Here is a 55498-nt window from a genome sequence, read left to right as displayed (position 1 = left end):
CAAGGCTCGCGGAGCTGCCTCCGGGCGCCGAGGCCGGAGAGCCACCGGCCCTGGCCCTGGTGCGCTCGGTCGCCTTTCCACATGCCTTCGACGGCCTTCCCCTGGTGGGCGGACTCTTCAGCGCAGGACCCGTGGCTGTGGGCGGAAGCGCGGATACGATCGACGTCGCCAAGGCCCTGCCCCAGGATCTCTGGCGCGTCCTCTTCGTGCCCTCCATGCGGCTCGTCGCGACGCCGGGGGACTGGAGCCAGACGCGCGGCTCGCTAACGCTCGGGCAGTCCGGGCATGTCTTCTCGCCCTACCGCGACGACCAGCTCGAGGATTGGCGCGCCGTGCGCGGCCACGCCTGGCCCTGGAAGGGACCGGCCGAGGGCGCGACAATCGGCGAGCTTCTCCTGAGCCCAGGCAACTGATCGGACCCCGAGCGCTCCATGACTTTGATCGGCATCGACACTGGCGGCACCTTCACCGATTTCGTGCTCTGGCGCGAGGGCGCGATCCGCACCCACAAGGTCCTCTCGACGTCCGATGCACCCGAGCGGGCCATCCTGCAAGGGATCGCGGAGCTTGGCCTGGATCCCCAGGAACTGCGCGTCGTCCATGGAAGCACGGTCGCAACCAATGCCGTTCTGGAGGGCAAGGGCGTGCGCACCCTCTATGTGGCCAATCGGGGCCTGCGCGATGTGCTCACCATTGGCCGCCAGGCACGCGCGGACCTCTACGACCTCCAGCCGCCGCCGCGAACCCCGCCTGTGCCCCGCGCGCTGTGCATCGAGACCGGCGGGCGCCTGGCCGCGGACGCGACCTGGGTGGAGCCGCTGACGCAGGCGGACCTGGATGACTTCAGGGCGAAGGTCGCGCAGCTGGCGCCCGAGGCCGTGGCGATCAACCTCCTCTTCTCCTATCTCGACGACAGCGCCGAGCGCGCCCTGGCGGACGCCCTGCCGAGCGACCTCTTCGTCTCCCGCTCGTCCGAGGTCTTGCCGCTGACCGGCGAGTACGAGCGGGGCATCGCGACCTGGATCAATGCCTGGGTCGGGCCTGTCGTCGCCGGCTATCTCGATCGCCTCGCGGCAGGTCTGCCCGGTGCGCGCGTCTCGGTCATGCAGAGCAGCGGCGAGGCGGTGGCGGCCGATCAGACCGCGCGCCATGCCGCCCGGCTCCTGCTGTCCGGTCCGGCCGGCGGCTTGGCGGGCGCGGCCTTCGCCGCCGCTGCCGAGAAAGACTCGCCGCGCCTGCTGAGCTTCGACATGGGCGGGACCTCGACCGACGTCGCCCTCATCGACGGCGAGCCACGGCTGACCACGTCCGGCCGCATCGCCGGCTATCCGGTCGCCCTGCCCATGGTGGACATGCACACCATCGGCGCGGGTGGAGGCTCGATCGCCCAGGTGGACGCGGGTGGGATCCTGCTCGTCGGTCCCGAGTCGGCCGGCGCCAGCCCGGGACCGGCCTGCTACGGCCGAGGCGGGACGCGGCCGACGGTTACGGATGCCAACCTGGTCCTGGGTCGGCTGGACCCTGAGGGCTTCCTCGGCGGGCGGATGCGGCTGGATGTCGCGGCGGCGCGCGAGGCCCTCGGAGGCGTTGCACGCCAGCTCGGTCTCGCGGTCGAGGAGACTGCCTTGGGCATCCTGCGGATCGCGAACGAGCACATGGCGCGTGCCCTGCGGGTGATCTCAGTGCAGCGCGGGCTGGACCCCCGCGGCTTCACGCTGACCTCGTTCGGGGGTGCCGGAGGCCTGCACGTCTGTGCCCTTGCCGAGGCACTGGAGATGAGTCAGGCCCTGGTGCCAGTTCACGCGGGCGTGCTCTCCGCCTTGGGCATGCTGGTCGCCCCCGCCGGCCGCACCCTGACGAGGACCCGGCTGGGTCTGATTGCCGAGCTGGGCGACCAGGAAGTCGCCGCCGCCCTGCAAGCGCTCGCGGACCAGGCCGCCGCCGAGCTTGCCCGAGAGGGCTGGGAGCCGGATGGGCTGCGAATCGAGCGCTCTCTGGATCTGCGCTACCGCGGCCAGTCGCATACGCTGAATCTCGCCTGGAGCTCGGTCCAGGCGGCGATCGAGGGGTTTCACGCACGCCACCAGGCGGCCTATGGCCATCGCCTGGAGCTGCCCGTCGAGCTGGTCAACCTTCGGGTGCGTGCCCGTGGCCCTCTGCCCGGGCTGCGGCTGCCTGAGCTCGAAGCCGAGGCCGCTCTCGTGGCCTCGCGGGACTTGTTTGCCTATGGCTGTGATGCACCCGTCCCCGTGATCTCCCGGGAGGCCGTCGCGCAGCGGGCGTCCGTCAGCGGTCCGGCGATCATCGCGGACGCGGTCTCTACGACCTGGCTGGCGCCCGGCTGGGCCGCTCGCCTCGATGGGTGCGGGAATCTGCAATTGAGCCGGATGGCCGCCTGAGTCCTGCCTCGATATCGGGCCGCGTGGAAGCGCGCTCGCCGAGGCAGCAAGGAAAATTCCCTCGCGCTCAGCATTGCGATTGCAAAGCGGGATCATCGACTCGAACTTCAGATGGATAGATCGGTAGACCTGGGCAAGGTGCCCGTCCAACCGAGCCTCGCGTTTCTCCCTGAATTCCCCCTCGACCCGGAGCTCCGATGACCCTTTACGGCATCCTCGACGTAGGTATCTGGCAAGCAGTGCTGGCCGCCCTCGTCATGACCCACATCACCATCCTTGCAGTGACGGTCTATCTGCATCGCTCTCAGGCCCATCGCGCACTGGACTTGCATCCAGTCGTCTCGCACTTCTTCCGCTTCTGGCTCTGGCTCACGACCGGCATGGTGACGCGGCAGTGGGTGGCGGTGCACCGCCGTCATCATGCACGCTGCGAGACCCCGCTCGACCCGCACAGCCCACAGGTCTTGGGCCTGCGCAAGGTGCTGATGGAGGGCGCGGAGCTCTATGCCGAAGCTGCCAGCGACGAAGATACCATCGACCGCTTTGGCAAGGGTCAAACCCATGATTGGATCGAGCGCAGCCTCTACGGACGCTTCCACTGGCAGGGAATTCTGGTGATGCTGGCCATCGACCTGCTGCTCTTCGGTGTCTACGGCATCACGATCTGGGCGGTGCAGATGCTCTGGATCCCGTTCTGGGCTGCGGGTGTCGTCAATGGTGTGGGCCATTTCGCCGGCTACCGCAATTTCGAGTCGCCCGACGCCTCCACCAACATCGCCCCTTGGGGCATCCTGATCGGTGGCGAGGAGCTTCACAACAATCATCACGCCTTCCCCAGCTCGGCTCGGCTGTCGTCGAAATGGTGGGAATTCGATCTCGGTTGGCTCTATATCCGGCTGCTCAGCTCGGTCGGGCTCGCCAAGGTGCGGCATCTCGCGCCCAAGCCCAGGGTGGTCGCCGGCAAGCAGCATCTGGACATGGACACGCTGAGCGCCGTGATCCGCAGCCGCATGCATGTCATCGCCCGCTACGGCCAGGAAGTGCTCGCACCAGTCGCCCGCGCCGAGCTCTGCCGCGACGCCGCTCATTGCCGTCGCTTGGTGCGCAAGTCACAGAAATTGCTGACGAAAGAGGCAGGGCGTCTGGATGCGGCGGCGCGCCAACGGGTCGAGCAGCTGCTGGCGCAGCACCAGACCTTGGCGACCGTCTACCACTTCCGGGAGCGTTTGCAGGAAGTCTGGGATCGGCGAGCCCCGACACAGGAGGCGCTGCTCAAGATGCTGCAGGACTGGTGTCAGCAGGCGGAAGGAACGGGCATTCAGGCCTTGGAGAGCTTCTCGCGGAATCTCCGCGGCTATTCGCTGGAGGGCACGCACCGCTGACGACCCTGCGAGCCGCGGCAGCAGGTGACTCGGACAATGCGACTATCATCCGACTGATGCGCGCCATGGATGGCAAACCACAGGCGTTCGGACACGATAAAGCCCGCACGGAGGCGGGCTTTGTCGGGGCGCCATGTACGCAAACCGGCTCGGAGCGCCGGCTCGAGCGGACCTATTTGATCTTGCCTTCCTTGTACATGACGTGCTGGCGGACGACGGGATCGAACTTCTTGATCTCCATCTTGCCAGGCTGATTGCGCTTGTTCTTGGTCGTGGTGTAGAAGTGACCAGTCCCGGCGCTCGAGTTCAGACGAATCTTCTCGCGTGCTGCCTTTGCCATTGACGGACCCTCCGGTTAGACCTTTTCGCCGCGTGCACGGAGGTCGCCGAGCACGGAATCGATACCATTCTTGTCGATGATCCGCATCCCCTTGGTGGACAGACGGAGCTTGACCCAGCGCTTCTCGCTCTCGACCCAGAATCGCTTCTCGTGCAGATTGGGGAGGAAACGGCGCTTGGTCTTGTTGTTCGCGTGCGAGACGTTGTTGCCGGTGAGGGGGCGTTTACCGGTAACCTGACATACCTTGGACATGGCGGGAATCCCTGCAAGTCGGCGTGTATTCGATTGATAAAGAAGCGGAAGGCTAACATGGGCCTTGCTTGTCGTGCAAGTATCGGTTTCGTCTTCACTTCCTGACTAGAGCAGCCCGCGCTCGGCGAACGAGGTGCCCTCTCCTTCGCCGACGATGATGTGGTCGAGCACGCGAACCTCGATGATGGCGAGGGCGTCCTTGAGCCGTTGCGTGATGCGCAGATCGGCTTGGCTGGGCTCTGCGACGCCGGACGGATGATTGTGCGCGAAAATCACGGCTGCCGCATTGGTCTCGATGACGCGCCGCACGACTTCGCGCGGGTGGACACTGGCGCCATCAATGGTGCCGTGGAAGAGCTCGTCGTAGCGGATGACGCGGTGGCGGTTGTCGAGAAAGAGGCAGGCGAAGACCTCCTGGGGCGAGCCGTAGAGGCGCATCTTGAGATAGTCGCGCGTGGCTTCGGGGCTGGTCAGGACGTCCTGGCCGCTGATCCGTGTCAGCAGATAGCGGCGGCTGAGCTCGAGCACGGCTTGGAGCTGGGTGTACTTGGCGGTGCCCAGTCCCTTGGCGGCGCAAAAGCGGCGCTGGTCCGCGGCGAGCAGCCCGGCCAGGCCGCCGAAGTCGGCGAGCAGGTCGCGTGCGAGATCCACGGCGCTCCGTCCGGTGACACCCGTGCGGAGAAAGATGGCCAACAGCTCGGCATCCGACAGGGCGCCAGGGCCGCGCTCCAGCATCTTCTCGCGCGGGCGCTCGTCCTCCGGCCAATCCTTGATCGTCATCTCCGCCCTCCTTCGCCCCGCCCCCGCGCGGCGAATCAGTTAAGATTTCAGGTTGTGCGCCAATAAGCCGAGCGCGAGAACGAAGATACACGATTTGGCGATGAGTCATCAGCAAGCTAACGAGGTGCCAGGGAGCAATCTATTGCTCGGGGTCGGCGGCGGCATCGCCGCCTACAAATCGGTCGACTTGGTGCGCCGACTCAAGGAGCGCGGCGCCGAGGTGCGAGTCGTGATGACCGAAGCGGCGACCGGCTTCGTCGCGCCCCTGACCTTTCAGGCCGTCTCCGGCCAACCAGTGCGGACGACGCTCCTGGATCCCGCGGCCGAGGCCGGCATGGGCCACATCGAGCTGGCGCGCTGGGCGGATCTGCTGCTGATCGCCCCCGCCACGGCGGATCTGCTGGCGCGTCTGGCCCACGGCATCGCCGACGATCTCCTGACGACGCTTGCGCTCGCCACCGAGGCGGAGCTGGTCCTGGCGCCTGCCATGAACCAGGCCATGTGGCGCCATCCGGCGACCCAGGCGAACATGGAGACCCTGCGTGGACGCGGCGCCCGCATCCTGGGTCCAGGTCAGGGCGAGCAGGCCTGCGGGGATGTCGGACCTGGACGCATGCTGGAGCCGGTCCAGATCGCGGACGCGATCCTTGCGCGAGCCGATGGTCCGCTGGATGCTGTGCGCGTGCTCATGACCGCCGGGCCGACGCGAGAGCCTGTGGATCCGGTGCGTTTTCTCGGCAACCGCAGCTCGGGGCGCATGGGCTATGCCTTGGCCGAGGCCTTGGTCGGACTGGGCGCAGAGGTGGCCCTGGTCACGGGGCCGACCGCCCTGCCCGCTCCGCCGGTCGCCGAGCTGGTGCGGGTCGAGTCGGCGCTGGAGATGCACGCGGCCGTGATGAGCCGGGCGTCGGGCTGCGATCTCTTCATCGGGGCGGCGGCGGTCGCCGACTATCGCCCGGTCGAGCCGGCGGGCCGCAAGATCAAGAAGGACGCCGGGGAGCTGAGCATCCGCTTGGTGCGCAACCCGGATATCCTGGCCGAGGTCGCCGCCCTGAGCCCCGGGCCCTTCACGGTGGGCTTCGCCGCCGAGACCGATCGGGTGATCGCCTATGCGCGCGGCAAGCTGGAGAAGAAGGGGCTGGATCTCATCGCCGCCAACCAGGTGGGCGGCGAGCGCGGAGGCTTCGAGAGCCAAGACAACGCCCTGACGGTCCTTTGGGACGGCGGCAGTCGCGAGCTGCCCATGATGACCAAGACGCGGCTCGCGCGCGAATTGGCCGTGCTCATCGCCGAACGATATGGAGAGCGCCATGCAGCATCGGCTTGAAGTGAAGATCCTGGATCCGCGCCTGGGGAGCGCCTTTCCCATGCCCACCTATGCGACCGAGGGCTCCGCCGGGCTCGATCTGAGGGCGATGCTCGAGGCGCCGCTGGATCTGCCGCCCGGCTGTAGCGAGCTGCTGCCCACGGGCATGGCCGTGCACATCGCCGAGCCCGGCGTGGCGGGCATGATCCTGCCGAGATCCGGGCTGGGGCACAGGCACGGCATCGTCCTCGGCAACCTGGTCGGCTTGATCGATTCCGACTATCAGGGACCGCTGCTGGTGTCCTGCTGGAATCGCGGCAACGCCACCTTCCGCATCGAGGTCGGCGAGCGCATCGCCCAGCTGATGCTCGTCCCCATCCTGCGGGCGGACCTGGTCGTCGTCGACGCCTTCGATTCCTCGATCCGGGGCGAAGGCGGCTTCGGTCACACGGGAAAACACTAGGCGCATTCCCGAGCCCAAGGGGTGCAGGTCGTGACGGGTGCAGTGGGCTTGCGGCCGGAGGTCCTGCCAAAATCCGAGCCTATGCGGTCCGCAGAGAAGGCCCCGCTCGGTCTCGCTCATGGGTGCGGCTAAGGTGCCCGGCTCGTCTCCCGGTCTTGAGCCGCGCTCTCGGTGTGGCTGGCATCCAGGCGCGGGTCGAGGGTCGGCATCACCGCCTCTTGGGACCTTGCGGCTCGCCATTCAGAACCTTTCAGACTAGCTAGAGAGCCATTCCACCCATGTCATTGCCAAACGAGCGCGCCCAGACCATCGCCAAAGTCCTCATCGAGGCCCTGCCCTACATCAAGCGCTTTCAGGGCAAGACCATGGTGATCAAGTACGGCGGCAACGCCATGGTCGACGAGCCCCTGAAGCAGGGCTTCGCGCGCGACGTGGTGCTGATGAAGCTGGTGGGCATCAACCCCGTGATCGTCCACGGCGGCGGGCCCCAGATCGGGTCCCTGCTTAAACGGCTCGGCAAGGCGAGCGAGTTCGTGCAGGGGATGCGGGTGACGGACGCCGAGACCATGGACGTCGTCGAGATGGTGCTCGGCGGCCTGGTCAACAAGGAGATCGTCAACTTCATCAATCAGCACGGCGGCTCCGCGGTTGGGCTGACCGGCAAGGATGGCGATCTGATCCGCGCCCGCAAGATGCTCTTGAAGCGCGACGCCCCCGAGCTCAAGGCCCCGGAGATCATCGATATCGGCCACGTCGGCGAGGTCGAGAGCATCGATCCCAGCATCGTGAACATGCTGGTCAACAGCAATTTCATCCCGGTGATCGCACCCATCGGGGTTGGCGAGGACGGCCGCTCCTACAACATCAATGCCGATCTGGTGGCCGGCAAGATGGCCGAGGTCCTCAAGGCAGAGAAGCTCTTGCTGCTAACCAATACCGCTGGTCTCTTGGATGCCGAGGGGCAGCTGATCAGCGAGCTGGAGGTCGGGCGCGTTCAGGAGCTGATCGAGGAAGGCGTCATCAGCGGCGGCATGCTGCCGAAGATCGGCTGTGCCATCGACGCGGTGAGCTCCGGCGTCAAGACGGCGCACATCATCGACGGGCGGGTCGAGCACGCGGTCATGCTCGACCTCTTCACGGATACCGGCGTCGGTACCCTGATCCGGGCACGCTGAGCGCGCCCGGCCGTCTCACTGACGCATGATCTGCGGGTCGTCCGGGCGGACGAGCGCGGAATGGAAGCCGTCGCGGATCTCAGGGATGGTCGGATTCGTGCAGTAGAGGCTCGCCGTGAGACGATTCTTGCACTGAACATCCAGGTAGAGATGGACGGGCTTGTCGGGTGCCGTCTGGGTCCAGGACAGTGTCAGGCTGCGGTCTTCGCGCTCGTCTTGGGCGAACCCGATCAGCAGCCCAGGTCCGGCGACCTCCGTCTTCACATTGGAGTGGGAGCGCACATAGTCGTTGGCGCGCTCCCAGTACTTGTTGCACTGCGCCGAGCTCTTGCAGGGCACGAGAATGGATAGTCTCAGCTCGGAGGTGACCGGCTCGGTCGACTCGTCCGGCTCCGGGAGCCGCTTCAGCTGGCGATAGTGCGCGACGATGTCCCGAAACTCGTTGCGGATCTCTTGCTTGCGGTACTCTTTCTCCACCACTTCGGCATAGCCGTCGCGGATGCCGGCGACGGCCTTGTCGATCTCGGCCTTCAGCTCGTCTGGAGCCGGCTTGCCATCCTTCTCGAGCTGGGCGCGTTTCGCGTTGAGGTCGCGTAGTTGGCTCGTCTCGGCGCGGACGCGATCGCGCGTCATCTGGATGGTGGCCTCCACCGCGGCGATCTTGCCGTTGCGGGCCAGCTCGAGGTCGTCGATCGTCTTGTAGGTCCGCAGGAGCTTCTCGTCCGCCGCCTTCTGCTCCGCGAGCCGTTTCGCCTCCTCGGCCTTCTGGCGCTCCAGCTCCTTCGCCTTCCGGATCTCCTCTTCCGTCGGCGCGGGCGGGACTTCCTCGACCTCGACGCCCTCTTTCGACATCCGCGCCCGCGCCTTGTCGGCGTGCGAGGGCGGGACCTGGTCCGTGTAATGCACTTCGCCCTTGTCGTCGACCCACCGGTACAATTGCTGGGCTTGGGCGTCGCCGAGCCAGATCGCGGCGACGAGCGCTGGGATCATGGCCTTGGTGAGACGGGGCTGGTGGGCTTGGTGATGGGGGCTCGCGATCATCTCAGACTCCGTAGCGTGATCTGTAGTCCTGCATTCGCTCCACAAGCCCGGCGTCATCGCCCGACTCGTCGAGATAGGCGATGAGGTCCGTCAGGGTCAGAATGCTGTGGACCGGCATACCATAGGTGTCCTGGACCTCTTGAACGGCGGAGCGCGCATCACGCCCGCGCTCCTGGCGGTCCAGGGCGATGACGACCCCGGCCGGCTCGGCGCCGGCGGCGCGGATGATCTCGACGGATTCGCGCACTGAGGTGCCTGCCGTGATGACGTCATCGATGATGAGCACGCAGCCCGCGAGCTTTGTGCCAACGATGGCGCCGCCCTCGCCGTGGTCCTTCGCCTCCTTGCGATTGAAGGCATAGGGTGTCTCGCGCCCATGCTGGGTTGCCAGGGCCATGGCGGTTGAGGCGGCGAGCGGAATCCCCTTGTAGGCGGGTCCGTAGAGGACATCGAAGGCGATCCCGGAGGTTTGGATGGCCGCGGCATAGGCCTCCGCCAGGCGGGCCAGCCGTCCGCCCGTGTTGAAGAGCCCGGCGTTGAAGAAGTAAGGGCTTTGTCGCCCCGACTTGAGCGTGAAATCCCCGAATCTCAGTGCAGCGATCTCGGTGGCGAAGCTCAGGAGCTCACGTTGGTAGTCATGCATTGCGGGTTTCCTGCGGACGGAATGGGCCGACATGGCGGGGATGCTCGCGCCCTTGAGCCTTTTCGTGCTCGATCAGTCGAGGGTAGCAGGCCTCGGAGCCCAATCCAGGGCCCTTTGACGGAATTGCCGCCATGGTCACGTTAGAGTCAGGAGTCTACCTCACCGCGCTGGTCGTCGGGCTGCTCGGCGGCGTGCACTGCCTGAGCATGTGCGGAGGCCTTGTCAGCTCGCTCACCCTGGGGCTGGAGGCGCGCGTCCGCCGGGATCCCTTGCGCATGCTCCCCTACCAGCTCGCCTACAACCTGGGCCGCTTGACCGGCTACGCCGTCGCCGGCGCCCTGGTCGGCGGGCTGGGCGCCATCCTGCTGCAGCTCGACTCCCTGCAGGTCGTGCAGCGTCTGCTCTATGCCTTGGCGGGCACGGTCATGGTGCTGCTGGGGCTCTATCTCGCCGGCTGGTGGCGCTTGCTGGCGGTCGTCGAGCGCCAGGGGCTCTGGCTGTGGCGCCGTCTGGAGCCCATCGCGCGACGCCTGCTCCCGGTCCGCCGCTGGCCGCAGGCCGTTATCATCGGCTTCATCTGGGCCTGGATCCCTTGCGGACTGGTGTACAGCGTGCTGCTGACGGCGGTCGCGACCGGCGGCCCCGTCGAAGGGGCTGTGGTCATGCTCGCGTTCGGTCTGGGCACGCTGCCGAACCTCTTGGGCATCGCCCTGCTCGCGGGCGCCGCGGCGCGCGTCGCCGAGCGGGTCTGGGCACGTCAGCTGGCAGGCCTGCTGGTGATCGCCTTCGGCATCTATGCGCTCTGGCAGGTCGGATTCGCGGGCTGAGCTGCGTCGGCCTGGGGCTCAGCGATGAGGGAAGACCGAAAGGCCGGTGATTTGAGCCGCGAAGGCGCAAAGGGCGCTAAGAAAATAATGACTTGCCCTGTGTGCGTGATTGGCGCCTTGATGGGGTCCGCCTGATCATTCGTGCCTTCGGCGGATCAATCGCTTTTCCTGGAGCCGCGGGCTGGGCTGTGCCGTCGCGAGGTCATTCGCGGTCGACTTCGATTGGGAAGGCCTTGGGCGCCTGAATCCTCAAGCGCTTGTACCTGGCGTGCTCGCCGCCGAGGATCTCGACCTTCGAGGGCGCGACGCCGAAGGACTTGGCGACGAAGCGCTGCAGCGCCTCGTTGCCCTTGCCATCCACGGGCGGTGCCTTGATCCGGACACGATAGTGTCCTCCCGAGGGATCTGGGCCTTGCCAGGCGTCCTTGGGCGCGCGTGGCTGTACCCGCAGCGACAGCTCCAGGTCATCGTCCTTCCAGCGGTACCAGCTCATGCAGGATGCGGCCTCAGAAGGGGCTGCCGACCAGCCACTTGAGCGGTGGAATCAGGAGCATGTTCAGCAGGACCAGGCCGATCATGACGAGCATCGGCGACAGATCGATGCCGCTGATCGGGCGGATCAGGCGCTGTGCCGGAAGCATCAGGGGGTCGGTCAGCCGCGACAGCAGCGCGACCGCTGGGTTGTAGGGATCGGGATTTACCCAGCTGAGGATGACGCGGATGAGCACGGCGAAGAGGAAGATGTTGATGAAGAGCTCGACCAGGCTCGGAATGGCCCAGCCCAGGGCGGCGAGCGGGGAGCGGTCCAAGCCGATGATCATGACCAGGATGGCCAGCTCGAGCGCCGACAAGAGCCAGGCCAGCACCAGCGCGGCCAGGTCCATGCCGCCGTAGCCTGGGATGACCCGCCGCATCGGCCTGAGCACGGGCGAAGTCACCTTGACGACGAACTGCGAGATGGGGTTGTAGAAATCGGCCCTGGCCCATTGCAGCAGAAAGCGGATCGCGACGACCGCGATATAGAGACCGAAGAGGGTCTGGATCAGAAAGACGACCGGATTGAGCAGGTAGGAGTCCGTCATTGGTCCTCCGAGAGGGTTTTGGAAAGCGCTTTGGCGCGATCGCGCGCGGCGGCGGTCGCGCCTGCGACCAGCGCGCGCAGATCCGCGTCGGCGAAGACGCCGAGCGCGCGCTCCGTGGTTCCGCCAGGCGAGGTGACTTGCTCGCGCAGCCGCGAGGGTGGTGCATCGCTCTCCATGGCCATCTTGGCGGCGCCCAAGGCCGTTTGGATCGTTAGGAGACGCGCGGTCTCCGCATCCAGTCCGAGCGCGATGCCGGCCTCCTCGAGTGCCTCCATGAAGAGGAAGAAGTAGGCAGGGCCGCTGCCCGAGATGGCGGTGACCGCGTCTATCTTGTCCTCATCCGCGACCCAGCGGACCAGTCCGGCCGCCCGCAGGATGGTCTCCGCGCGGTTGCGTCCCTCGGCGTCGACCTCCGGGCTCGCGTGCAGTCCGATAGCGCCGGTCTGGACCATGGACGGGGTGTTCGGCATGGCGCGCACGATGGGCAGAGGGCGCCCGAGCCAGTCTTGGATGGCCTGCTCGGGCACGCCGGCCATGATCGAGACCACGAGCGGCGTCTCGCCGGGAATCTCGGCGGCGATTGCAGTACAGACCTGGCGGGCGATCTGAGGCTTGACGCAGAGCACGATCGTATCGGCGCCGGCCAGGGCCTTGGCGCTCTCCGCGAAGGCGTGCACCCCATAGCGTGCCTGGAGGGCATTGCGCCGCTCTGGATTCGGCTCGGAGACGCGAATGTCTTGCGCCGCATAGCCGTCCGCGACTAGGCCGGCGATGAGGCTGGTGGCCATGTTGCCGCCACCGATGAAGGCGATCTTGGCGTTGCTCATATCTTCCCCGGAGAAGCTCGATGTCTGAGGTCGGCGCCCGGTTGCCGCGGGCGCTTGAGGCGTCAATTATACGGGCGCGGACCGAACACCGCCGTACCGATGCGCACCTGGGTCGCGCCCTCGAGGATGGCGGCCTCGAGATCGTCGGACATCCCCATCGACAGACAGGGCAGGGGCTGCGCGGGGCTCGCCAGCTGGTCGCGCAGACCCCTGAGTGCCGCGAAGGGCTCGCGCTGCGAGGCCTCGTCATCCGCTGGCGCAGGCAATGTCATGAGGCCGCGCACCCGAAGGCGGGGCAGGGCGGTGCAGGCGGCGAGGAGATCCGGAAGATCGGCAGGATCCACGCCGGCCTTGGTGCTCTCGCCGCTCAGGTTGACTTGCAGGCAGACGTTCAGCGGCGGCGCGTCGGCCGGGCGCTGATCGCTGAGCCGGCGCGCGTGGCCGAGCTCGGACAGGCCATGCACCCAAGCGAAGCTGGCCGCGATCTGGCGGGTCTTGTTCGACTGGATCCGGCCGATGAAGTGCCACTCGATGTCCAGGTCTTGCAGGGCGTCGATCTTATCCAGGCCTTCCTGGACGTAGCTCTCGCCGAAGATGACCTGGCCCGCGGCATAGGCGGCACGGATGGCCTCCGCGGGCTGTTTCTTGCTGACCGCGATCAGCGCGATCTCTTCGGGAGACCGCTCGGCGCGTGCGGCCGCGTTGCGGATGCGCTCGAGAACCTGCTCGAGTCGCGAGGCGACAGACCCATCCATCATGATTCCAACAGCCGCTGCAGCTGTCTGAGTGCCTGACCGCGATGGCTGAGGCTGTTCTTGGTCTCGGGGTCGAGCTCGGCCGAGCTGCAGCCGTGGGTCGGGACGAAGAAGATGGGGTCGTAGCCGAAGCCGTTGGTGCCCCTTGGGGTGGTCAGGATACGGCCCTCCCAGGTGCCCTGGCAGATCAGCGGGGTTGGATCCTCGGGGTGGCGCAGATAGACGAGCACGCACTGGAAGCGGCCGGTCCGCTCAGCCTCGGGAGCCTCGGCGAGGTCGCTCAATAGCTTCCTTAGGTTCTCCTCGTCCGAGGCGCCGGCTCCCGCGTAGCGTGCCGAATAGATGCCAGGAGCCCCGCGCAGGGCGTCGACCTCGATCCCCGAGTCATCGGCGATGGCCGCCAGGCCGCTGTGCGCCGAGGCGTTCCGGGCCTTGATGATGGCGTTCTCGACGAAGGTGAGCCCGGTCTCCTCGGCCTCGGGCACGCCGAAGTCGCCCTGAGGCCGAATTCGGATCTGCGCGCCGGCAAGCAGCTGGCCGATCTCCCTGAGCTTACCGGCGTTGTTGCTCGCCAGGACGATCTGCTCACCCCTGTGTGACCGACTCATGTCCGTCCCTCCTCAAGCCTTGTGCCCATCGACCGCTCGCGCCCGCTCAAGAGCCCTTCAGGGCCGCCAGCTGAGCGGCCTGGATGTCACGGATGCCGGCCGCCCCCAGCTCGAGCAGCGCGTCGAGCTCTTCGCGGCTGAACGGCGTGCCTTCGGCGGTTCCCTGGACTTCGATGAAGCGTCCGGAGCCGTCCATGACCAGGTTCATGTCCGTCTCGGCCGTGCAGTCCTCTGCATAGTCTAGATCGAGGACCGGGGTGCCTTGATAGACGCCGACGGAAACGGCGGCAATCTGGGCGTGAATGGGGTCCTGCTTGAGCTGGCCCTTCGCCATCAGGCCGTCGATTGCGTCGCGGAGCGCAACCCAGGCCCCGCTGATCGACGCCGTTCGGGTTCCGCCGTCCGCCTGGATGACATCGCAGTCTAGGGTGATGCTGCGCTCGCCGAGCAGCTCGAGATTCGCCGCCGCGCGCAGTGAGCGGCCGATGAGGCGCTGGATCTCCAGGGTGCGGCCGCCTTGCTTGCCGCGTGCCGCCTCGCGTGCGGTGCGCTCGCTGGTGGCGCGCGGCAGCATGCCGTATTCAGCGGTGATCCAGCCGCGGCCCTGGCCCCGCAGGAAGGGTGGGACGCGCCCTTCGACGCTCGCGGTGCAGAGGACGCGCGTCTCGCCGAACTCGACGAGCACGGATCCTTCGGCGTGGCGGGTGTAGCCGCGAGTGAAGCGGAGGGGGCGCAGCTCGTCGGCGCGACGTTCGGATGGTCTCATGATCGGGAATCTTGCTCCGGTCGGTTCTGGCTTGGTCCTGACAGGGATCGCCTCTGACAGGGAGTCGGGTGGTGTCTAAAGGGGTCGGCTCTCGCCCACGACCTCCGAGGTCGCCTCCCTGACACGGGCATATTGCGGATCTTCCAGGTAGGGCGCCAGAACGCCGAGAAGCTCGGCCGCGTCTTGCGGGCGCTTGGCGGCATCCATCGAGAGCGCCCAATCGACGGCCTCGAGCAGGAACTCCGGATAGCGCTCCTTGAGCGCCTCCTTGGCGGGGATCATCTTGTCCTCTTTCTGCCGCTCGGGGGCCGGCTGCGGCGTCTTGCCCTCCATGCAGGTCCGCATGCTGGCGCCGACGGCGTAGACGTCCGTCCAGGGACCGACCTGGCCGGCCCGGAAGTATTGCTCGACGGGCGAATAGCCGGCCGTGATCACCTGGCCGCCACGCGAGCGCCCACGGTTTAGCGGATGGACGGCACCCAGGTCAAGGAGCAGGGGCTGGTTGCCGTGACGCAGATGGATGTTGCCCGGCTTGACGTCCAGGTGCAGCATCGATTTGCGGTGCAGCAAGGCAAGGGCATCCAGGATGGGCACGAAGACTTCCAGGAGGAAGGTCGCGCTCAGCTTGCCCTTGCGCTCGTGCAGGTAGGCGCCGAGGTTGCGGCCGCGCTCGTTGGGCATGACCAGATAGCCGGTCTCATTGGCGAGGAAGAAGGCATTGACGCGCACGATGTTGGGATGGCGCAAAGATGCCAACGCCTTCACTTCCTGATAGAAGAGCTTGCGCCCGTGATGGAGGTTCTCGGTATATTCGGCGCTGATCGGCACGATGCGCCGGTCGGCGTCGCGACGCGCGATCTTTTTCGGCATGTACTCCTTGATCACCACCTCCTCGCCGTTATCATCATCCACGGCCAGGTAGATGAGACTGAAGCCACCCTTGGCGATCGCCTTGCTGATCCGATAGGCGCCGACTCGGGTGCCCTGCGGAAGTGTCTCTCTTGCGGCTGCCATGAGTGCGGGTGAGGTTGTCTGGGCGGACCTTGGCTGGTGACAGGCGGTATAATAGAACGATCGCCCGCGCGATTTCCGCCGCTTTCTATCTTTATCCCTGCCCGTTCCGACGTGAGAAACCCCGCACTATGATCAAGAGTATGACGGCCTTCGCCCGGGAGACCCGCAATGGCGAGCTCGGCGAGCTGACCTGGGAGCTGCGAACCGTCAACCACAGATTTCTCGAGCCGCACATCCGCCTGCCGGAGGAGCTGCGCGCGCTCGATGTCCCTGTGCGCGCGCGTCTCACCGACAGCTTGCGACGCGGCAAGGTGGATTGCTCGCTGCGCTACAGCCCTGCCGTGGGTGCGGTCGGGGCATTGCGGGTGAACAAGCCCTTCGTCGAGCAGCTCCTCACCGCCGGCCGGGAGGTGAGCGAGCTGGTCGGCCGCCCTTACGAGCCCTCTTCGTTCGAGCTGCTGCGCTGGCCTGGGGTGCTGCAGGAGCAAGAGCCGGATCTCGACCGGCTGACCGCCGAGGCATTGGCGCTGCTCGACACTGCCATCGCTTCCTTGCTCGACACCCGGGCGCGCGAGGGAGAGCGCTTGGGCCAGCTGCTGCGCGATCGCTGCGCACGGCTGCAGGAGTCCGTGGTGCGCGTGCGTGCGCGGATGCCCGAGGTGCTGGAGGGCGTTCGCGCGCGCTTGGGCGAGCGCCTGGAGCAGCTCAAGGCCGAGCTGGATCCCTTGCGGCTGGAGCAGGAGATCGCACTGGCCGCCGCCAGGCTCGATGTCGACGAGGAGATGGATCGGCTCGAGGCCCATGTGGCCGAAGTCCTCGAGGTGCTGGGGCGCGACGAGCCCGTCGGGCGCCGGCTGGACTTTCTCATGCAGGAGCTCAATCGCGAGGCCAACACCCTGGGCTCGAAATCGTCCGATGTGGCCGTGACCCGCGAGGCGGTGGAGATGAAGGTGCTGATCGAGCAGATGCGCGAGCAGGTGCAGAACCTGGAGTAGCCCTGGGCAGGAGCGGAGCAGCGAGATGGTCGAAGGTATCCTATTCATCGTCTCGGCGCCTTCGGGGGCTGGTAAGACGAGTCTGGTCAAGGCACTCTTGGAGCGTGACGCCGAGCTGTCGCTCTCCGTCTCCTGCACCACGCGCCCCGTGCGTCCAGGGGAGCGGGACGGCGTCCACTACCATTTCCTGGTCCAGGACCAATTCCGCGCGGAGCTGGCCGAAGGCGCCTTCCTGGAGCACGCGGAGGTCTTCGGCAACTACTATGGGACGCGCGAGGCGGACGTGCGCCACTGCATCGCCTCCGGACGCGACCTCATGCTGGAGATCGATTGGCAGGGTGCCCGCCAGGTGCGGGAGCGCTTCCCCGCCGCGGTCGGCGTCTTCGTCCTGCCGCCGAGCGTCCAGGTGCTGGAGCAGCGCCTGCGCGGTCGCGGCACCGACAGCGACGACGTCATCGCCAGGCGCATGACCCAGGCGCATGACGAGATGCGCCATTACGACGAATACGACTACTTGGTCGTCAACGATCGCTTCGAGACCGCGCTCGACGCCCTCGCGGCCATCGTTTCGGCCGAGCGCCAGCGGCTCGCGCATCAGCGCCCGCGCCTTGCGAGCCTGCTTGGCCAGATCGCATCCGAATAACCAAGTCCAGCCCAAGCGCTCAAGCCTGGCCCGACAACTCAAGCTAGCGCGATCACGCGTCTAGCCAAACGACTCATCCGGAGATCACCATGGCACGAATTACCGTCGAGGACTGCCTCGAGCACGTAGACAACCGTTTCGACCTGGTTCTGCTCGCCACCAAGCGGGCGCGCCAGCTCGCCAATGGCGTCGAGCCGACCCTGCCCTGGGAGAACGACAAGCCGACCGTCATGGCGCTGCGCGAGATCGCCGCCGGCAACATCAGCAACGCCATGGTTCAGGAGGCCCAGCGCGAGATGGACGAGACCACCGCCGCCCTGGAGCAGGCCTTGGCCGCCGAGCTCGCGGTCGAGGGGAGTGGTGCAGAGCCGCCGCAAGACGCGAGGGAGTGAAGACAGCGTCATGACCCAGGCCGGCGCCGCCCCGATGACCGAGCCAGCTCTGGCGGGGCTGCGCCAGCCTGCGCCCCAGGCTGGTGCTTCGGACAGCGGCGGTGTCACCGATTTGGGCGGGGCGTCCCAGAGCCCCGCCGTCTCGCACAAGCCGAGAGCGCCGTCGGCCCCGGCAGCCGGGACAGGCTCGGGCGAGGCTCAAGACGATACCCGCTATCTCATCAGCGATCTTTGCGCCTTCCTCGAGAGCTACCTGCCGCCCGAGCAGATCAGCGAATGCTACCGCGCCTATCTCTACGGGGCCGAAGCCCACGAAGGGCAGAAGCGCAAATCGGGTGAGCCCTATATCTACCACCCGCTGGCCGTCGCGCGCATCCTCGCGGAGATGCGGATGGATTATCAGTGTCTCATCGCCGCGCTGCTGCATGACGTGATCGAAGACACCCAGATCGCGAAGGAGCAGCTGGCCGCTGAGTTCGGCGAGGCGGTCGCCGAGCTGGTCGATGGCGTGAGCAAACTGACCCAGATCGATTTCAGGTCGCGCGCCGAGGCGCAGGCCGCCAGCCTGCAGAAGATGCTGCTGGCCATGACCCGGGACATTCGGGTCATTCTCATCAAGCTCGCCGACCGCTTGCACAATATGCGCACCCTGGATGCCATGAGCTCCGAGGCCTGTCGGCGCATTTCACGAGAAACCCTGGAAATCTTCGCGCCGATCGCGAATCGGCTCGGCATCAACTGGATCCGGGTCGAGCTCGAGGAGCTCGGCTTCGCGCATTACTGGCCCTGGCGCCGGCATGTCATCCAGCGCGCGGTGCAGCGAACTTCAGGCGCCCGCATCGAGATGGTCAGCACCGTCGAGACGGCGCTGAAGCGGGCGCTGCACCAGGAGGACATCCAAGGCGCCGTCGAGGGGCGCCGCAAGCACCTCCATGGCATCTATCGGAAGATGAAGGACAAGTCGCGCGGCTTTTCCGAGCTGGTCGACGTCTTCGCCTTCCGGGTCACTGTGGATCGGGTGGACACCTGCTACCGGGTGCTCGGACTGGTGCACAACCTCTACAAGCCGGTGCCGGGGCGCTTCAAGGACTACATCGCCATCCCCAAGGCCAATGGCTATCAGTCGCTGCATACCGCGCTGGTCGGGCCTCAGGGAATCCAGATCGAGATTCAGATTCGGACTCAAGACATGCACCGCGTCGCCGAGTCCGGCATCGCCGCGCATTGGATGTACAAGACGGGGAGCCAGTCAGGGTCGAGCCCAACGGCGCTGGCGGCGGATTGGCTGCAGAACCTGCTCGAGATGCAGCGCGAGGCGGGCAACTCGGTCGAGTTCCTCGAGCACGTCAAGGTGGATCTCTTCCCCGGCGAGGTCTACGTCTTCACGCCCAAGGGCCGCATCCTCTCGCTCAAACGCGGCGCCACGGTGGTGGATTTCGCCTATGCCATCCACTCCGACGTCGGCAGCAACTGCGTCGCGGCCCGCATCGACCGCCGCATGGCGCCCTTGAGCACCGTCCTGCGCAGCGGCCAGACCGTCGAGATCATCACCGCGCCCGGTGCGCGGCCGAATCCGGGCTGGCTGAACTTCGTGATGACCGCCAAGGCCAGGGTGAACATCCGCGGCCACCTCAAGAAGGTCAAGTCGCGCGAGGCGCGAGCCTTCGGTAAGCGACTGCTGAATGCCGAGCTCTCGGCTTTCAGCATCGACATCGATGGCGTCGATCCGATTCGGCTGGCGGCCTATTTGGAAGACGGGGGCCTGCGTGATCTCGGCGAGCTGCTCGACGACATCGGGCTCGGCAACAGGCTTGCGACTCTGGTGGCCCGCCGCCTGGTCGGCGTGGAGGGCGACCAGGTGCCGAGCAGGCCCCTGGGGAACAGCGACATCCATCACCATCGGCTGGCGATTCGCGGTACCGAGGGCATGGTGGTCAATTTCGCGCGCTGCTGTCGCCCCATTCCGGGTGACGACATTACGGCCGTCTTCAGTCCGGGGCGTGGCATCGTCGTCCACCGTACCGAATGCCGTAACCTCGGCAGCCTGGAGACCAAGGGCGACAAGCGATTGAGCGTGGAATGGTCGCATGAGCCGGAGGGTGAGTTCTCGACCGAGATCCGGGTCGAAGTCAGCAATCGGCGCGGTGCCCTCGCCGTCGTCGCCGGAGCGATCGCGGAGCAGGGCTCCAACATCGAGAACGTCCAGACCGCCGAGAAGGACGGCATGATCACGGACCTGGGCTTTCAGCTCCAGGTTCGCAGTCGCGCGCACCTGGCGAGCATCATGCGGCGGCTGCGGCTGATCTCCTTGGTTACCCGCATCACGCGCGTGACGCGCTCCTGAGGTTGTAAGTCGTCATGGGTGGCGCCACCTCCCCTCAGAGCCTGGCGCTTGGGGCGCGGGCAAGAGACGCGGAGCTGTCGCCATGACCCTTGTAGCCACCACAGATGAGATCTCGCCCAGTGAGCGCCTTTCAGCGACCAGACGCATCATGGCGCTCGTCGAGGGCTGGGGCCTCGCGGCGCGTGATATCGCCGAGCTCCTGCAGCTGCCGGACTCCGTCAAGCCGCGTCACCTGGCACGCTTTCGCGACGCCGAGGCCTTCCCCGACGACCCGCGGGTGAACCGCCGGGTCGCCTACCTCGCCCGCATCGAGGACGCACTCTCCACCTATTTCCCGAGGAACCCAGAGATGCGGAGTCTCTGGGTTCGCCGCGCCAACAAGAAGTTCGGCCGGCGCGCGCCCATCGCCGTCATGGTCGAAGACGGTGAGAGCGGTCTCATCTCCGTCCTTTCCCACCTAGACTGCACCTTCGCCTGGGATTTGACCGGCTCGCGGGCGGATTACAAGCGCGCCTAGCGCGTTTTGCGGCGCCCCAGGGTGCGCCCTAAGTCTTTCGGGGCAAATTCCCGGGTGGATTCACGCCCGCGGTCTCGGTAGACTGATGGTTTACATGCCCTGAGCTGGTTCTGGAGCCTATCCAAGGGTACCGACCGCGCCCACTACGAGAAGCGCGGCGAGCCCATCCCCCACACGACTCGCCAGTTGATCGACTGAGATACGGCCTCCTCGGTGAAGCATTTGCCACCGAGCCTGCCGCTATTGCCGTTTTCCTGATCAGGGTATCCCACCGACGAAGAAGAACGCAGACGATTGCGCCATGGACCAATTTCCCCTTCCAGTAGCTCGTATCGGCATCATCGGCGGAGGTCAGCTTGGTCGCATGATGGCCAAGGCCGCCAAGCGGCTAGGCTGCACCTGTGTCGTCCTGGATCCGACGCCGGGCTCTCCCGCAGGTCAGGTCGCCGGTCATCAGATCGTGGGTGACTATCACGATCCCGCGAGATTGCGCGAGCTGGCCGAGTCCTGCGACGTGACCACCTTCGACATCGAGGACATCGATACCGAGACCCTGATCCAGCTCGAGCGCGAGGGTAATCGGGTTCTGCCATCGCCGAGTCTGCTGGCCGTGATCCAGGACAAACTGACCCAGAAGCAGGCGCTGGACGACGCCGGGATTCCAACCGCCCCCTTCGTCCCCATGCCCGAGCCCAGCCCGGAGGCCTTCGCCAAGTTTGGCTACCCCTTGGTGCAGAAATCCAGGCGCGGCGGGTACGACGGACGCGGCGTCAGCATCATCAGGAGCCCTAACGACTATGGCGCGCACCTGCCGACTGATTCCCTGGTCGAGCGGTTCGTCCCCGCCGCCAAGGAGCTCGCGGTCGTCGTGGCGCGGGGCCTGGATGGCGACTGCCGCTGCTACCCTGTCGTCGAGATGTGCTTCCGCCCCGGCGAGAACGTCTTGGAGATGCTGCTGGCGCCGGCCAACATCCCGGCGGAAACCGCACAAGCGGCGACGGAGCTGGGGATCCGCACGGTCGAGGTGCTCCAGGGCGTCGGCATCTTCGGCGTCGAGATGTTCCTGACCGAATCCGGCGAGCTCCTGGTCAACGAGGTTGCGCCGCGTACCCACAACTCAGGCCATCATACGATCGAGGCCACAGTGACGGACCAGTTCGAGCAGCACCTGCGGGCCGTCGTCGGTCTGCCGCTGGGTGCGACGGACCAGCTCTCGCCGGCCGCCATGATCAACCTGCTCGGCGCGCCAGGGCATCGCGGCCGGCCCGTCATCAAGGGCATGGCCGAGGCGCTCGCCATCCCAGGCGTCTGTCTGCATCTCTATGGCAAGGCGGCGACGGCGCCCTTCCGCAAGATGGGCCATGTCACTGTGCTGGATCCCGACATCGAAGAGGCGCAGCGGAAGGCGATCCGCGTGCGCGAGCTCATCGAGATCTCCGGGGAGGGTCACCCATGACGCAGCCACTGGTTGGAATCATCATGGGCAGCGACTCGGATCTGCCGGTGATGCAGGACGCGGCCTCCATCCTCGACGAGCTCGGCGTGCCCTACGAGATGACCATCGTCTCCGCGCACCGCACGCCCAAGCGGCTCTACGACTACGCGGACTCCGCCGTCGAGCGCGGCCTCCGGGCGATTATCGCCGGCGCGGGCGGTGCGGCGCATCTCCCCGGCATGGCTGCCGCCATCACCCCACTGCCGGTGATTGGCGTCCCGGTCAAGACCTCCAGCCTCTCCGGCCAGGACTCGCTGCTGTCGATCGTCCAGATGCCGGCGGGCGTTCCGGTCGCAACGGTGGCGATCAATGGCGCCAAGAACGCCGGGATCCTCGCCGCGCAGATCCTCGGGGCCTCGGACGAGCGCGTGCGCGACCGGGTCGCCAAGTACAAGCGCGACCTTGAGCAGACGGTCCTGGCAAAGGTGGCTATCATGGAGCAAGGCGCGTAGGTCCGGCCGAGCCCTTGGCTTTCCTGGCGGCTTTCGCAGTTAGGGACACTGTACGCCCTCGAGCGCGAGAAATGCGGCGGGCTTCGCGATCTGCGGAGCCAAATGCTGGATAATCTCGGGACGTGCAGATCGATGGCCACGACCAAGCGAACCGCTCGGCGTGGCTTGAAACGGAGTCACTCGTGGATATCGCCGAACTTCTCGCCTTCAGCGTCAAGAACAACGCCTCCGACCTCCATCTCTCGGCCGGGCTGCCGCCCATGATCCGTGTCGACGGCGACATGAGACGCATCAATGTTCCAGCCCTGGAGCATCGTGCCGTCCACTCGCTTGTCTACGACATCATGAACGACAAGCAGCGCAAGGACTACGAGGAGTTCCTGGAGACGGACTTCTCGTTCGAGATTCCTGGGGTCGCCCGCTTCCGTGTCAATGCATTCAATCAGAAGCGCGGCGCGGGCGCTGTCTTTCGGACCATCCCGTCGAAGGTCCTCACGCTCGAAGAGCTCAAGGCGCCGACGAGCTTCAAGGACATCATCAATGTGCCGCGAGGCCTCATCCTGGTGACCGGCCCGACCGGCTCGGGTAAATCGACCACCCTCGCGGCAATGGTCGACCATCTCAACGACAACGAGTATGCGCACATCCTCACCATCGAGGACCCCATCGAGTTCGTTCACACCAGCAAGAAGTGCCTGGTGAACCAGCGCGAGGTACATCGCGATACGCTCGGCTTCAGCGAGGCGCTGCGCTCGGCCCTGCGTCAGGACCCGGACATCATTCTCGTCGGCGAGATGCGCGACCTGGAGACCATTCGCTTGGCGCTGACCGCGTCCGAAACGGGCCACCTGGTCTTTGGCACGCTGCACACGACCTCGGCGGCCAAGACCATCGACCGTATCATCGACGTCTTCCCCGCGGCCGAGAAGGACATGGTGCGCGCCATGCTTTCGGAATCTCTGCGGGCGGTCGTCTCGCAGACCCTGATGAAGAAGACCGGGGGTGGGCGCATCGCGGCCCACGAGATCATGATCGGTACGCCGGCCATCCGTAACCTGATCCGCGAGGCCAAGGTCGCGCAGATGTACTCGGCCATCCAGACCGGTCAGGCGCACGGCATGCAGACCCTGGATCAGAACCTCAAGGAGCTGCTTCAGAAGGGTCTCATCAGCCGCAAGGACGCACGCGCCAAGGCGCAAAGCAAAGAAGATTTCATGTAATCATCGAATTCAGCCACGTCAGGCCGAGGTTCTCTATGGACATGAAACGCGCACTGGAGCAGCTCCTTGGGGCCATGGTCGAAAAGAAGGGCTCCGACCTCTTCATCACCTCCGGCTGGCCGCCCAGCATCAAGATCGACGGCACCATCTATCCGGCGGCCAAACAGCCGCTCTCGGCGGAGCAGGCGCATGAGATGATCTACGAGATCATGGATGAGCGTCAGCGCAACGAGTTCGAGGATACCAAGGAGTGCCAGTTCGCGCTTGACCGGGCCCCGCTGGGGCGTTTTCGCGTCAGCGCCTTCGTCCAGCGCGAAGCCTGCGGCATGGTGCTGCGCCGCATCGAGACCAAGATCCCGACCATCGAGGAGCTCAAGCTACCCTCCGTCCTGCGGGATCTGGCCATGACCAAGCGGGGCCTGGTGATCTTCGTCGGTGCCACCGGCACGGGTAAGTCCACCTCGCTCGCCGCGCTCGTCGGCTACCGCAACCGCAACAGCTCGGGCCACATCATCACCATCGAGGACCCCATCGAATACGTGCACGAGCACGACGGCTGCATCATCACGCAGCGCGAGGTGGGCGTGGATACCGAGTCCTTCGAGGTCGCCCTACGCAACACGCTGCGCCAAGCGCCGGATGTCATCCTCATCGGTGAGATCCGGACCCGCCAGACCATGGAGTACGCCATCACCTTCGCCGAGACTGGCCACTTGGTGCTCGCGACCCTGCATGCGAACAACGCCAACCAGGCGATGGACCGCATCATCAACTTTTTCCCGGAGGAGTCCCGGCATCAGATGCTGATGGATCTCTCCCTGAACCTCAGGGGCATCGTCGCCCAGCAGCTGGCGCCCCGTAAGGGCGGTCAGGGCCGCCGCGCGGTCATCGAGGTGCTGCTCAATACGCCTTTGGCGTCGGACCTCATCCGCCAGGGCGAGGTGCACAAGCTCAAGGATCTGATGAAGCGCTCCGGCGAGCAGGGCATGATCACCTTCGACCAAGCGCTCTTCAACCTCTTCCAAGAGGGCGAGATCACCTACGAAGACGCGCTGCGCTACGCGGATTCGGCCAACGAGGTGCGCCTCATGATCAAGCTGCAGGGCGGCACGGCACAGCGCGCCGCGACCGACCGCTCGATCGACGGCATCACCTTGGTGGAAGAGGCAGAGGACGACGCCCAGCGTTGGTGAGGGCACGCGGCAAATCCCCGCTTTGGCCGCCCTTCGCGGCCAGGCTCTCACTGTTAGCCGTTAGCCGTTAGCCGTTAGCTGGTAGCTGGTAGCTGCCTATCGCTCGAAGACCACAGCTCCGCCGAGCAGCGTCCAGCGCACCTGCCCCCTCATGCGGGTGCCTAGGAAGGGCGTGTTGCGCCCATGGCTGAGCAGGCTTTGCTCGCTGAGCGTCCATTCCGCGGTCGGATCGAAGACGCAGACGTCCGCGGGCCGATGGGGCGTGAGTCGCCCCGTCTGCAGACCGAGAACCTCTGCGGGTCCTCGCGTGAGCCGCTCGATCACCCCTTTCAGATCCATCACACCTTCCTCCACGAGCCGAAGGGCGAGCGGAAGCAGGGTTTCGAGCGCCGAAATGCCAGGCGCGGTCTCCGGAAAGGGTGCGAGCTTGGCATCCGGATCATGCGGCTGATGGTCCGAGCAGACGGCGCCTAGGCTGCCTGCGGCGACCGCCCTGCGCAGGGCCTCCCTGTCGGCACGCGTGCGCAGCGGCGGGATCAGGTGGCAGTGCGCGTTGAAGCACTCGAGGTCGTCGTCGGTCAGGAAGAGCTGGTGCATGCTGACGTCGCCGCTGGCGCGCACGCCGCGGCGCTGCGCTTCGCTCAGCATGGCGACGCCGCGTGCCGTCGAGAGCCCGCGAAAATGGATGCGGGCGCCGGTCTGCTCGGCGAGCGCGAGGCTGCGCGCGACGGCGACCGTCTCGGCCGCCTCTGGGATACCGGGCAGGCCCAGGCGGGTGCTGACGACCCCCTCGTGCGCGCAGCCGCCTTCGGCGAGCTCCGCGTCCAGCGCCGGGAGAAAGACGGGTAGGTCGAAGGTCGCGGCATATTCGAGCGCGCGCCGATGGACCTGAGTATCGCGGATGGGACGATCCGCCTGGCCGAGCGCCGGACAGCCGGCCTCCTTCAAGGCGGCCATCTCGGTGATCGAGCGTCCCTTTAGACCCTGTGTGATCGCGCCGATCGGCAGTGTGCGTGCGAGACCATGGCGCTCGCCGATCTGCCGAATCAGCTGGGCCACCGCGGGCGTGTCGACGACGGGCTGAGTATCCGGCGGGCAGCAGAGGGTGGTGACGCCGGAGGCGGCCGCGGCGCGCGTTTCGCTGGCGATGGTCGCCTTCTGCTCGTCGCCAGGCTCGCGACAGCGCACGCTCAGGTCGACGAAGCCCGGGCAGACCACCAAGGCGCTGGCATCCAGGGTGCGCTCCGGCGTGAACCCCTCCGGGCGCGGCCCCAGGGCCAGCACCTGACCCCCGGCGATGTGGAGGTCCGTGACGGCGTCCCGTCCGTTCGCCGGATCGATCAAACGGCCGTTGAGGATGCTGATGCGCGGGCTCAAGGCTGCCTCCTCGGTGCGGTCTCGGCACCCGAGCAGGGAGCTGCGCCGCGGCCAATGTGCGCTGGATCGGCAGGCCGGAGGTGCCTGTGGCGCCCGCTCGGCGGCATTTCAGGCATGACTCTCTCCAATGCTCTGCGCCCGCAGGTTCTGGGTCCCGATACACATCGACATCACGGCCATGCGCACGGCGATCCCGTTACTGACCTGCTCGAGGATGACGGAGCGTTCTCCGTCGGCGACCTGGGAATCCATCTCGATCCCGCGATTGATGGGGCCAGGATGCATCACGGTGACATCCGGCCTCGCGGCCGTGAGCCGCGCCTCGGTGAGTCCGTACAAATGGAAATACTCATGCTCGCTGGGGAGCAGGGCGCTGTTCATGCGCTCGCGCTGAATGCGCAGCATAATGACGACGTCCGCATCGCGGATGCCCTCGGTGAGGTCGTGATAGACCCTGACACCGAAGGCCTCCTCGATCCGCGCCGGCATGAGGGTCCGCGGTGCGATGATGCGCACGTCTGGCACGCCGAGCGTCTTGAGCGCGAGCATCTGCGAGCGGGCGACGCGGGAGTGCATGATGTCGCCCACGATGGCGACGCTGAGGCTGGAGAAATCGCCTTTGTGACGGCGGATGGTGAACATGTCCAGCATGGCCTGAGTCGGGTGGGAATGCCGCCCGTCGCCCGCGTTGACGATGCTGACATGGGGGTTGGCATGCCTGGCCATGAAATGGGCCGTGCCGCTCGAGGCGTGCCGCACGACGAACATGTCCACGTGCATCGCCTCGAGGTTGCGCAGGGTGTCGAGCAGCGTCTCTCCCTTGGCCGTCGCCGAGGTGGAGATGTTCAGGTTGAGCACGTCCGCCGACAGCCGCTTCGCGGCGAGCTCGAATGTGGTCCGCGTTCTGGTGCTGGTCTCGAAGAAGAGATTGGCGATGACCTTGCCGCGGCACAGCGGCACCTTTTTGACCGCCTGCCGGGCGACGCCGACGAAGCCCTCGGCCTTGTCGAGGATCTCGACGAGGAGCTCGCGGCTCAGCCCCTCGATGGTGAGGAAATGCTTCAGATTGCCTTGCGCATCTAGCTGCGAGCTCTCTTGGCTTTTTGGGATCATGGCCGTTCTTGTCTGGGAGTGGAGTCTCGGCCGCTCGATCCATCGTCGATGCCCTGACGCGACGCAGCCGCAGCGGATCCTTTGGGGATGCGGCCGCGCAGCATGACCAGGGGCTCGGGTCCGCTGAGCTTGATCTGCTCGTTCGCCTCCAGCTGGGCGTGAAAGCCGACGACGTCCGGAGCGATGGGCAGCTCCCGCCCGGTGCGCTCGGCGAGGGTCGCGAGAACGACAGATGCCGGGCGGCCATAGTCGAAGAGGACATTGAGCGCCGCCCGAATGGTGCGTCCACTCTGCAGCACGTCGTCGACGAGGATGAGATGACGGTCGTCGATTCCCACGGGCAGGTAGGACGGCCGCACCTGGGGGTGCATGCCGATCCGGGTGAAGTCGTCCCGGTAGAAGGAGATGTCGAGGTGGCCGAGCGGCTCGCTGAGGCCGAGCTGGTCGTGGAGGCGGTCCGCGATCCAGACGCCGCCGGTGTGAATGCCGATCATCAGCAGGTCACGCAGGCCGCGCGCCTCGATCAGCGCACGCAGGTCGCTCGCCATGCGCGCAACGGCCGCGGCGATCTCGTCCGGGCCCTTCCAAGTCTCAGTCTTGCTCACAAAGCCAGGTTTCCAAGATGAGGGCTGCCGCGGCAGCATCCACGGCCTCCCGAGTTGGCGGTTGTTTCTGCCCCGGGCGCTCGCTCAGCCGGCGGTGGGCCTCGCGCGAGGTCAGGCGCTCGTCCACCAGGTGGACGGGCAATCCGAAACGTCCCTGCAGCTGACGCCCGAAGCGGTGAACCCGGGGCGACCAATCAACCTCAGTGCCGTCCATGTTGTAGGGCAGGCCCAAGACGAGCGCGCTCGGCTTCCAGTCTTGGATCAGAGCCTGAATCCGCTCCCAATCCGGGCGCTCGTTACGGCTGCGCAACGTCGTCAAGGGAGTGGCAGAGCCCGTGATCGTCTGACCGACGGCGACACCGATCTTGCGCGGGCCGAAGTCGAAGCCCAACAGGGTGGACATGCTGGAAATCTCGGCTCTCTTTTGGACGCCTTAGGCGTGGCCCGCTTCGCCGCTGAGGAGATTGAGGTCGACCCCGAGGAGCCGCGCCGCCGCCATCCAGCGTGCGCTCGGCTCCATCTCAAAGATGATCTCAGCGCTCGCCGGCCCGTTCAGCCAGGCGTTTGCGCTCATCTCCTGCTCCAGCTGGCCGCTGCCCCAGCCCGCATAGCCGAGGGCGATCAGGGTCTCGGCCGGTCCCTCTCCCTTGGCGATCGCCTCGAGGACGTCGCGGGACGTGGTCACGCTGATGTCCGGCGTGATGCTCAAGGTCGAGTCGAAGGCGGGGCCGGCCGAGTGCAGCACGAAGCCGCGGTCCGTCTGCACGGGCCCGCCTTGGTAAACCGGGGTCTCCTTGACGCCCGGCTGAGCGCTGGCGATATCGAGCTGCTCGAAGAGCTCGCCGAGCGTCACGTCCAGCGGCCGGTTGATCACGATGCCCATGGCCCCCTGATCCGTGTGCTCACAGATATAGGTCACCGTTCGCGAGAAATTAGGGTCCTGCAGACCCGGCATCGCGATCAGGAAATGGTTGGTCAAGGAGGTGCTGAAGGGCATGCTGCTTAGTATCCGGATCGGCCTGCAGCCTGGCAAGCGCGGGCGCGCGACTTTGCGCCGTGTGCGGTGGCTGGATTCCCGCTGGCAGGTCGTGCCGCCACCAAGCCTGGCGGTTGGCTGACCTGCCTGATCTCAGCGCTCCCAGCCAAGCACGTTGCCGCGCATGAACTGCCAGGTGCGAATGATGTCTAGCACGTCGGTCTCCGCGGCGATATCGGGCGGGAAGGGCGAGAAGGGGGCAGCCAGCTCGACGATCTGAATCGCCGCCTCGTCGAGCAGGTCATAGCCCGAGGATTTCACGACCCGAATCTGCTCCACGCTGCCATCGGAGCGCACGGCCACGTGCAGGATGAGGCTCCCATAGACGCGCTGCTCCTTGGCCGCTTGGGGATAGTTGATGTTGCCGATGCGCTCGACCTTGCGGGCCCATGCCCCCAGGTAGCTCGCGTAGCTGAGCTCGCGAGTGCTGGCGCTGATGGACTTGCGGCGCACCCGTTTGGCATAGGCTTCGGATTTGGCCTCCAGGCTTGCGGTCAGTCGCGCGATCTCCAGGCTGCGGCTGGCCAGGATCTGCGCCGCGTCCACACGCGTCTCCGTGTCCGCCAACGCCTGCGTCGCCGGGACAGGTGCCATCTCGGACGCGCTCTGTGCCGCCAGCACGGGCGCGGTTTTCTCGACCGGGATGAGCGATGTCGTCACCCGTGGCTCCGCGTCCGCGTTGCTGAGGGCGACGCTATGCAGCGGCGCGGAGGCTTCCAAGGGTGAGGAATCCTCCGCGGGTGTCGGCGTCGGCTGTGCCGCGTCGGCCGGAGCGTCCGCAGGGGCTTCCGCCTCAGCTTCCTGTGTCGAGTCCCCGTAATGCGTCTCCGCCGCGTCGCCGAGCACGGATTCTCCAACCCTGCTGATCTGCGAAAGCGCGGAATCCGGCCTCGGCTGGAGCGTCGTCTCGCCCGACTCTTTGAAGATCACCACTTCCAGGGTGCTTTCAGGGCTTGGCTCGGGCTCGGGCGGGGCGAAGGAAATGGCGAGGATGAGTGCGAGGTGCAGCAGTCCCGCCGCCGCCAAGGCCGATACGAAGGGACCCTGCATGCGCGTCCTGGGTGGCGGATTCAGCAGAGCGGGTGGCTCCAGGGAATGCGCATACCCCGTCATGGCTAGAGCCCCGATCGTGTGGCGGCGAGGCGGGCGACCGCGTCCTTGGCGATGAGAATCTCCTCGTCGCTGTCGACGAGCTCGATGCGGTCCGCCATGGCCTGCGTCATGTGCACGCGACCTGCCGCATCCACCAGGACGACATAGCGCGCGTCCATCTGCTGCGCGATCGCCGCCCAGCGCTCCGGGCCGGCGACGAAGAGCGCCGTCGCGGTGGCGGCCCCCGCAAAGACAGAGTCCCGCACGACGGTCACGGAGCGGACCTGATCCGCGGGGCGGCCCGTGCGTGGGTCGATGATGGCGTGATAGAGCTTGCCCTCGAAGATGAAATTGCGGTCATAGGCGGCGCGCGTCACCATGCTTTCGTCGCCGCGGATCGAGAGGATGGCGAAGACGCCCGAGCCGCTCGGGCGGCGGATGGGGATGCGCCAGGGTTGTCCACTGCGATCGCCGATCGCCCGCAGCTCGCCGCCGGTCTGGATCATTGCGTTACGCACACCGAGATCCATGAGATGCTCCATGGCGAGATCGATCGCGTAGCTCGGTGCGATGGCCCCCAGATCCAGCATGAGCTGAGGATTCGTCGATCTCAGTTGCAGTCCCTGGATCTCGAGCTGCGCGAGACTCGGCTTGGCCGAGACTCGCGCAGCAATGGCCTGCGCCGAAGGTGGGACAGGCTTTGCCGGCGGGTCGCCGTGAAATCCCCACAGCGCCATGAGCTTGCCGATACCTGGGTTGAAGAGACCCGCGCTGAGCCGCTCGTAGTGCTTGCACTGCTCCAGCAGGGGACGCAAGGAGGGCGGCGCGACGAAGGATTCTCCAGTCGCCAGCAGACGGTTGACGCGGTCGAGCTGCCCGAAGCTGCCCGGCGTCCAGTCGCGCTCCAGGAAGGCGAAGTCCTGCGCGATGATGGCCGAGGCCTGCTGCGCCTGCTCCTCGCTGACGCCAACGAGACTGACGTCGACCTGTCCGCCGAAGGCGTCGAGCTGTGCCAAGATCACCGGCGTTTTGTCCTGGCAGCCGCCGATCGCGCATGCCGCCAAGAGCATGACTCCAAGCCAGACGCGAGGCATTGAGCCGTTCGAGGGCCACGACGAGAACAGCATAGGGTCGCTCCTCAGTGTTGGTGACGCTACGGGGCGCGAGCATGTCGCGCGGCCGTATCTGGATCTGGTGTGCTCGGCGCATGGGCGGCGATGCGCGGGCGATCGCCGCCGTTTCCGTTTCACGGCGAATCGGCCGCGCCGCTCGCCGCCTCTTCGCCATTGGGCAGGCTAACAGATCATGGGCAGGCTAGCAGATCAGCCCGCTAGGCGTCCGTGGATCGCCCTGGAGGCGAGCCTCGCCCCGGCGCCTCGAGCTCGCCCTGGATGCAGTCCATCAGTGCGCCACCGATGTCCAAGCCGTGGGCCGCGTCCAGCTCCCGAATGCAGGTCGGGCTGGTGACGTTGATCTCGGTGAGATAGTCGCCGATGACGTCGAGCCCGGCGAAGAGGATGCCGCGCGCGCGCAGCTCCGGCCCGACCTGCCCAGCAATCCAGCGGTCTCGCTCGGTCAGCGCGCGAGCTTCGGACGAGGCGCCCGCGGCCAGGTTACCGCGCATCTCGCCAGTCGCGGGAATGCGCGCGAGACAATAAGGGATCGGCTCGCCGTCGATCATGAGGATGCGCTTGTCGCCATCGCGGATCTCTGGAATGAAGCGCTGAGCCATGCAGTAGGCTTGGCCATGTCGTGTCAATGTCTCGACGATGACGCTGAGGTTGGCGTCCCCGGGACGGGCCAAGAAGACTGATGCCCCACCCATGCCGTCGAGCGGCTTGAGGATGATGTCGCCCTGTTGACGCTGAAAGGCGCGGATGTCTCCGAGCTGCCGCGTGATGAGCGTCGGTGGCGTGCACATTGGGAAGGCATTTGTGAACACCTTCTCATTGGAGTCTCGCAATGCGCGCGGATCGTTGACAACCAGGCACCCGGCTTGTTGAGCTAGCTCCAGGATGTAGGTCGCATAGATGTACTCCATGTTGAACGGAGGATCTTTGCGCATCATGAGGACATCGAGCCGAGCGAGCGGGACGACATGCTCCTCGCCGAAACGGAACCACTCGCCAAGATCGTCCGCCACCTCGACGGGGCGCATCCGGGCCATGGCCTGCCCCTCGAGCATCAAGAGATCGCCAAGCTCCATGTACCAAAGCGTCCAGCCGCGTCTTTGGGCTGCCAGCATCATGGCGAAGCTGCTGTCTTTCTTGATATTGATTGAGCCGATGGGATCCATCAGGAAGCCGATGTCAATACTCATTGCGCGACGCTCTTACGACGTGAGGGCGGATTCGGGTCCGGGCGCTTCTTGCTTGCGGGCACCGGCCGCCGATTCTAGGATCGGCCAGGGATGGGCCGTACACAGGGACGCCCTGGTGTGGGAGTCGGCCGAGAGGGCGAGGAGTTGCTATCATCCGACTTTAGTTGCCAGAAAGGTGACGTCGTTCGCTACGCTGCGCCGAGGCTAACATGGTACAACTCACAGCCACGAGCAACCGTCCTCTAACTCGCCGCGGCGCCTGGCCGCAAGCGTGACGGAATCATGAAGGATAATTCTGACTTGCGTGGCGCCAGAGTCCTGGTCATCGACGACAGCAAGACCATCCGCCGCAGCGCGGAGACCATGCTCAAGAAGGCGGGCTGCGAGGTTTGCGTCGCGGAGGACGGCTTCGAGGCCCTGGGCAAGGTCGTCAGCTTCAAGCCGGACCTCGTCTTCGTCGACATTATGATGCCGCGGCTCGATGGGTATCACACCTGTGCCCTCATCAAGAGCAATCCAATGTTGAAGCATACGCCCGTTGTCATGCTATCGAGCAAGGATGGGCTTTTCGATCGCGCCAAGGGACGTTTGGTGGGCGCCCAGCTCTATCTCTCCAAGCCCTTCACGGGTGACGAGCTGCTGGGGGCCGTGCGGGCCAACCTCCCCGAGAGAGCGGACCAGGGTCAGTCCGGAGCCTGAGCGTCCGCGCTCGCTTCGAGCGCGAACTTGCCGCAGCCCCTGATGTGCGATCGTCGCCTCGGGCGAGCTGCTTAGGGACCAATCGCCGATGATCTCCAAAGCACGCCAATGAGACGCTTCTTCCGAAAATCAAGCTCGCCCTCGGCCAAAGCGCCGAGCGCCGCGGACGCCAAGGCCCAGGGCGCGACCATCCTCGTGGTCGACGACTCCCCCACGGAGACGCGGATCTTCACCAGCACCTTGATGAAGGCCGGCTACGAGGTCGAGACGGCGACCAACGGCGAAGAGGCCGTCGAGGCGGCTCGCAGCATCAAGCCGGACCTTATCCTCATGGACGTCATCATGCCGGTGCTCAACGGTTATCAGGCCACGCGCCTGATCCGCAAGGATCCCGAGATCGGGGGCACGCCTATCATCATGGTGACCACCAAGGACATGCAAACGGACCGCACTTGGGGCATGCGCCAAGGCGCGACCGACTATATGGCCAAGCCGGTCGACCGTCAGCGTCTGCTGGAGCGGATCGCCGAGCTCCTGGACGGCGGCCCAGATGCCTAGGAGCGACAAATCCCGAAGCGCTCTCCACGAGCTGATCCACAAGCTCGACGCCCGCTGTCGCGCGCGCGCCGCCGGCCTTCCAGACGAGGCGAGGCCACCCGATAGCTGGGCGGCGGTCCTCTTCCGGGTCAACAAACAGCTCTTCCTGACACCCCTGGAGCAGATCGCCGAGGTCCTCGAGCTGCCAGCCGAGGTCACACGCGTGCCCGGGACCAAGCACTGGCTGCTGGGCGTCGCCAACAACCGCGGAACGCTGCTGCCCATCTACGACTTTGCTGCCCTCATTGACGGCGCCAAGCCCAAGCCAAGGCGCCAGAGCAAGGACTCCGAGCGCGGGCGCGATGCGGTGCGTCGCCGCGAGCGCGTGCTCGTGGTGCGTCAGGAGGAGATGCCCTGCGGGCTGCTCGTCTCGGAGGCCATCGGTATGCGCTACATCAAGAACGGGGATCGGGTGAACGAAGTCTCGGATGCGCTCGGACCGGCCCGCCCCTACGTCGACGCCTCCTATCTCCTCGACGCTAGTCCGCTTCCAGTGGTCCGTTTGGGGCGGATGATGGGTGATCCGCTGTTCAATGCGGCGGCATGACCTGCGGGATTGGGCGCAGGGCGATATTCTTTTCGTGGATGCGCGCAGGATGATCGAAGGCTCAGGGACGCCGGGCGCCCTTGAGCTCGAGCGCACAGAACGATAAAGCTCAGTTAGACACGCACCGGGAGTCGGTACCAGATGGCGAAGCGATTAACAATGAGAATGGGTAGGCCCGGCATCGGTGGACCTCAAGTCATAACCACCGTACTTCTGACGCTGAGCGCGCTGTTGATGGCTGCGCTCGCTTTCTATAGCTACATGCAGCTCGTGCACATCGACGAGCTGAACGCCCGTCAGTCCGTCGCCACGGGGGCTCAAGAGACCCTGACGCAGGAGCTGGTGGGCTCCGCCAAGGGCGCCGTTGCCGGCGATGCCGAGGCCTTGCGGCAGCTCCGCGAGCAGCAGGCGGCGCTCGAGGCTGGAATCACCGAGCTGAAGGCAGGTACCGAAGACGCGACCCGGCAGGCGGCGACCGAGCGTTTCAAGGCGGCGATCGGCGGCGCCGAAAAGACCTGGCGCGCCCTGAGCACGGCCGTTGATCAGGTGCTGGGCTCGCAGGATCAGCTGCGTGCAGTCGCGGCGCGGATCGAGGAAATCCGGGCGGCCTTTCCCGAGGTGCGAAACGCCATGGCCGAGGCCGCGTCTCGGATCGCAGCGGAAGGGGCGCCAGCCACCCAGGCCTATCAGGGCGGTCTGCAAGTCGCGCGCCTCGACCGCATGGAAGCGGCGCTGGATCGGATCGCGTCGAGCGCAGGTCAGGACGCGGACGCGGTTGCCGGCTTCGAATCGGCGCGCGACGATTTCTCTCAGCAGCTCGAGACACTCACCAGCCAGGCCAACGCAAGATCTGACGGCGGGCGCGGCTCCCGGGCCGCCCTCGCGGCGGTCTCCCAGGCCTATAACGCGTTGAGTCCAGCTGCCGACCAGCTGCTGTCGGGACTCGAGGAGGTGCGCCCGACGATTGCCCTGCTGCCGAAGATGCAGGCCGCCGCGACACGTCTCCAAGAAGCCTTGGAGACCCTGATCAACGAGTATCAGGGCGCGGGGCGTCAGTTCTTGCTCTTCGGCTATCCCTTGGGTGCCGGAGCTGTGCTGCTGTTCGCCGTCCTCTCCTTGCTCAGCTTGGCCTTCCTCGTCATGTTCTCGCTGCAAGAGGCCAAGCGCCGCGAAACGGCCTCCAAGTCCCAGACCGAGCGCGACGAGCGCGCCATCCTGCGTCTGCTCGACGAGCTTGGCGATCTTGCGGATGGCGATCTGACGGTCGAGGCGACGGTGACGGAGGACAAGACGGGTGCTATCGCCGATGCCTTCAACTACGCGATCGAGGCCCTGCGCGGCCTGGTCACCACCATCAACGAGACGGCGGCGAAGGTCTCGGGCTCGGCGCAGGACAGTCGGGCCATCGCGGCACGCCTGGCGGAAGCCAGTGGCGTGCAATCGCTGCAGATCACCCAGGCGTCCGCGGCGGTCCAGTCGCTCACGGTGCAGATCGACGAGGTCGCGCGCAACGCTGGCGAGTCGGCGGAAGTCGCCTCGCGCTCCGTCGAGGTCGCCGGTCGCGGCGCGCAGACGGTGCGCGACACCATCCAGGGCATGGACGCGATTCGCGAGCAGATCCAGGAGACTTCCAAGCGCATCAAGCGGCTGGGCGAGAGCTCGCAGGAGATCGGCGAGATCGTCGAGCTGATCGACGACATCGCCGACCAGACCAACATTCTCGCCCTGAACGCGGCCATGCAGGCCGCCATGGCGGGCGAGGCGGGCCGAGGCTTCGCCGTGGTGGCGGACGAAGTTCAGCGTCTCGCCGAGCGCTCACGCAACGCGACCAAGCAGATCGAGGTGCTGGTGCGCACCATCCAGGCGGACACCAACGAGGCGGTCAGCTCCATGGAGGGCAGTACCGCGGGTGTGGTGGAGGGCGCCAATCTGGCGGAGAACGCGGGCGACGCGCTGCGCGAGATCGAGAACGTCTCGGCCTACATCGCCGAGCTGACCAAGCGGATCGCGGATTCCTCGGAGCGCCAGTCGCGTCAGGCCGCCGAGATCAACGACACGGTGCAGGCCATCCGCGCCATCACAGAGGAGAACAACGATGGCACCAGAAGGGCTGCTGAGTCGGTCGAAGAGCTCGCGAACCTCTCGAGCGAGCTTGAGAAATCGGTTGCCGGCTTCCGGCTCCCATAGTTGCGGACAGACTGACCACGAGTCGCGGTCCAATGGCAGATAAGAAGGTGGTTGGCGGCCTCAAGTGGGTCAAGGGCGAGATCGGGGAGACCCTTCGGCCGGTTCGCGATCTCGTCGCGGCGGGCGGGGTATCCGAGTCTCAGACGGAGCTGGCACCCGTGGCGCGGGCGCTCGAGCAGGTGCAGGGCGTGCTGCTGGCGCTGCAGCTCACGACCCCAGCGCGTCTCGCCGAGGAGATGACCCTGCTCGCCGAGCGGATCGCGGATACCGACGTCGAGGTCCCGCAGGGGACCATCGCCGTCCTGGGGCAGGCGCTCGATCAGCTGACCAATCATCTCGATCGCCTGGATGCCGGATTCGATGAGCCGCCGCTCAGTCTCTGGTCCATTCTCAACGAGGTGCGCGCCGCCTGCGACCGGCTCCCGCTGAGCCACTCCGAGCTGCTGGCCTTCGCCGCCGTCGATCGCGACGGCGACTCGCAATGGGTTCCGGAGGAGCTGGACATCCTCGCCGAGGTCATGCGCCAGGTGCGTCCCCAGTTCCATCGTCATTTGGTCGAGTGGTACAAGGGCGACACCGAGAGCCAAGGTCTGCTGCACCTGACCAGTCTCTTCCATCAGCTCCACGACTATCTCAAGGAGGGGCTGCTCGCGGACCTCTTTCGCCTCGCCGAGGTCTTCACCGAGGCGCTGCAGGACGGTCGCATTCAGACCGGGCCGGCCGCGCGCACGCTCCTGGGGCATCTCGACTGGGCCCTCAAGCCATTGAGCCAGCGCCCGCCGCAGTGGCCGGAGGTCGACACCAAGACCTTGATCGAGCAGCTGCTCACGGCGCTTACCGAGGCCGGCGTCGAGGCCGCCGTGATGGGTGAGCTCAAGATCCGCTATGGCGAGAGCCAGGCTGGGCTCTCCGCCGACGGGGGCCAAGCCGCGGCGGCAGAGGGCGACGAGGCCGTCGCCGCGCTCGCCATGGCCGCGCTCGGCGAGTTCGGCGCGCTCAAGGAGCAGTTCGACCTCATCACCCATGGCGAGCAGCTGGATGCGGGCGCCGTGGCGCGCTTCAGCGAGACCCTGCGCCGCTTGGCGGCGACCATGGACGACGTCGAGGTCGGCAATCTCCCGGCACGCTTGCGCACGCTCGCCGATAATTTCGAGTCGCTGCTCGACGGCGATCTGGGCGTGGACAACGCACGCCTGGAATCCTACGCCATGGAGCTGCTGGGCATCGAGGCCGTTCTGCTGGCCTACGCGGGGCACCGTACGCCGAATGCCGAGCAGATCATCGCGCCCGACATGGACCTGACCGAGCTGTTCTCCGCAACCCTGCGTGAGGCGGGCTACGAGCTGCTGCGGGTGAAGGAGGCCATCGCCACCTGGCAGACGGAGCAGGGTGCACCCGAGGTCCTGGAGCCGATGAACGGGCATCTGCAGAGCGTCTCGGGCGCGCTGAGGATCTTGGGCGAGAATCCGGCCGCGGATCTGGCCGAGACCATCGGCACCATCGTGCGCAGGGGCTTCATGCTGCCCGGTCAGACGCCTACCGAATCGCAATTCGAGCACCTGGCCGACGCCGTTGCCGGCCTGGAGCTCTACATCGGGCATCTCCAAGCGCCCATGCCGCTCGGCGAGACCCTGATCGATCGCGCCGGCAAATCGATTTCAGTCCTTTACGCCGAGCTGGGCGAGCTGCCCGAGGACAGCATCGAGATGGGCGAGCCGGAGAGCGCGCCAGCCATCGAGCCGGAAGAGGCCGCCCTGGCACCGCCCCCGATCATCGAGGACATCGAAAACAGTGTCGATCTCGCCGCGGGCGAGGAGACCGATACCGAGTTCATGGAGATCTTCCTGGAGGAGGCCGCGGAAGAGACCGAGTCCGCGCAGACGCACTTCGCGCGCTGGGAAGCCAATCCTCATGACACCGAGGCCCTGCAGACCCTGAGCCGCAGCTTCCATACGCTCAAGGGGAGTGGCCGGCTCGTCGGCGCGCAGCAGGTGGCCGCGCTGGCGCAAGCCATCGAATCGCTGCTCAATGGTCTGATCGAGTCGGAGGACTTTCCCCCCGAGGAGACGATCGCCTGCGTCTCGGACGCCGTTGGCATCCTGCCGGACTTGCTGAGCGCAGAGGCCGCGGGTCGTCTGTTCGACATCGAGCCCTATGTGTCTCGTACCGATGCCTTGAGCGGTAGGCTCAAGGGAGCACCAGACTCGGAGGCGATCTCCGACCTTGGCGCCGAGGGCGCGCCGTCCGACTCGACGCTGGCGCAGCTCGCCGAGCAGGTCACCGACCACGACAGCCTCTTCCTCGCCGACGAGGAGCTGCTGCGGATCTTCCAGGACGAGACGCACGAGCATCTCGCCGAGCTGCGTGCCTTCCTGGAGCGCGTCGATGCCGGCGAGCCCCAGATCGGCGAGCCGGTGCAGCGCGCCCTCCATACGCTGACGGGCAGCGCCCGCATGTCGGGCATCGACTCCATCGCGCGCGTCACCAAGGCGCTCGAGCTCTGCGTCAAGCCGCTGAGCTCCGGGGGCGCGTCGCTCGACGAGCCGCTGCTCGGTCTGTTCCGGCGGGCCATCGACGGCGTGGAGCGCCGTGTCGACGAGCTTCCCGAGCTGGGGGCCGGCGCCGCGACCCTGACCGAGCTGATCGACCTGCTCGAGCCCCTCGTCCCGGCGCCGGCCGAGCCGCAGGTCGAGGAGGCGCCGCCGGCCGAGGTGTCCGCCGAGCCGTCGGAAGAGGCGGCTGGGATCGAGGCCGAGGAAGAGCTCGAGATCGGAGACCGGCTCTCCGAAGAGCCGGAGGAGCCGGCCGCCGAGGCGCCGGCGGAGCTGGTGGAGGCGGAGCAGCCAGCACCCGAGCCAGAGCCCAGACCGGAGCCTCCCGTCCTGGCGGAAGAGGCTCAGGCAGCGCCCGATCCAGATCTTGCCGCACTCTTCCTCGAGGACGCCCGCGATCTGCTGGACAATCTCGACACCCAATTCCGCAACTGGCAGCTCACGCCCCAGGATGTCGGTCAGTTGGACGGCATCAACCGCTTGCTGCACACCCTCAAGGGCAGCGCTCGACTCACGGGACTTTCGGCGATCGGCGACCTGAGCCATGCGCTCGAAACCCGTTTGAAGGCCCTGGGGGAAGATCAGAGCGTGGTCACCGACACCACGCTCGAGCTGGCCCAGCGCGCTGTGGATACCATCGCAACCCAGGTCGACGCCCTCGAGCAGGGGGCGCCGATCCCGCGCATGACGTCCTTGGTGGAGGAGCTTTCGCGCTCGCCCGACGAGGAAACCGCGGGAGCCGTGGCCGAGCCGGACGTCGCGACCATGCGGCCGGCGCCGTCGCCGGAGCCGGCCGACGTCGCTTCCGCAGCCCCAATCCAGGCGCAGCCCGCCGAGCAAGCCGCTGCACGCGAAGGTGCAGCTGTTTCCGTCGCGCCGCAGATCCGCGTCCGCTCCGATCTCCTCAACCGCCTGGTCAACCATGCTGGCGAGATCAGCATCTATCGCGGTCGGCTGACGCAGCGTAACGGCCAGCTGGGCTTCGGACTCGGCGAGCTGGACCAGACCGTCGTTCGCCTGCGCGAGCAGCTGCGTCTGCTCGAGATCGAGACCCAGGCGCAGATTCTCCACCGCTTCGAGCGCAGTGGTGCAACATCAGAGTACGACAAGGAGTTCGACCCCCTCGAGCTGGACCGCTTTTCGCGTCTGCAGCAGCTCTCCGGCAGTCTTGCGGAGACGGTCAACGACCTGATCAGCGTCAAGGAGATGCTCGGCGGCTATCAGCGCGAGTTCACGCATCTGCTGACCCAGCAGGCGCGTCTCGCGGACGATCTGCAGGATGGGCTCTTGCGGACCCGCCTGGTTCCATTCGTTCAGGTCGTGCCCCGCTTGCATCGCCTGGTTCGGCAGACCGCCGACAGCCTTGGCAAGTCCGCCAGGCTCGAGGTGATCGGCCCCGAGGTCGAGCTGGACCGTACCATCCTGGATCGCCTGACCGCGCCGCTCGAGCACTTACTGAGAAATGCCGTCGACCACGGCCTGGAGGACACCAAGACCCGCGTTGCCAAGGGCAAGTCGGCGACGGGTATGGTGACGCTGGCGCTGCGGCGCGAAGGCAATGACGCCGTGATCAGCCTCAGCGACGACGGCAAGGGCATGGACCTGGAGGCCATCCGCAAGCAGGCCATCTCGCGCGGTCTCATGGCGGAGGATGCCAAGCTCCCGGACGAGGCTCTGCTGCAGTTCATTCTAGAGCCGGGCTTCACGACATCGGGCAAGGTGACCCAGATCTCCGGCCGTGGTGTCGGTCTGGACGTCGTCGCCTCCGAGATCAAGGCGGCCAACGGCTCCATCTCGCTCGAGTCCTTCCCGGGCAAGGGCGCGCGCTTCACTATCCGACTCCCGCTGACGCTCGCCATCATCGAGGCCTTCCTGGTCTCCGCCGGCGAGAACATGTACGCGGTCCCCCATAGCACCGTAGAAGGCGCCGCGCGCATCAACCATGACGAGCTGATGGCCATCTATGCCGATGACAGCAAGACCTTCACGGCGCGCGGCCATCAGTACAAGGTCATCTATCTCGGCAGCGTGCTCGAGCCCGGTCAGGAGCCGGAGCTGGGCGAGCGCCGCTCGCTGCCGCTGCTGCTGGCGCGGCTCGGCGATCAGCGCGTCGCACTCCAGGTCGACAATCTCCTGGAGAGCCAGCGCATCCTCGTCAAGCCCCTGGGGCCGCAGCTTGCCGGCGTGCGCTGGCTGAGCGGCGGCACCATCCTGCCGGACGGCCGGGTCGCGCTCATCCTCGATGCCCTGGCGCTGCTGCGCTCCGGTGCCGTCCAGGACTACAAGCCGGTGCCCATGGCCGCGCACGAAGAGGCCGCGGCGGAGGTGCCCTGCGTCATGGTGGTCGACGACTCGCTGACCGTCCGCCGCGTGACCAGCCGCTTGCTGAGGCGTCAGGGCCTGGAGGTACTGACGGCGAAGGACGGTGTCGAGGCCCTGACGCTGCTCGACGAGCGTCTGCCGGACGTGCTGCTGCTCGACATCGAGATGCCGCGCATGGACGGCTACGAGCTGACGCGCCACATCCGCCGCTCCGAGCGCCTGCAGCATCTGCCGATCATCATGATCACCTCGCGGACCGGGGCCAAGCACCGCGACTATGCCATGCAGCTCGGCGTGAACCGTTATCTCGGCAAGCCCTATCAGGAATCCGAGCTGCTCGACGAGATCAGCTCTCTGCTCAATGAGCATGCGGCAGCCGAGTAGCCTGTCTCAGGCGCCTCTGAAATCGCCCCAGAGCGCCTGAATCACCGCGATCGCGGCCAGTGGTGCCGTCTCGGTTCGCAGAATCCGCGGACCGAGGCGCACGCCCAGAAAGCCCCGCGCCTCGGCCAGCGCCCGCTCCTTGGGATCCAGGCCGCCCTCGGGTCCGATAAGCAGCGTGACGCGGGTGTCCGGCGGGGTGAGCCCGGGCAGTGCCGTCGCCGCGCCCGGATCGAGCTGAAGTCCCCCTTCGCGCTGTGTTTCCAGCCAGGCGCCGAAAGGCTGGGCAGGGTCCAGCAGCGGGACCCGCCGCCGGCCGCTTTGCTCGCAGGCGGAGATGACGACGCCCCGCCAATGCTCCATGCGTTTGTCGAGTCTTGCCCCGTCGAGCTTGACCTGGCTCCGCTTGGTGAAGAGCGGTGTGACCTGGTCGACACCAAGCTCGACCGCCTTCTGCAGCGCGAAATCCATGCGCTCGCCCTTGGAGATACCGATCGCCAGCCGGATCTCCAGCGGCGGGACCGGCTCGGCATCGCCGTACCCCTCGATGACGACGGTCGCGCGGTGCCGCTCGGTCTCGGCAAGGCGCGCGTCATAGTCATGTCCGTCGCCGTTGAAGAGGATCAGGCGGTCGCCGGCCGTCAGGCGCAGGACCTGGCAGATGTGGCGTGTCTGCGCGGCCGGGAGCGGATGCGCCTCGCCAAGGGTGAGTGTCGTCTCGACGAAGATCCGGGGCGCTCGCATCGGACGGCCTGCTCAGCGCTCGAGCCGACGCAGCCGCCAGGCGCCCAGGGCCAGCAGCACCCAGCCCAGGAGCAGCGAGACGCCGCCGATTGGCGTGATCATGCCGAGCGCGCGCACCCCAGTCAGCGCCATCACGAAGAGGCTCCCGCTGAAGAGCGTTACGCCGACCAGAAAGGCCGCTGCCGCCCCTCGCACCCAGCGGGCCTCGGGGGCGCTGAGCAGTACCAGGCCGCTGATCAGGATGGCCACGGCATGCAGCCCAAGATAGCTCGCCGCGGTGTCCCAGTTCGCCAGCAGCTGCGGGTCGATCCTGTCCTTGAGCCCGTGTGCGCCGAAGGCGCCCAGGGCGACGCTCAAGAAGCCACACAAGGCCCCGATCAGGAGCCAATTGGAAGCCTGTTTCATCATTGCTCTCGACTCACTCGATAGGTGCTCACGATAGGTGCTCAACTCCATGGACACTCGGCGGGCGCTCCTCGCTAGGAGCGCCTCGCAGCTGGTGTCGTTGCGTCAGACAGAATGCCGCAATGGCGCGGTTTTATGAACCTGGAAAGCGGTGCGAGCCACCAGCAGCCGGTCAAGCGCTCTGGTTTGGAGCTGCTTTCGGGCGCCCTACAAGTCCCCCAAGGGGTGAGCGGCCGTGCGGCCGGAAGATCCGGCAAGGGGCTGATTTCCCAATGCTGGAGCCTGATGCCTGGAAGCTGGCCGCTCGATTTGGGGCGGAGGCAGTCCGAAATCCCGTATTGACCTCCTATCGGCGAATGCCTAGCCTCCGTCCCCCAATCGTGCGGTGATGACGTTTCGGCTCAGGCTGCAGCTTGCCGAGGACGCCGGGCGGGCTGCTGGCCTGAGTCGGCAAGGCGCGGATGCGCTATCAATTCGGGCCCCGGAGTCAGGGGCGCCTGCGGGGGCGCAGAGCCGCCTTCCGCAACCACGGGCTTGGGTGGCACGCGCTCGCCACTCAGCCCCAGGAGATCGAGCGTTATGCCAACCTTCGTGCATACCGACAAGTGCGATGGCTGCAAGAGCCGAGACAAGGCCGCTTGCATGTATATCTGCCCCCACGACCTCATGAAACTCGACAAGGACGGTTCCGAGACAGGTCACGCCATGCGGGCCTTCAACCAAGAGCCCGAGCAGTGCTGGGAATGCTACGCCTGCGTCAAGAGCTGTCCTCAGCAGGCCATCGAATGCCGGCACTATGCCGACGTCGTCCCCCTGGGAGGGTCGGTGCAGCCGCAGCGCAACGCCGAATCCATCATGTGGAGCATCAAGCTCCGCAATGGCAACACCAAGCGCTTCAAGTTTCCCGTTCGCACCACCGCCGAAGGCTCCATCGACCCCTACGCCTCCAAGCCTGCCGCCGACCTCGCCAAGATCGGCGAGCCCGGCTTCTTCACGCTCGGCGGCGTCCAGAAGCCTGGCAAGCCGGAAGAGCTGATCCGCAAGTAAGATCCAAGAGAATCGCACCGAGGTAGTCGACATGGCTGGCACATTCGGAACCCCCGAGATCGTCGAGGAAGTGGTCGACATCCTCATCATCGGCGGCGGCATGGGCGCCTGCGGTGCCGCCTATGAGATCGGCCCCTGGCTGGAGGCGGCCAGGGAGCAGGGCGTCGATCTGAGCGTGAAGCTCGTCGACAAGGCCGCCTTGGAACGCTCCGGGGCCGCGGCCCAGGGGCTGTCCGCCATCAATACCTATCTGGGCCAGCAGGACCCGGCGGACTACGCGCGCATGGTCTCCAACGACCTCATGGGCATCACGCGCGACGACCTGGTCTACGACCTGGGGCGCCACGTCGACGACTCCGTGCATCGCTTCGAGGAGTGGGGGCTCCCGATCTGGAAGCAGCCCGGCGACGAGGTCAAGCGCCTGGCGGACGGCGGCAAGCCGGTCCGATCCGGGAAGTGGCAGATCATGATCAACGGCGAGTCCTACAAGCCGATCGTCGCCGAGGCCGCCAAGAAGGCCTTGGGCGCCGAGCGGATTCAGGAGCACGTCTTCATCGTGAGGCTGGTCAACGACAAGCACGACAAGGGCCGCATCGCCGGCGCCGTCGGCTTCTCGGTCCGCGAGCACAAAATCTACGTCTACAGGTTCAAGGCCTGTCTGCTGGTCGCCGGCGGCTGCGTCAACATCTTCCGTCCGCGCTCGGTGGGTGAGGGCATCGGCCGGACCTGGTATCCGGTCTGGAACGCCGGCTCCACCTACGCCATGGCCGCCGAAGCCGGCGCCGAGCTGACCATGATGGAGAACCGCTTCGTGCCCCTGCGCTTCAAGGACGGCTATGGCCCGGTCGGCGCCTGGTTTCTGCTCTTCAAGGCCAAGGCCGTCAACGCCTACGGCGAGGTCTACATGGACAAGAACAGGGAGCTGCTGGACGCCTATCCGCCCTATGGGCAGGCCGCCGTCCCGGCGACCTGTCTGCGCAATCACATGATGCTGCGTGAGCTGCGCGAGGGTCGCGGCCCCATCTACATGGATACCATCACGGCGCTCGGCAAGCTGGCCGAGACCATGACCCCCAAGGAGATCAAGCACCTCGAGGCCGAGGCTTGGGAGGACTTTCTCGACATGTGCATCGGCCAGGCCGGCGTCTGGGCGGGCGAGAACGTCGAGCCGGAGAAGAAGAGCTCGGAGCTGATGCCGACCGAGCCCTATCTGCTCGGCTCCCACTCCGGCTGCTGCGGCCTCTGGGTGTCCGGCCCCGAGGATCTGGGTGCGCCGACCGATGAGGAGCACCCGGACGCCGGCAAGATACCTAAGCACCTGCCCTCCGGCTGGAGCTGGGGCTACCGCTCCATGACCACGGTCCGGGGGCTCTTCACCGCCGCCGACGGAGTGGGGGCATCAGGCCACAAGTTCTCGTCGGGCTCCCATGCCGAGGGCCGGATCGCGGCCAAGGCCATGGTCCAGTACTGCCTGGACAACAGGGACCACCAGCCCGAGCTGGCCGACTCCGTGCAGGAGTTGGTCGACGCCATCTGTCGCCCGGCGCGCAACTTCCTGGAGCATCGGGACGACACCACCACGATCGACGTCAATCCCAGCTACATCACGCCCAAGATGCTCCAGTTGCGGCTGCAGAAGATCATGGACGAGTACGTCGCCGGCATCTCGACCCTCTATCAGACCAACGCCCGGATGCTGGACGTGGCCGAGCAGAAGCTAGAGATGCTGAAGGAAGACGCCTTAGCGATGCGTGCGAAGGACCTCCACGAGCTGCTCCGCGCCTGGGAGAACACTCACCGAATCCTCACGGCCGAGGCCCACATGAAGCACATCCAGTTCCGCGAGGAGAGCCGCTATCCCGGCTTCTACTATCGGATGGATCACAACCGCATCGACGAGGAGAACTGGAAGTGCTTCGTCAACTCGGTCTACGACAAGGAGACCAAGAGCTGGACCTGCTTCAAGCGCGCCCACGTCGATCTCGTCGACAAGTCCAAGCTGTTCAAGTGAGCCTGTCAGCCTTGAATCGGAAATTCGAACCGCACAGGCGCGAAGGACGCTAAGAAAAACAAATGGATGACGGTGCTCGGATCGGTCGGGTGGACAAGCGAGAGCGAAGTCCAGCGAATCCCGCGCCGGCGCTGGTGGACTGCGCTGCGCTGGTCCACCTGACAGAAGCCGGCCGGGCGAGACCATGACTCCCTCATGAGCACCAAGCCCGACATTCCCTTCAAGAGCGCGGTCATGCCCCAGGCCCTGACCGCGGAGAGCAGGCTGCGCTTCCGCTGCCACAAGGGGATCTCCTGCTTCAATGCCTGCTGCAAGGCGGCGGATGTCACCCTCACCCCCTATGACATCCTGCGGTTGAAGCGGCGCCTCGGCCTCAGCTCGACCGAGCTCTTGCGCCGGCACACGGTGCCCTTTCAGATGGACGCGGACGGTCTTCCGGGCGTCAAGCTCAAGACGGACGAGTCGGGTGTCTGTCTCCAGCTGGCGGGCGACGCCGGCTGTGCCATCTACGCCGACCGCCCCACTGTGTGCCGCTACTATCCAGTCGCACTGCTGGCACTGCGCGAGCAGGACGCGCCCACCGCCGAGGAGCGCTATTCGGTGGTCCAGGAGGCCCATTGCAAAGGCCATGAAGGGCCCCGCGAGCTCAGCGTCACGGCCTACCGGGCCGAGCAAGGCTGCGAGGACTTCGACAGCCTGAACCGCGAGTGGTATCAGCTCATCCTGAAGAAGAAGTCCGCTGGGCCGGCGGTGGGACGTCCGCCCGAGGCGAGCCTACGGCTCTTTTTCATGGCATCCTATGACCTCGATACCTTCCGGCGTTTCGTGCTCAGTGAGAACTTCCGCAATACCTACAGCCTTCCCAAAGCCCTCTACCGCGAGGTCGCGCAGGACGACGAGGCGCTCCTGCGCTTCTCCTATCGTTTTCTCCGTCAGGTGCTCTTCGGCGAGCGGACCATTGAAGAGGTCGCGGGCGCTTGGGATCGCCGCGTCACCCAGCGTCAGGAGGTCTGGGAGGCACGCCGGCAGCGCGAGCTCGAGCGGCGCATGGCGGCCGAAGACGCCAAGGACAGCGACGGCGGCGACGGCCGCGCGTCCTGAGCGCGGCCCGCGATGCCAGGGCGAGGCCTTGCGCCGCCATGCCTGAGCGCCCCGATCTCGCGGCGATTCTCCAGTCCCGCCTGGAAGCCACCAAGGCCTTGATCGAGGCCGCCCAGGGCGATGACGCCCTCATCGAGGCCACGGTCGAGGCGGCGGCCCTGACGGCCGATGCCATGAATCGCGGCGGCACGCTCTTCATCTGCGGCAACGGCGGCAGCGCCGGCGAGGCCACCCATCTCAGCGGCGAGCTGATCGGCCCCTTCGCCAACAAGACCCGCCGCGCCCTGCCCGCCGTGGCGCTCGGCTTCGACACCAGCGCGGCGAGCGCGGTGGCGAACGACTTCTCGTTCAACGAGGTCTTCGCCCGCCAGCTCAGCGCCCTGGCACGCCGTGGCGACGTGCTCTGGGCGCTGTCGACCAGTGGACGCTCGCCCAACATCCTGCGGGCGCTGGAGGTCGCCGCCGAGCGCGGCGTGACCACCATGCTCATTACCGGCGCCAGACATCCGGAGCTGCCCAGCGCCGATCGGGTGCTCGCCGTCCCGTCGCGCGAGACGCCCCGCATCCAGGAGCTGCATCTGGTCCTCGGCCACTTCCTCTGCGAGATGGTCGAGGCGCTGACGTGTCCGGATGAGGGCGGCGGTTCGGACGCTGGGAGTGTCGGCCTCCAGGCCGACAGCTGTTGACCTGGAGGTCGACACGCCCAGGGGCGCCAAGTCGCAGGTGCTCGGTGCAAACGCCTGGCGCTATTTACCCGTACTTGCCGGCAAGACCTCGATCTCATAGAGGGTCGGCCAGTTCTTGCCGGTGACGAAGAGCCGGTCCGCATCGGCATCGTAGGCGATGCCGTTGAGCACCTGCTGGGACTTCTTGGAGTCGATCCCAGGCCTGAGCCCGCGCAGGTCGACATAGCTGTTGACCTGGCCCGTGTCGGGGTGGATGCGGGCGATCAGGTCGCTGTGCCAGATGTTGGCCCAGATCTCTCCGCGGACATATTCCAGCTCGTTGAGGTAGCGGACCGGATGGGTCTCGTCGAGCACCTGCAGACGCTTGACGACCTCCTGTGTCTCCGGGTCTAGGAAGCGCAGGACCTCGGTTCCGTCGCTGGCGATCCAGTGAGCGCCGTCGTGGGTGAGGCCCCAGCCCTCCCAGGGGAGCGCGAAGCTGCCCGCCTGGGTTAGATCTGCGCGCCGATAGATCAGCCCCTGGTGGTTCCGCCAGGTGATCTGGACGACGTGGTCATCCCACAGGGTGATCCCTTCACCGAAGAGCTCCGGCGCCAGCCGGGTCTCTTGCAGGACACGACCAGTCGTCAGCTCGACGCGTCGGACGACGGACGCGCCGTAGGTGCCCGTGCCTTCGTAGAGCTGACCGTCGCGGATCGCCAGGCCCTGCGTGAAGGCGTCCGGGTCATGCGGATAGCTGGCGACGACGCGGTAGCCGTGGACGGGGCGCGCGGTCGTCCAGGAGCCGGACGGCTGACCGCAGCTGACGCCCGTACAGGCGGCCGCGAGCAGGACGGCGAGCTGAAAGGGCAGCAGCCTTGGGCTGACGCCGAACCTCAAGCCGCCAGGCCCCGGCCCTGGAGCTCGCGAATCTGGTCGCGCACCGCAGCGGCCTTCTCGAACTCCAAGTCTTTCGCGTGTTGATACATCTCTTTCTCCAGTGCCTTGAGCCGTTTCGCCATCTGCTGGGGCGTGAGATTGGCGTACTCGGCGACCTCCTCCGCCACCTTGGCATACTGCCGCGCCTTCATGGGTGCCCCCGGCGTGGCGCCCTCCATGATGTCCGCGACCGCCTTGCGGATGGTCTGCGGGGTGACGCCGTTGGCCGCGTTCGCGGCGATCTGCTTGGTACGGCGCCGCTCGCTCTCCTCGATCGCGCGCTGCATGGAGCCTGTGATGGTGTCGGCGTAGAGGATGGCCTTGCCGTTGACGTTGCGGGCGGCGCGGCCGATCGTCTGGATGAGCGAGTCGGTCGAGCGCAGGAAGCCCTCCTTGTCGGCGTCTAGCACGGCGACCAGCGAGACCTCGGGCATGTCCAGCCCCTCGCGCAGCAGGTTGATCCCGACCAGGACGTCGAACTCCCCGAGCCGCAGGTCGCGGATGATCTCGACGCGCTCCACGGTGTCGATGTCCGAATGCAGATAGCGCACCTTGACGCCGTGATCGTTCAGATAATCCGTCAGATCCTCCGCCATGCGCTTGGTCAGGGTGGTTACCAGCACGCGCTCCTCGGCGCTCACGCGCAGCCCGATCTCGGAGAGCAGGTCGTCCACCTGGCTGAGTGCAGGGCGGACCTCTAGCTCGGGATCGATCAGTCCAGTGGGCCGCACGACCTGCTCGATGACCGCGCCCGAGTGCTCGATCTCGAACTGGCGCGGTGTCGCCGAGACATAGATGGTCTGCGGCTGGCGTGCCTGGAACTCCTCGAAGCGCAGCGGGCGGTTGTCCAGCGCCGAGGGCAGGCGGAAGCCGTACTCGACCAGGTTCTCCTTGCGCGAACGGTCGCCGCGATACATGCCGCCGAGCTGGGGCACGGTCACATGGCTCTCGTCGATCACCACCATGGCATCCGCCGGCAGATAGTCGTAGAGCGTCGGCGGCGGCTCGCCCGGGCCGCGCCCCGAGAGATAGCGGCTGTAGTTCTCGATGCCGGAGCAATAGCCGACCTCGAGCATCATCTCCATGTCGAAGAGGGTGCGCTGCTCGAGCCGCTGCGCCTCGACCAGCTTGTCGTTGTCGCGCAGCCAGTCCAGGCGCTCCTTCAGCTCGACTTTGATCTTATCGACGGCCTTCACGATGATCTCGCGTGGGGTGGCATAGTGCGTCTTGGGAAAGACCGTGTAGCGCGGCACCTTGCGCAGCACCTCGCCGGTCAGGGGGTCGAAGAGCGCAAGGGACTCGATCTCGTCGTCGAACAGCTCCACCCGCACCGCCTCGTCGTCGGATTCCGCCGGATAGATGTCGATGACATCGCCGCGCACCCGGTAGGTGCCGCGCTGGAGCTCGATCTCGTTGCGCTTGTACTGCAGCTCGGCCAGCCGTCGCAGGATGGCGCGCTGGTCGATGATGTCGCCGCGCTTGAGCAGCAGCACCATCTTCAGATAGGCGTCCGGATCGCCCAGGCCGTAGATGGATGAGACGGTCGCGACGATGATGACGTCCTTGCGCTCCAGCAGCGCCTTGGTGGCCGACAGGCGCATCTGCTCGATGTGCTCGTTGATGGAGGCGTCCTTCTCGATATAGGTATCCGTGGCAGGGACGTAGGCCTCGGGCTGGTAGTAGTCGTAGTAGGAAACGAAGTATTCCACCGCGTTGTGCGGGAAGAAGTCGCGCATCTCGCCGTAGAGCTGGGCCGCCAGCGTCTTGTTGGGCGCCAGCACCAAGGTGGGGCGCTGGAGCTGGTCGATGACGTTGGCGATGCTGAAGGTTTTGCCGGAGCCGGTCACGCCGAGCAGCGTGAGCGCGGCCTCGCCGTCCTGGAGTCCCTCCACTAGGCGACGGATCGCCTCCGGCTGGTCGCCCGCCGGGGCGAACTTGGAGACGAGCTGAAAAGGCCTGGAAGACATGGCGAATCCTGGAATTGGGTAAGCTGTGAGAGGGGCTTGATAGCGCCGCCCGGGGGTCCGTCAATCCGCGTGCCGGGACTTGGTCGATTCGCTATTATTGGGAGCCGCACGCAACGAATCCAGCCACAGCAGGAACCCAGAGACATCCGCCGATGACCATTAAACTCGCCGCCCGCGTCCAGGCCGTCAAGCCATCCGCGACCCTCGCGATCACTGCCCGCGCCAAGGCGCTCCGCGCCGCCGGGAAGGACGTGATCGGGCTAGGCGCCGGGGAGCCTGATTTCGACACGCCAGAGCACATCAAGACGGCGGCCATCGAGGCCATCCGCTCCGGCTTCACCAAGTACACCGCCGTCGACGGGACCCCCGAGCTGAAGCAGGCCATTATCGACAAATTCAAGCGCGAGAACGGCCTGGAGTATCAGGACGACCAGATCCTGGTCTCCTGCGGCGGCAAGCAGAGCTTCTTCAACCTCGCCCAGGCCATCCTGGACCCCGGCGACGAGGTGGTGATCCCAGCGCCCTTCTGGGTCTCCTATCCGGACATGGTCTTGCTCGCGGGCGGCGCGCCCGTGCTGGTGCACGCCGGTGCCGAGCAGTCATTCAAGATCACGCCCGCGCAGCTCAAGGGGGCGCTCAACGACAAGACCCGTCTGGTCGTCATCAACAGCCCCTCCAACCCGACCGGCATGGCCTATACGCGCGAGGAGCTGGAGGCGATCGGCGAGGTGCTGCGCGATTATCCCAAGGTCGTGATCGCCACGGACGATATGTACGAGCACATCCGCTGGTCCGACGCACCCTTCGTCAACATCGCCAACGCCTGCCCGGACCTCATGCCGCGCATCATGGTCCTCAACGGCGTCTCCAAGGCCTACTCCATGACCGGCTGGCGCATTGGCTATGCCGGTGGTCCCGCCGAGGTCATCAAGGCGATGAAGAAGGTGCAGTCGCAAAGCACCTCAAACCCGACCTCGATCTCCCAGGTCGCCGCCCAAGCTGCGCTGGAAGGTCCACAGGCGTGCATCGGCGACATGCTCAAGGCCTTCAGGGAGCGCCACGACTACGTCGTCGAGCGGCTCAATCAGATGCCGGGTATCGAATGCATCCCGACGGACGGCACCTTCTATGTCTTCCCCAAGGTCCAGGGCCTCATTGACCGCCTGGACGGCGTCGGCAACGACCTCGAGCTGGCCGAATACCTGATCGAGAAGGCCGGCGTGGCATTGGTCCCAGGCTCCGCCTTCGGTCTTGGCGGGCATGTGCGCATCTCCATCGCCACCAGTCGCGCGAGCCTCGAGCAGGCCCTGGATCGCATCGCCAAAGTGGCCGGCTGAGTCTGGTATCGGGTGCGCGCTCGGCCTCGTCGACGAGGGTCCGATCGACGCGTTTCCGTCGTGCACGGCGGCCCGGCTCGGGGTCTTGACTCCAAAGTCCTAGATGACTAAAGTACCCAGCTCACGACATTCCCTGGTAGCTCAGTCGGTAGAGCGGGTGACTGTTAATCACTAGGTCGGCGGTTCGAGCCCGTCCCAGGGAGCCAATAAAACAATGGGTTACAGATTTCGGTCTGTGACCCTTTGTGCTTTCTGACCGATTTGTAGCCGTTTGGTAGCCGTTTGGGCAGGGTCTAGCCGGTCTCTGGTGGCTTGCCGTACCTCCATGGTTCGGATCTCTGGCGCCTCGATTTCCCGATCTCCCCATTCGGCGGAGTGTCGAAAGTGTCTAAACCCTCCCTCGATCCTCCAGCGCCAGCAGAAACCCACTGAACGAGTCAGGTGCTTGGGGCCTGAGAGGACTTCGCCATTCGCCATCTGGCTAGGTGTCGAAAGTGTCGATACTCTCGTGCGGCCGAAAAAATCTCGCCAACGCTCAAGAATGCCGGGACAGGCGGGACAACCGGGACGCGCCCTTGTGGCTACTGGGCTAGAGGCTGTCCCGGTCGGCATTTTGGGACCGGGACAACCGGGACAGCAGGGGTGCCGGCGGGACTTCAGAGACCAGGGCTTGCTTCAGTAGTCCCCTTCCGCGCTCTCGTGCCAGCCGTCGTAGACGAACTGCCACGGTGCGGCGATCTCACCATAGTCGACGGACGATAGGCCGAGGACATTCTCCATCGCCTCGCTGAGCCGGCAGTCGTAGCGCGGCCAGATGGAAGCATGGAGCGTCCAGAAGAGCAGCCCATCCCCGCCGAAGACACCCAGTGCCGACAAGACACCAGAGCGCGCTTGCGCTGTGACTGCGAGCACGGCGCTTCGCAGTGCTTCCTCATCGGTTTCTGCTTCCTCCGGTAGGCTCCTCTCGGAATCGGGCAGGACCTTGCCCGCTTCGTAGCCGATGAAGAGCGGGCTCATCGCCAGCCTTGCGACAGCTTCCTCGGGCTCGAAGTGGTTGTAGCTGTTCCCGCTTGCAGCCTCGAACCCATGCAGCCACTCGCAGAGCGCGGCCACCTTTGCGACAACCATGAACCTGTCGTAGGGCTGCTCCTCCAAGTCGGCGTCTTCAAGCGCGAGCCCTAAGGCGAGGATCTCCAGCCAGGTGCCTGCTCTTGACGTGTGCGTTGCGGGCAGCAGGGCGCCGAGTTGATCCGGGTCGAAGGGCCAGGGTCGTTCGCTGTCGGTGCCTTCACAGCCGATCCACCACCACTCGATCTCGCGGTATGCCGCGAGCGCGCTGTGATCGGGCGCGAGGATGCTCCCCAAGGGCAGGGCTCCCGGGTGAGCCTTATCGACCCACTGCTCCAGGGCGTAGCCGATCTCTTCGCCGTATTCGCCGCTCAAGGCGATGCTGTCGTCCGCGGTCGGCGTCAGATCCTCATCTTCGCCGACGAAGCGGACCTCGCAGTTCGGAAAGCCATAGGCGCGGACAGAGTGCGCGACCGTCTCCTCATCGCAGGCCCCGTAAACCAAGAACAGAAAGTGGTCTTCGATGTCTGCATGCTGGCGCCGGAGCGCCAGGTTTGCCGCCCGCACTAGGTCGACGTCGCGCTGCGAGTCCTTCTTAGGCGGGGCAGACGGGGCGATCAGATCCAGCGCAAACAGGTATCGGGCTCCCATGGGCGTGCTCCTTGCTGCGTCGTGCCGAAGATGTCCCGTCACGCTGACGGGTTTCGGACGGATCGGTTCATCCGACGCCGTGGCGCAGGAGCGCATTCCTCACGGCGCTGTCGCTGATCCCAAGCTCGCGCCCGATCCCGCGCGTCGACGTGCCGGCCAAGCGCAGTGCCAGAATCTTGCACTCGCGCTCGGCTCGCCGGGTCGCCCCTTCCTGCCCGCGCAGCCTGGCCTCCAGCTTGGCGACAATCCGGCTGAGCTGGTCGCGGTGCTCGCAGGTCGACGTCATCGCCTCATCGGCAAGGCGCTGGTCGCGGGTCATCTGCTCGATCAGGTGCTCACGGGCGCCGAGCTGCTGCTGTAGCTGGGCAATCGTCCGCTTCGCCTGGGCCAATTCCCGTTCCAGGGTCTCCGCTCGATTCGCGTCAGTGACGACATTGACGACATTGACGCCAGCCTTCAGACGCTCCATGTAGCGACGCTGGCGCTCGGCGCCGGTCAGGGCGTTTCCGGTTGGCTTGCGGCCTCGGGTCTTGGGCTCGGGCATGGGTGCATTCCTGTCAGTGACGGTATCTAGAGATTAGCGTCACTGACGGAATTGTGAAGGGTTGTCCGATTGGACCAGCGCGCCCTTGGAGGCAAGAAACCAGCCACGGCGCGAGGCTTGGGGCGGGGTGCTCATGTCGGGGCTACGATTGATTCCTGGGCTTCAGATATTCCGAGGCCCCTAGGACGGTTGCCGATGCAGTTCGTTGAGCTTCGCAGAAGGAAAAAATGGAATGCACTGCCAATCTTCCGAGACTCAAGTAGACCACGCTTCAACAGCGATCAAGGGGTGCAGTTCACCAGCGAGGCGTTCACCAAGGTCCTCCTGGAGCGTGGGATCGCCATCAGCATGGACGGACGTGGGCGGGCGCTCGACCAATGCCATGGACTTAAGCCGCCCGGCAGTACGCCGGGTGGAATCCGGGCTTGAGCTTGCCGGGATTGAGGCGTGGAAATTGTCGGTCTGGCCGTACCGCCTCGACGGCATCGGAAAGCGCGAGGACGGCCTGCGTCAGCAGGGTGGTTGGAGGATGCACGGTGCCGATCAGTAACCGAACAAGCGTGTGCTTCATGGTCGAGAGGCTGCTGGTCCAGCGGACCTGATAGGGATGCTTGCGCGCGGCGTGGCGACGGGTCGCGAGCACCTGGGCGAGTCCTCTGACCATGCTGGCGAGGTTCAGGGCGAGGATCTTGGCGTGGACGTCTTGCTGTACGGCGAGCACGCTGCGCCCAGAGAAATTCTCGATCTCCACCCAGCGTTTTTGGCGCTTATAGCTCTCCTCCGCTCCCCAGCGGCGATGATAGAGCGCCTTGAACAAGCGTGCGGGTAAGCGTTCCTCCTCGAGAATCGAGGTGGCCAGCACCTCGGTCTCGCCGTCGGGCAAGCGCACGCGCACCAGGCGCACGCGGATGGGATCGGTGGGGAGATCTTGATTGCGGCAGTCACGCGCCTGATCGTGCGAGGCCGTCAAGGTGACGATGGTGCTCTGGGCATCGCTGTCCCAGAAGGCTTCGGCGGCGCTGAAGCTGTCGCGGGTGAGGCGCATACAGAAGTCGACGCCGCGCACCGCGTGCATCACCATCAGCCAGAACGCAGGGTAGCCGCGGTCGTAGAGGAGCAGGTCCTCAGGCCGTGCCGCGTCGAGATGAGCGATCGCCAGCTCGCGCTCGCTCACACAGTAGGCAGCCAGTTGGAAATCGGCCACCAGCTCATGGCCGAGGTCATAGAGCATCGAGGCGCGCGCGAGCACCGGACCGCTGGGCTGGGCGCCGAAGTAGCCC

Annotated in this window: 53 protein-coding genes and 1 tRNA gene (1 of these 54 cut by a window edge); 27 read left to right on the top strand and 27 right to left on the bottom strand. The window is 66.2% G+C overall.

Going from position 1 to position 55498, the window contains the following annotated elements; all coding sequences use genetic code 11:
* The 3 genes from G3446_RS06710 to G3446_RS06700 all read left to right on the top strand — a co-directional run.
* Positions 1-413: the end of a penicillin acylase family protein gene (locus tag G3446_RS06710; protein WP_164451951.1), read on the top strand. The gene continues 2047 nt to the left of window position 1, outside the view; the window shows 413 of its 2460 coding nt (coding positions 2048-2460); its start codon lies beyond the left edge, outside the window; its stop codon occupies positions 411-413.
* An 18-nt stretch (positions 414-431) separates the two neighbouring features.
* Positions 432-2399, top strand: coding sequence for a hydantoinase/oxoprolinase family protein (locus G3446_RS06705; protein ID WP_164451949.1), 1968 nt, complete (start codon positions 432-434; stop codon positions 2397-2399).
* 197 nt (positions 2400-2596) lie between these two features.
* A complete protein-coding gene (locus G3446_RS06700) occupies positions 2597-3781 on the top strand; it encodes a DesA family fatty acid desaturase (RefSeq protein WP_164451947.1) in 1185 nt (394 codons plus the stop codon).
* 172 nt (positions 3782-3953) lie between these two features.
* On the opposite strand, the gene rpmG is transcribed toward G3446_RS06700, so the two are convergent.
* The 3 genes from rpmG to radC form a co-directional block, all read right to left on the bottom strand.
* Entirely contained in the window at positions 3954-4121 is a 168-nt protein-coding gene (gene rpmG, locus G3446_RS06695; RefSeq protein ID WP_005222974.1) for a 50S ribosomal protein L33, read from the bottom strand.
* 15 nt (positions 4122-4136) lie between these two features.
* A complete protein-coding gene (gene rpmB, locus G3446_RS06690; protein WP_164451945.1) occupies positions 4137-4373 on the bottom strand; it encodes a 50S ribosomal protein L28 in 237 nt (78 codons plus the stop codon).
* 105 nt (positions 4374-4478) lie between these two features.
* On the bottom strand, positions 4479-5153 hold the full coding sequence (gene radC / locus G3446_RS06685; RefSeq protein ID WP_164451943.1) for a RadC family protein: 675 nt from the start codon (positions 5151-5153) through the stop codon (positions 4479-4481).
* Positions 5154-5253: 100 nt separating this feature from the next.
* On the opposite strand from radC, the gene coaBC reads away from it, so the two are divergent.
* The 3 genes from coaBC to argB all read left to right on the top strand — a co-directional run bounded on the left by coaBC (position 5254) and on the right by argB (position 8097).
* Positions 5254-6480 (top strand): bifunctional phosphopantothenoylcysteine decarboxylase/phosphopantothenate--cysteine ligase CoaBC, encoded by a 1227-nt coding sequence (gene coaBC, locus G3446_RS06680; protein ID WP_164451941.1) that lies wholly within the window; start codon positions 5254-5256, stop codon positions 6478-6480.
* Entirely contained in the window at positions 6464-6922 is a 459-nt protein-coding gene (dut, locus tag G3446_RS06675) for a dUTP diphosphatase (RefSeq protein ID WP_164451939.1), read from the top strand. Before coaBC ends, dut begins: the two co-directional genes overlap by 17 nt.
* Positions 6923-7200: 278 nt before the next feature.
* A complete protein-coding gene (gene argB, locus G3446_RS06670; protein ID WP_164451937.1) occupies positions 7201-8097 on the top strand; it encodes an acetylglutamate kinase in 897 nt (298 codons plus the stop codon).
* A gap of 15 nt (positions 8098-8112) precedes the next feature.
* Here the strand turns inward: argB and G3446_RS06665 are convergent, their stop codons facing one another.
* Together G3446_RS06665 and pyrE are read right to left on the bottom strand one after the other, a co-directional pair.
* Positions 8113-9138, bottom strand: a complete 1026-nt coding sequence (locus tag G3446_RS06665) for a DUF4124 domain-containing protein (protein ID WP_164451935.1) — start codon at positions 9136-9138, stop codon at positions 8113-8115.
* Position 9139: 1 nt separating this feature from the next.
* Positions 9140-9781, bottom strand: a complete 642-nt coding sequence (gene pyrE / locus G3446_RS06660) for an orotate phosphoribosyltransferase (protein WP_164451932.1) — start codon at positions 9779-9781, stop codon at positions 9140-9142.
* Between the two features lie 131 nt (positions 9782-9912).
* Between pyrE and G3446_RS06655 the strand changes: the two genes are divergently transcribed.
* On the top strand, positions 9913-10608 hold the full coding sequence (locus G3446_RS06655; RefSeq protein WP_164451930.1) for a sulfite exporter TauE/SafE family protein: 696 nt from the start codon (positions 9913-9915) through the stop codon (positions 10606-10608).
* Positions 10609-10810: 202 nt separating this feature from the next.
* Here G3446_RS06655 and G3446_RS06650 read toward each other — a convergent pair whose 3' ends face one another.
* The 7 genes from G3446_RS06650 to G3446_RS06620 form a co-directional block, all read right to left on the bottom strand.
* Positions 10811-11101 carry a DUF167 domain-containing protein gene (locus G3446_RS06650; RefSeq protein ID WP_164451928.1) on the bottom strand — a complete coding sequence of 97 codons (291 nt, stop codon included), beginning with the start codon at positions 11099-11101 and terminating at the stop codon, positions 10811-10813.
* A gap of 13 nt (positions 11102-11114) precedes the next feature.
* Positions 11115-11690 (bottom strand): YggT family protein, encoded by a 576-nt coding sequence (locus G3446_RS06645; RefSeq protein WP_164451926.1) that lies wholly within the window; start codon positions 11688-11690, stop codon positions 11115-11117.
* On the bottom strand, positions 11687-12517 hold the full coding sequence (gene proC, locus G3446_RS06640; protein WP_164451923.1) for a pyrroline-5-carboxylate reductase: 831 nt from the start codon (positions 12515-12517) through the stop codon (positions 11687-11689). Before proC ends, G3446_RS06645 begins: the two co-directional genes overlap by 4 nt.
* A gap of 62 nt (positions 12518-12579) precedes the next feature.
* A complete protein-coding gene (locus G3446_RS06635) occupies positions 12580-13275 on the bottom strand; it encodes a YggS family pyridoxal phosphate-dependent enzyme (RefSeq protein WP_164451921.1) in 696 nt (231 codons plus the stop codon).
* Positions 13272-13880: an RdgB/HAM1 family non-canonical purine NTP pyrophosphatase gene (gene rdgB / locus G3446_RS06630; protein ID WP_164451919.1), complete on the bottom strand. Its 609-nt coding sequence runs from the start codon at positions 13878-13880 to the stop codon at positions 13272-13274. Before rdgB ends, G3446_RS06635 begins: the two co-directional genes overlap by 4 nt.
* Positions 13881-13926: 46 nt before the next feature.
* A complete protein-coding gene (gene rph, locus G3446_RS06625; RefSeq protein ID WP_164451917.1) occupies positions 13927-14646 on the bottom strand; it encodes a ribonuclease PH in 720 nt (239 codons plus the stop codon).
* Between the two features lie 75 nt (positions 14647-14721).
* On the bottom strand, positions 14722-15660 hold the full coding sequence (locus tag G3446_RS06620) for a serine/threonine protein kinase (protein WP_164451915.1): 939 nt from the start codon (positions 15658-15660) through the stop codon (positions 14722-14724).
* 128 nt (positions 15661-15788) lie between these two features.
* On the opposite strand from G3446_RS06620, the gene G3446_RS06615 reads away from it, so the two are divergent.
* From G3446_RS06615 to G3446_RS06575, 9 genes are all read left to right on the top strand, one after another.
* A complete protein-coding gene (locus G3446_RS06615; protein ID WP_164451913.1) occupies positions 15789-16655 on the top strand; it encodes a YicC/YloC family endoribonuclease in 867 nt (288 codons plus the stop codon).
* A gap of 25 nt (positions 16656-16680) precedes the next feature.
* The gene (gmk, locus tag G3446_RS06610) at positions 16681-17298 is read left to right on the top strand and encodes a guanylate kinase (RefSeq protein ID WP_164451911.1); all 618 of its coding nucleotides are present in this window, start codon (positions 16681-16683) and stop codon (positions 17296-17298) included.
* Between the two features lie 89 nt (positions 17299-17387).
* Positions 17388-17690, top strand: coding sequence for a DNA-directed RNA polymerase subunit omega (gene rpoZ / locus G3446_RS06605; RefSeq protein ID WP_164451908.1), 303 nt, complete (start codon positions 17388-17390; stop codon positions 17688-17690).
* A gap of 34 nt (positions 17691-17724) precedes the next feature.
* On the top strand, positions 17725-20034 hold the full coding sequence (locus tag G3446_RS06600; protein WP_164451906.1) for a RelA/SpoT family protein: 2310 nt from the start codon (positions 17725-17727) through the stop codon (positions 20032-20034).
* 82 nt (positions 20035-20116) lie between these two features.
* Entirely contained in the window at positions 20117-20551 is a 435-nt protein-coding gene (locus G3446_RS06595; protein ID WP_164451904.1) for a DUF2384 domain-containing protein, read from the top strand.
* Between the two features lie 301 nt (positions 20552-20852).
* Positions 20853-22007, top strand: a complete 1155-nt coding sequence (locus G3446_RS06590; protein WP_164451901.1) for a 5-(carboxyamino)imidazole ribonucleotide synthase — start codon at positions 20853-20855, stop codon at positions 22005-22007.
* Entirely contained in the window at positions 22004-22498 is a 495-nt protein-coding gene (gene purE / locus G3446_RS06585) for a 5-(carboxyamino)imidazole ribonucleotide mutase (RefSeq protein ID WP_164451899.1), read from the top strand. Before G3446_RS06590 ends, purE begins: the two co-directional genes overlap by 4 nt.
* Before the next feature lie 182 nt (positions 22499-22680).
* The gene (locus tag G3446_RS06580) at positions 22681-23718 is read left to right on the top strand and encodes a PilT/PilU family type 4a pilus ATPase (RefSeq protein WP_164451897.1); all 1038 of its coding nucleotides are present in this window, start codon (positions 22681-22683) and stop codon (positions 23716-23718) included.
* A gap of 35 nt (positions 23719-23753) precedes the next feature.
* Positions 23754-24911 carry a PilT/PilU family type 4a pilus ATPase gene (locus G3446_RS06575; protein WP_164451895.1) on the top strand — a complete coding sequence of 386 codons (1158 nt, stop codon included), beginning with the start codon at positions 23754-23756 and terminating at the stop codon, positions 24909-24911.
* 96 nt (positions 24912-25007) lie between these two features.
* Here G3446_RS06575 and G3446_RS06570 read toward each other — a convergent pair whose 3' ends face one another.
* The 8 genes from G3446_RS06570 to gshB form a co-directional block, all read right to left on the bottom strand.
* The gene (locus tag G3446_RS06570) at positions 25008-26288 is read right to left on the bottom strand and encodes a dihydroorotase (RefSeq protein WP_164451893.1); all 1281 of its coding nucleotides are present in this window, start codon (positions 26286-26288) and stop codon (positions 25008-25010) included.
* A gap of 108 nt (positions 26289-26396) precedes the next feature.
* Positions 26397-27401: an aspartate carbamoyltransferase catalytic subunit gene (locus tag G3446_RS06565; RefSeq protein WP_164451891.1), complete on the bottom strand. Its 1005-nt coding sequence runs from the start codon at positions 27399-27401 to the stop codon at positions 26397-26399.
* On the bottom strand, positions 27398-28006 hold the full coding sequence (gene pyrR, locus G3446_RS06560; RefSeq protein WP_342450055.1) for a bifunctional pyr operon transcriptional regulator/uracil phosphoribosyltransferase PyrR: 609 nt from the start codon (positions 28004-28006) through the stop codon (positions 27398-27400). Before pyrR ends, G3446_RS06565 begins: the two co-directional genes overlap by 4 nt.
* A complete protein-coding gene (ruvX, locus tag G3446_RS06555) occupies positions 27993-28409 on the bottom strand; it encodes a Holliday junction resolvase RuvX (RefSeq protein ID WP_164451887.1) in 417 nt (138 codons plus the stop codon). The genes pyrR and ruvX overlap by 14 nt, the downstream gene beginning before the upstream one ends.
* 30 nt (positions 28410-28439) lie before the next feature.
* Positions 28440-29003 carry a YqgE/AlgH family protein gene (locus tag G3446_RS06550; protein ID WP_164451886.1) on the bottom strand — a complete coding sequence of 188 codons (564 nt, stop codon included), beginning with the start codon at positions 29001-29003 and terminating at the stop codon, positions 28440-28442.
* A gap of 132 nt (positions 29004-29135) precedes the next feature.
* Positions 29136-30155 carry a TonB family protein gene (locus G3446_RS06545; protein WP_209262297.1) on the bottom strand — a complete coding sequence of 340 codons (1020 nt, stop codon included), beginning with the start codon at positions 30153-30155 and terminating at the stop codon, positions 29136-29138.
* Positions 30156-30157: 2 nt separating this feature from the next.
* Entirely contained in the window at positions 30158-31228 is a 1071-nt protein-coding gene (locus G3446_RS06540) for an FAD:protein FMN transferase (protein WP_245232352.1), read from the bottom strand.
* A 236-nt stretch (positions 31229-31464) separates the two neighbouring features.
* Positions 31465-32454 carry a glutathione synthase gene (gene gshB / locus G3446_RS06535; RefSeq protein ID WP_164451882.1) on the bottom strand — a complete coding sequence of 330 codons (990 nt, stop codon included), beginning with the start codon at positions 32452-32454 and terminating at the stop codon, positions 31465-31467.
* Positions 32455-32736: 282 nt separating this feature from the next.
* On the opposite strand from gshB, the gene G3446_RS06530 reads away from it, so the two are divergent.
* From G3446_RS06530 to G3446_RS06510, 5 genes are all read left to right on the top strand, one after another.
* Complete coding sequence (locus tag G3446_RS06530; protein ID WP_164451880.1) at positions 32737-33153, top strand: response regulator; 417 nt, start codon at positions 32737-32739, stop codon at positions 33151-33153.
* A gap of 108 nt (positions 33154-33261) precedes the next feature.
* A complete protein-coding gene (locus G3446_RS06525; protein WP_164451878.1) occupies positions 33262-33711 on the top strand; it encodes a response regulator in 450 nt (149 codons plus the stop codon).
* Positions 33704-34297: a chemotaxis protein CheW gene (locus tag G3446_RS06520; RefSeq protein ID WP_164451877.1), complete on the top strand. Its 594-nt coding sequence runs from the start codon at positions 33704-33706 to the stop codon at positions 34295-34297. The genes G3446_RS06525 and G3446_RS06520 overlap by 8 nt, the downstream gene beginning before the upstream one ends.
* A gap of 141 nt (positions 34298-34438) precedes the next feature.
* Positions 34439-36484, top strand: a complete 2046-nt coding sequence (locus G3446_RS06515; RefSeq protein ID WP_164451875.1) for a methyl-accepting chemotaxis protein — start codon at positions 34439-34441, stop codon at positions 36482-36484.
* Between the two features lie 32 nt (positions 36485-36516).
* Entirely contained in the window at positions 36517-41742 is a 5226-nt protein-coding gene (locus tag G3446_RS06510) for a hybrid sensor histidine kinase/response regulator (protein ID WP_164451872.1), read from the top strand.
* Positions 41743-41748: 6 nt separating this feature from the next.
* Here the strand turns inward: G3446_RS06510 and G3446_RS06505 are convergent, their stop codons facing one another.
* Positions 41749-42483 carry a 16S rRNA (uracil(1498)-N(3))-methyltransferase gene (locus tag G3446_RS06505; RefSeq protein ID WP_164451871.1) on the bottom strand — a complete coding sequence of 245 codons (735 nt, stop codon included), beginning with the start codon at positions 42481-42483 and terminating at the stop codon, positions 41749-41751.
* 12 nt (positions 42484-42495) lie between these two features.
* Positions 42496-42888 (bottom strand): DUF423 domain-containing protein, encoded by a 393-nt coding sequence (locus G3446_RS06500; RefSeq protein WP_164451869.1) that lies wholly within the window; start codon positions 42886-42888, stop codon positions 42496-42498.
* Between the two features lie 579 nt (positions 42889-43467).
* Here G3446_RS06500 and aprB point away from each other — a divergent pair.
* The 4 genes from aprB to G3446_RS06480 all read left to right on the top strand — a co-directional run bounded on the left by aprB (position 43468) and on the right by G3446_RS06480 (position 47733).
* Positions 43468-43935 (top strand): adenylyl-sulfate reductase subunit beta, encoded by a 468-nt coding sequence (gene aprB, locus G3446_RS06495; RefSeq protein WP_164451867.1) that lies wholly within the window; start codon positions 43468-43470, stop codon positions 43933-43935.
* Positions 43936-43966: 31 nt separating this feature from the next.
* On the top strand, positions 43967-45946 hold the full coding sequence (aprA, locus tag G3446_RS06490; RefSeq protein WP_164451865.1) for an adenylyl-sulfate reductase subunit alpha: 1980 nt from the start codon (positions 43967-43969) through the stop codon (positions 45944-45946).
* A gap of 195 nt (positions 45947-46141) precedes the next feature.
* A complete protein-coding gene (locus G3446_RS06485) occupies positions 46142-47047 on the top strand; it encodes a YkgJ family cysteine cluster protein (protein WP_164451863.1) in 906 nt (301 codons plus the stop codon).
* Between the two features lie 38 nt (positions 47048-47085).
* Complete coding sequence (locus G3446_RS06480) at positions 47086-47733, top strand: D-sedoheptulose-7-phosphate isomerase (protein ID WP_164451861.1); 648 nt, start codon at positions 47086-47088, stop codon at positions 47731-47733.
* Between the two features lie 60 nt (positions 47734-47793).
* Here the strand turns inward: G3446_RS06480 and G3446_RS06475 are convergent, their stop codons facing one another.
* Positions 47794-48612, bottom strand: coding sequence for a glutaminyl-peptide cyclotransferase (locus G3446_RS06475; protein WP_245232350.1), 819 nt, complete (start codon positions 48610-48612; stop codon positions 47794-47796).
* Complete coding sequence (gene uvrB / locus G3446_RS06470) at positions 48609-50618, bottom strand: excinuclease ABC subunit UvrB (RefSeq protein ID WP_164451859.1); 2010 nt, start codon at positions 50616-50618, stop codon at positions 48609-48611. The genes G3446_RS06475 and uvrB overlap by 4 nt, the downstream gene beginning before the upstream one ends.
* A 152-nt stretch (positions 50619-50770) precedes the next feature.
* Between uvrB and G3446_RS06465 the strand changes: the two genes are divergently transcribed.
* Both G3446_RS06465 and G3446_RS06460 read left to right on the top strand, forming a co-directional pair.
* Positions 50771-51955, top strand: a complete 1185-nt coding sequence (locus tag G3446_RS06465; RefSeq protein ID WP_164451857.1) for a pyridoxal phosphate-dependent aminotransferase — start codon at positions 50771-50773, stop codon at positions 51953-51955.
* A gap of 130 nt (positions 51956-52085) precedes the next feature.
* Positions 52086-52161: transfer RNA gene (locus G3446_RS06460), tRNA-Asn, on the top strand.
* Between the two features lie 469 nt (positions 52162-52630).
* Here G3446_RS06460 and G3446_RS06455 read toward each other — a convergent pair.
* From G3446_RS06455 to G3446_RS06440, 3 genes are all read right to left on the bottom strand, one after another.
* Positions 52631-53674 carry a hypothetical protein gene (locus G3446_RS06455; protein ID WP_164451855.1) on the bottom strand — a complete coding sequence of 348 codons (1044 nt, stop codon included), beginning with the start codon at positions 53672-53674 and terminating at the stop codon, positions 52631-52633.
* 67 nt (positions 53675-53741) lie between these two features.
* Entirely contained in the window at positions 53742-54218 is a 477-nt protein-coding gene (locus G3446_RS06450) for a hypothetical protein (RefSeq protein WP_164451851.1), read from the bottom strand.
* Positions 54219-54606: 388 nt separating this feature from the next.
* A partial coding sequence (locus G3446_RS06440; RefSeq protein ID WP_164451853.1) for an IS4 family transposase occupies positions 54607-55498 on the bottom strand: 892 nt, incomplete at its 5' end.

Origin of the sequence: Thiorhodococcus minor, from assembly GCF_010820565.1 — a bacterium.
Lineage (GTDB): Bacteria > Pseudomonadota > Gammaproteobacteria > Chromatiales > Chromatiaceae > Thiorhodococcus > Thiorhodococcus minor.
The sequence above is the reverse complement of the archived record's forward strand: the minus strand, read 5'-3'. Positions and strand labels throughout refer to the sequence as shown.

What these genes read in the sequence shown, in the direction of transcription:
- G3446_RS06705 (WP_164451949.1), top strand. Translation starts at nt 432, where the DNA reads ATGACTTTGATCGGCATCGACACTGGCGGCACCTTCACCGATTTCGTG.
- G3446_RS06700 (WP_164451947.1), top strand. Translation starts at nt 2,597, where the DNA reads ATGACCCTTTACGGCATCCTCGACGTAGGTATCTGGCAAGCAGTGCTG.
- rpmG (WP_005222974.1), bottom strand. Translation starts at nt 4,121, where the DNA reads ATGGCAAAGGCAGCACGCGAGAAGATTCGTCTGAACTCGAGCGCCGGG.
- rpmB (WP_164451945.1), bottom strand. Translation starts at nt 4,373, where the DNA reads ATGTCCAAGGTATGTCAGGTTACCGGTAAACGCCCCCTCACCGGCAAC.
- radC (WP_164451943.1), bottom strand. Translation starts at nt 5,153, where the DNA reads ATGACGATCAAGGATTGGCCGGAGGACGAGCGCCCGCGCGAGAAGATG.
- coaBC (WP_164451941.1), top strand. Translation starts at nt 5,254, where the DNA reads ATGAGTCATCAGCAAGCTAACGAGGTGCCAGGGAGCAATCTATTGCTC.
- dut (WP_164451939.1), top strand. Translation starts at nt 6,464, where the DNA reads ATGCAGCATCGGCTTGAAGTGAAGATCCTGGATCCGCGCCTGGGGAGC.
- argB (WP_164451937.1), top strand. Translation starts at nt 7,201, where the DNA reads ATGTCATTGCCAAACGAGCGCGCCCAGACCATCGCCAAAGTCCTCATC.
- G3446_RS06665 (WP_164451935.1), bottom strand. Translation starts at nt 9,138, where the DNA reads ATGATCGCGAGCCCCCATCACCAAGCCCACCAGCCCCGTCTCACCAAG.
- pyrE (WP_164451932.1), bottom strand. Translation starts at nt 9,781, where the DNA reads ATGCATGACTACCAACGTGAGCTCCTGAGCTTCGCCACCGAGATCGCT.
- G3446_RS06655 (WP_164451930.1), top strand. Translation starts at nt 9,913, where the DNA reads ATGGTCACGTTAGAGTCAGGAGTCTACCTCACCGCGCTGGTCGTCGGG.
- G3446_RS06650 (WP_164451928.1), bottom strand. Translation starts at nt 11,101, where the DNA reads ATGAGCTGGTACCGCTGGAAGGACGATGACCTGGAGCTGTCGCTGCGG.
- G3446_RS06645 (WP_164451926.1), bottom strand. Translation starts at nt 11,690, where the DNA reads ATGACGGACTCCTACCTGCTCAATCCGGTCGTCTTTCTGATCCAGACC.
- proC (WP_164451923.1), bottom strand. Translation starts at nt 12,517, where the DNA reads ATGAGCAACGCCAAGATCGCCTTCATCGGTGGCGGCAACATGGCCACC.
- G3446_RS06635 (WP_164451921.1), bottom strand. Translation starts at nt 13,275, where the DNA reads ATGATGGATGGGTCTGTCGCCTCGCGACTCGAGCAGGTTCTCGAGCGC.
- rdgB (WP_164451919.1), bottom strand. Translation starts at nt 13,880, where the DNA reads ATGAGTCGGTCACACAGGGGTGAGCAGATCGTCCTGGCGAGCAACAAC.
- rph (WP_164451917.1), bottom strand. Translation starts at nt 14,646, where the DNA reads ATGAGACCATCCGAACGTCGCGCCGACGAGCTGCGCCCCCTCCGCTTC.
- G3446_RS06620 (WP_164451915.1), bottom strand. Translation starts at nt 15,660, where the DNA reads ATGGCAGCCGCAAGAGAGACACTTCCGCAGGGCACCCGAGTCGGCGCC.
- G3446_RS06615 (WP_164451913.1), top strand. Translation starts at nt 15,789, where the DNA reads ATGATCAAGAGTATGACGGCCTTCGCCCGGGAGACCCGCAATGGCGAG.
- gmk (WP_164451911.1), top strand. Translation starts at nt 16,681, where the DNA reads ATGGTCGAAGGTATCCTATTCATCGTCTCGGCGCCTTCGGGGGCTGGT.
- rpoZ (WP_164451908.1), top strand. Translation starts at nt 17,388, where the DNA reads ATGGCACGAATTACCGTCGAGGACTGCCTCGAGCACGTAGACAACCGT.
- G3446_RS06600 (WP_164451906.1), top strand. Translation starts at nt 17,725, where the DNA reads ATGACCGAGCCAGCTCTGGCGGGGCTGCGCCAGCCTGCGCCCCAGGCT.
- G3446_RS06595 (WP_164451904.1), top strand. Translation starts at nt 20,117, where the DNA reads ATGACCCTTGTAGCCACCACAGATGAGATCTCGCCCAGTGAGCGCCTT.
- G3446_RS06590 (WP_164451901.1), top strand. Translation starts at nt 20,853, where the DNA reads ATGGACCAATTTCCCCTTCCAGTAGCTCGTATCGGCATCATCGGCGGA.
- purE (WP_164451899.1), top strand. Translation starts at nt 22,004, where the DNA reads ATGACGCAGCCACTGGTTGGAATCATCATGGGCAGCGACTCGGATCTG.
- G3446_RS06575 (WP_164451895.1), top strand. Translation starts at nt 23,754, where the DNA reads ATGGACATGAAACGCGCACTGGAGCAGCTCCTTGGGGCCATGGTCGAA.
- G3446_RS06565 (WP_164451891.1), bottom strand. Translation starts at nt 27,401, where the DNA reads ATGATCCCAAAAAGCCAAGAGAGCTCGCAGCTAGATGCGCAAGGCAAT.
- ruvX (WP_164451887.1), bottom strand. Translation starts at nt 28,409, where the DNA reads ATGTCCACCCTGTTGGGCTTCGACTTCGGCCCGCGCAAGATCGGTGTC.
- G3446_RS06550 (WP_164451886.1), bottom strand. Translation starts at nt 29,003, where the DNA reads ATGCCCTTCAGCACCTCCTTGACCAACCATTTCCTGATCGCGATGCCG.
- G3446_RS06545 (WP_209262297.1), bottom strand. Translation starts at nt 30,155, where the DNA reads ATGACGGGGTATGCGCATTCCCTGGAGCCACCCGCTCTGCTGAATCCG.
- G3446_RS06540 (WP_245232352.1), bottom strand. Translation starts at nt 31,228, where the DNA reads ATGCCTCGCGTCTGGCTTGGAGTCATGCTCTTGGCGGCATGCGCGATC.
- gshB (WP_164451882.1), bottom strand. Translation starts at nt 32,454, where the DNA reads ATGAGTATTGACATCGGCTTCCTGATGGATCCCATCGGCTCAATCAAT.
- G3446_RS06530 (WP_164451880.1), top strand. Translation starts at nt 32,737, where the DNA reads ATGAAGGATAATTCTGACTTGCGTGGCGCCAGAGTCCTGGTCATCGAC.
- G3446_RS06525 (WP_164451878.1), top strand. Translation starts at nt 33,262, where the DNA reads ATGAGACGCTTCTTCCGAAAATCAAGCTCGCCCTCGGCCAAAGCGCCG.
- G3446_RS06520 (WP_164451877.1), top strand. Translation starts at nt 33,704, where the DNA reads ATGCCTAGGAGCGACAAATCCCGAAGCGCTCTCCACGAGCTGATCCAC.
- G3446_RS06515 (WP_164451875.1), top strand. Translation starts at nt 34,439, where the DNA reads ATGGCGAAGCGATTAACAATGAGAATGGGTAGGCCCGGCATCGGTGGA.
- G3446_RS06510 (WP_164451872.1), top strand. Translation starts at nt 36,517, where the DNA reads ATGGCAGATAAGAAGGTGGTTGGCGGCCTCAAGTGGGTCAAGGGCGAG.
- G3446_RS06505 (WP_164451871.1), bottom strand. Translation starts at nt 42,483, where the DNA reads ATGCGAGCGCCCCGGATCTTCGTCGAGACGACACTCACCCTTGGCGAG.
- G3446_RS06500 (WP_164451869.1), bottom strand. Translation starts at nt 42,888, where the DNA reads ATGAAACAGGCTTCCAATTGGCTCCTGATCGGGGCCTTGTGTGGCTTC.
- aprB (WP_164451867.1), top strand. Translation starts at nt 43,468, where the DNA reads ATGCCAACCTTCGTGCATACCGACAAGTGCGATGGCTGCAAGAGCCGA.
- aprA (WP_164451865.1), top strand. Translation starts at nt 43,967, where the DNA reads ATGGCTGGCACATTCGGAACCCCCGAGATCGTCGAGGAAGTGGTCGAC.
- G3446_RS06485 (WP_164451863.1), top strand. Translation starts at nt 46,142, where the DNA reads ATGAGCACCAAGCCCGACATTCCCTTCAAGAGCGCGGTCATGCCCCAG.
- G3446_RS06480 (WP_164451861.1), top strand. Translation starts at nt 47,086, where the DNA reads ATGCCTGAGCGCCCCGATCTCGCGGCGATTCTCCAGTCCCGCCTGGAA.
- uvrB (WP_164451859.1), bottom strand. Translation starts at nt 50,618, where the DNA reads ATGTCTTCCAGGCCTTTTCAGCTCGTCTCCAAGTTCGCCCCGGCGGGC.
- G3446_RS06465 (WP_164451857.1), top strand. Translation starts at nt 50,771, where the DNA reads ATGACCATTAAACTCGCCGCCCGCGTCCAGGCCGTCAAGCCATCCGCG.
- G3446_RS06455 (WP_164451855.1), bottom strand. Translation starts at nt 53,674, where the DNA reads ATGGGAGCCCGATACCTGTTTGCGCTGGATCTGATCGCCCCGTCTGCC.
- G3446_RS06450 (WP_164451851.1), bottom strand. Translation starts at nt 54,218, where the DNA reads ATGCCCGAGCCCAAGACCCGAGGCCGCAAGCCAACCGGAAACGCCCTG.